Source organism: Kluyvera genomosp. 2 (assembly GCF_036759865.1).
Classification (GTDB): Bacteria; Pseudomonadota; Gammaproteobacteria; order Enterobacterales; family Enterobacteriaceae; genus Kluyvera; species Kluyvera ascorbata_B.
The window spans coordinates 1-57346 of record NZ_JAPKIA010000023.1; the positions used below are offsets into that span (position 1 = coordinate 1).

53 protein-coding genes and 4 tRNA genes (1 of these 57 cut by a window edge) are annotated in these 57346 nt (G+C 56.6%); 14 read left to right on the forward strand and 43 right to left on the reverse strand.

Annotated features, from left to right (window positions below; translation table 11 throughout):
• Positions 1 to 173: 173 nt before the first annotated feature.
• From hemG to pepQ, 4 genes are read right to left on the reverse strand one after another with little or no spacing between them, the layout of a single operon-like run.
• Complete coding sequence (gene hemG / locus V6942_RS21115) at positions 174 to 707, reverse strand: menaquinone-dependent protoporphyrinogen IX dehydrogenase (protein ID WP_106929926.1); 534 nt, start codon at positions 705 to 707, stop codon at positions 174 to 176.
• Positions 708 to 719: 12 nt separating this feature from the next.
• Positions 720 to 2171 (reverse strand): Trk system potassium transporter TrkH, encoded by a 1452-nt coding sequence (gene trkH, locus V6942_RS21120; RefSeq protein WP_106929924.1) that lies wholly within the window; start codon positions 2169 to 2171, stop codon positions 720 to 722.
• A gap of 42 nt (positions 2172 to 2213) precedes the next feature.
• A complete protein-coding gene (locus V6942_RS21125) occupies positions 2214 to 2828 on the reverse strand; it encodes an IMPACT family protein (RefSeq protein WP_182929675.1) in 615 nt (204 codons plus the stop codon).
• Positions 2828 to 4159, reverse strand: a complete 1332-nt coding sequence (pepQ, locus tag V6942_RS21130) for a Xaa-Pro dipeptidase (RefSeq protein ID WP_333501771.1) — start codon at positions 4157 to 4159, stop codon at positions 2828 to 2830. Before pepQ ends, V6942_RS21125 begins: the two co-directional genes overlap by 1 nt.
• A 191-nt stretch (positions 4160 to 4350) precedes the next feature.
• Between pepQ and fadB the strand changes: the two genes are divergently transcribed.
• Together fadB and fadA are read left to right on the forward strand one after the other, a co-directional pair.
• The gene (gene fadB, locus V6942_RS21135; protein ID WP_333501772.1) at positions 4351 to 6540 is read left to right on the forward strand and encodes a fatty acid oxidation complex subunit alpha FadB; all 2190 of its coding nucleotides are present in this window, start codon (positions 4351 to 4353) and stop codon (positions 6538 to 6540) included.
• 9 nt (positions 6541 to 6549) lie between these two features.
• Positions 6550 to 7713 carry an acetyl-CoA C-acyltransferase FadA gene (gene fadA / locus V6942_RS21140; protein ID WP_182929678.1) on the forward strand — a complete coding sequence of 388 codons (1164 nt, stop codon included), beginning with the start codon at positions 6550 to 6552 and terminating at the stop codon, positions 7711 to 7713.
• 177 nt (positions 7714 to 7890) lie between these two features.
• On the opposite strand, the gene fre is transcribed toward fadA, so the two are convergent.
• Together fre and ubiD are read right to left on the reverse strand one after the other, a co-directional pair.
• Entirely contained in the window at positions 7891 to 8592 is a 702-nt protein-coding gene (fre, locus tag V6942_RS21145; protein ID WP_182929679.1) for an NAD(P)H-flavin reductase, read from the reverse strand.
• Between the two features lie 85 nt (positions 8593 to 8677).
• Positions 8678 to 10156: a 4-hydroxy-3-polyprenylbenzoate decarboxylase gene (ubiD, locus tag V6942_RS21150; protein WP_106929910.1), complete on the reverse strand. Its 1479-nt coding sequence runs from the start codon at positions 10154 to 10156 to the stop codon at positions 8678 to 8680.
• 162 nt (positions 10157 to 10318) lie between these two features.
• Here ubiD and rfaH point away from each other — a divergent pair, with 162 nt between their 5' ends.
• Positions 10319 to 10807, forward strand: a complete 489-nt coding sequence (gene rfaH, locus V6942_RS21155) for a transcription/translation regulatory transformer protein RfaH (protein WP_106929908.1) — start codon at positions 10319 to 10321, stop codon at positions 10805 to 10807.
• A 1-nt stretch (position 10808) separates the two neighbouring features.
• Here the strand turns inward: rfaH and tatD are convergent, their stop codons facing one another.
• The 9 genes from tatD to udp all read right to left on the reverse strand — a co-directional run bounded on the left by tatD (position 10809) and on the right by udp (position 18692).
• Positions 10809 to 11603 carry a 3'-5' ssDNA/RNA exonuclease TatD gene (gene tatD / locus V6942_RS21160; RefSeq protein WP_333501773.1) on the reverse strand — a complete coding sequence of 265 codons (795 nt, stop codon included), beginning with the start codon at positions 11601 to 11603 and terminating at the stop codon, positions 10809 to 10811.
• A 30-nt stretch (positions 11604 to 11633) separates the two neighbouring features.
• Positions 11634 to 12398: a Sec-independent protein translocase subunit TatC gene (tatC, locus tag V6942_RS21165; protein WP_106929904.1), complete on the reverse strand. Its 765-nt coding sequence runs from the start codon at positions 12396 to 12398 to the stop codon at positions 11634 to 11636.
• Between the two features lie 2 nt (positions 12399 to 12400).
• The gene (gene tatB / locus V6942_RS21170) at positions 12401 to 12931 is read right to left on the reverse strand and encodes a Sec-independent protein translocase protein TatB (RefSeq protein WP_182929681.1); all 531 of its coding nucleotides are present in this window, start codon (positions 12929 to 12931) and stop codon (positions 12401 to 12403) included.
• A gap of 3 nt (positions 12932 to 12934) precedes the next feature.
• A complete protein-coding gene (gene tatA / locus V6942_RS21175) occupies positions 12935 to 13189 on the reverse strand; it encodes a Sec-independent protein translocase subunit TatA (protein ID WP_106929900.1) in 255 nt (84 codons plus the stop codon).
• 76 nt (positions 13190 to 13265) lie between these two features.
• Positions 13266 to 14906: a ubiquinone biosynthesis regulatory protein kinase UbiB gene (ubiB, locus tag V6942_RS21180; protein ID WP_106929898.1), complete on the reverse strand. Its 1641-nt coding sequence runs from the start codon at positions 14904 to 14906 to the stop codon at positions 13266 to 13268.
• Positions 14903 to 15508: a ubiquinone biosynthesis protein UbiJ gene (gene ubiJ / locus V6942_RS21185; RefSeq protein ID WP_106929896.1), complete on the reverse strand. Its 606-nt coding sequence runs from the start codon at positions 15506 to 15508 to the stop codon at positions 14903 to 14905. Before ubiJ ends, ubiB begins: the two co-directional genes overlap by 4 nt.
• Before the next feature lie 14 nt (positions 15509 to 15522).
• On the reverse strand, positions 15523 to 16278 hold the full coding sequence (gene ubiE / locus V6942_RS21190; RefSeq protein ID WP_106929894.1) for a bifunctional demethylmenaquinone methyltransferase/2-methoxy-6-polyprenyl-1,4-benzoquinol methylase UbiE: 756 nt from the start codon (positions 16276 to 16278) through the stop codon (positions 15523 to 15525).
• Positions 16279 to 16378: 100 nt separating this feature from the next.
• Entirely contained in the window at positions 16379 to 17788 is a 1410-nt protein-coding gene (gene rmuC / locus V6942_RS21195; protein WP_106929892.1) for a DNA recombination protein RmuC, read from the reverse strand.
• A gap of 142 nt (positions 17789 to 17930) precedes the next feature.
• On the reverse strand, positions 17931 to 18692 hold the full coding sequence (udp, locus tag V6942_RS21200) for a uridine phosphorylase (protein WP_182929684.1): 762 nt from the start codon (positions 18690 to 18692) through the stop codon (positions 17931 to 17933).
• 238 nt (positions 18693 to 18930) lie between these two features.
• On the opposite strand from udp, the gene V6942_RS21205 reads away from it, so the two are divergent.
• Positions 18931 to 19743, forward strand: a complete 813-nt coding sequence (locus V6942_RS21205; RefSeq protein ID WP_106929888.1) for a dienelactone hydrolase family protein — start codon at positions 18931 to 18933, stop codon at positions 19741 to 19743.
• 42 nt (positions 19744 to 19785) lie between these two features.
• Here V6942_RS21205 and metE read toward each other — a convergent pair whose 3' ends face one another.
• Positions 19786 to 22047, reverse strand: coding sequence for a 5-methyltetrahydropteroyltriglutamate--homocysteine S-methyltransferase (gene metE / locus V6942_RS21210; RefSeq protein WP_333501788.1), 2262 nt, complete (start codon positions 22045 to 22047; stop codon positions 19786 to 19788).
• A 117-nt stretch (positions 22048 to 22164) separates the two neighbouring features.
• On the opposite strand from metE, the gene metR reads away from it, so the two are divergent.
• On the forward strand, positions 22165 to 23118 hold the full coding sequence (metR, locus tag V6942_RS21215; RefSeq protein WP_106929886.1) for an HTH-type transcriptional regulator MetR: 954 nt from the start codon (positions 22165 to 22167) through the stop codon (positions 23116 to 23118).
• Here the strand turns inward: metR and V6942_RS21220 are convergent.
• The 3 genes from V6942_RS21220 to pldB form a co-directional block, all read right to left on the reverse strand.
• Positions 23006 to 23905 (reverse strand): carboxylate/amino acid/amine transporter, encoded by a 900-nt coding sequence (locus V6942_RS21220; RefSeq protein WP_106929884.1) that lies wholly within the window; start codon positions 23903 to 23905, stop codon positions 23006 to 23008. The two genes, metR and V6942_RS21220, sit on opposite strands and share 113 nt — an antisense overlap.
• Positions 23906 to 23990: 85 nt before the next feature.
• Positions 23991 to 24791, reverse strand: a complete 801-nt coding sequence (gene yigL, locus V6942_RS21225; RefSeq protein ID WP_106929882.1) for a sugar/pyridoxal phosphate phosphatase YigL — start codon at positions 24789 to 24791, stop codon at positions 23991 to 23993.
• A 41-nt stretch (positions 24792 to 24832) separates the two neighbouring features.
• The gene (gene pldB / locus V6942_RS21230; RefSeq protein ID WP_333501774.1) at positions 24833 to 25825 is read right to left on the reverse strand and encodes a lysophospholipase L2; all 993 of its coding nucleotides are present in this window, start codon (positions 25823 to 25825) and stop codon (positions 24833 to 24835) included.
• A 109-nt stretch (positions 25826 to 25934) separates the two neighbouring features.
• Here pldB and rhtB point away from each other — a divergent pair, with 109 nt between their 5' ends.
• Positions 25935 to 26555, forward strand: a complete 621-nt coding sequence (gene rhtB, locus V6942_RS21235; protein ID WP_106929878.1) for a homoserine/homoserine lactone efflux protein — start codon at positions 25935 to 25937, stop codon at positions 26553 to 26555.
• A gap of 155 nt (positions 26556 to 26710) precedes the next feature.
• Positions 26711 to 27607 carry an Rpn family recombination-promoting nuclease/putative transposase gene (locus V6942_RS21240; RefSeq protein WP_182929686.1) on the forward strand — a complete coding sequence of 299 codons (897 nt, stop codon included), beginning with the start codon at positions 26711 to 26713 and terminating at the stop codon, positions 27605 to 27607.
• A gap of 47 nt (positions 27608 to 27654) precedes the next feature.
• Here V6942_RS21240 and rhtC read toward each other — a convergent pair whose 3' ends face one another.
• From rhtC to pldA, 3 genes are all read right to left on the reverse strand, one after another.
• Positions 27655 to 28278, reverse strand: a complete 624-nt coding sequence (rhtC, locus tag V6942_RS21245) for a threonine export protein RhtC (RefSeq protein ID WP_182929687.1) — start codon at positions 28276 to 28278, stop codon at positions 27655 to 27657.
• Between the two features lie 81 nt (positions 28279 to 28359).
• Positions 28360 to 30189 carry an ATP-dependent DNA helicase RecQ gene (recQ, locus tag V6942_RS21250; RefSeq protein ID WP_333501775.1) on the reverse strand — a complete coding sequence of 610 codons (1830 nt, stop codon included), beginning with the start codon at positions 30187 to 30189 and terminating at the stop codon, positions 28360 to 28362.
• A gap of 118 nt (positions 30190 to 30307) precedes the next feature.
• Positions 30308 to 31174 (reverse strand): phospholipase A, encoded by an 867-nt coding sequence (pldA, locus tag V6942_RS21255; RefSeq protein ID WP_106929872.1) that lies wholly within the window; start codon positions 31172 to 31174, stop codon positions 30308 to 30310.
• Between the two features lie 160 nt (positions 31175 to 31334).
• Here pldA and yigI point away from each other — a divergent pair, with 160 nt between their 5' ends.
• Both yigI and rarD read left to right on the forward strand, forming a co-directional pair.
• The gene (yigI, locus tag V6942_RS21260; protein WP_106929870.1) at positions 31335 to 31802 is read left to right on the forward strand and encodes an acyl-CoA thioesterase YigI; all 468 of its coding nucleotides are present in this window, start codon (positions 31335 to 31337) and stop codon (positions 31800 to 31802) included.
• 50 nt (positions 31803 to 31852) lie between these two features.
• The gene (gene rarD, locus V6942_RS21265; RefSeq protein WP_333501776.1) at positions 31853 to 32746 is read left to right on the forward strand and encodes an EamA family transporter RarD; all 894 of its coding nucleotides are present in this window, start codon (positions 31853 to 31855) and stop codon (positions 32744 to 32746) included.
• 85 nt (positions 32747 to 32831) lie between these two features.
• Here the strand turns inward: rarD and corA are convergent, their stop codons facing one another.
• The 8 genes from corA to lptM form a co-directional block, all read right to left on the reverse strand.
• The gene (gene corA, locus V6942_RS21270; protein ID WP_106929866.1) at positions 32832 to 33782 is read right to left on the reverse strand and encodes a magnesium/cobalt transporter CorA; all 951 of its coding nucleotides are present in this window, start codon (positions 33780 to 33782) and stop codon (positions 32832 to 32834) included.
• 152 nt (positions 33783 to 33934) lie between these two features.
• On the reverse strand, positions 33935 to 33991 hold the full coding sequence (gene ysgD, locus V6942_RS21275; RefSeq protein ID WP_218007475.1) for a YsgD/CorL family protein: 57 nt from the start codon (positions 33989 to 33991) through the stop codon (positions 33935 to 33937).
• A gap of 147 nt (positions 33992 to 34138) precedes the next feature.
• A complete protein-coding gene (gene uvrD, locus V6942_RS21280) occupies positions 34139 to 36301 on the reverse strand; it encodes a DNA helicase II (RefSeq protein WP_182929690.1) in 2163 nt (720 codons plus the stop codon).
• Between the two features lie 65 nt (positions 36302 to 36366).
• The gene (yigB, locus tag V6942_RS21285; protein WP_106929862.1) at positions 36367 to 37083 is read right to left on the reverse strand and encodes a 5-amino-6-(5-phospho-D-ribitylamino)uracil phosphatase YigB; all 717 of its coding nucleotides are present in this window, start codon (positions 37081 to 37083) and stop codon (positions 36367 to 36369) included.
• Complete coding sequence (xerC, locus tag V6942_RS21290; protein WP_106929860.1) at positions 37083 to 37985, reverse strand: tyrosine recombinase XerC; 903 nt, start codon at positions 37983 to 37985, stop codon at positions 37083 to 37085. Before xerC ends, yigB begins: the two co-directional genes overlap by 1 nt.
• Positions 37982 to 38689, reverse strand: coding sequence for a DUF484 domain-containing protein (locus V6942_RS21295; protein ID WP_106929858.1), 708 nt, complete (start codon positions 38687 to 38689; stop codon positions 37982 to 37984). Before V6942_RS21295 ends, xerC begins: the two co-directional genes overlap by 4 nt.
• Positions 38686 to 39510 (reverse strand): diaminopimelate epimerase, encoded by an 825-nt coding sequence (gene dapF / locus V6942_RS21300; RefSeq protein ID WP_106929856.1) that lies wholly within the window; start codon positions 39508 to 39510, stop codon positions 38686 to 38688. Before dapF ends, V6942_RS21295 begins: the two co-directional genes overlap by 4 nt.
• A 35-nt stretch (positions 39511 to 39545) precedes the next feature.
• Positions 39546 to 39749: an LPS translocon maturation chaperone LptM gene (gene lptM, locus V6942_RS21305; protein WP_106929854.1), complete on the reverse strand. Its 204-nt coding sequence runs from the start codon at positions 39747 to 39749 to the stop codon at positions 39546 to 39548.
• A 139-nt stretch (positions 39750 to 39888) separates the two neighbouring features.
• On the opposite strand from lptM, the gene cyaY reads away from it, so the two are divergent.
• Positions 39889 to 40209 (forward strand): iron donor protein CyaY, encoded by a 321-nt coding sequence (gene cyaY, locus V6942_RS21310; RefSeq protein WP_106929852.1) that lies wholly within the window; start codon positions 39889 to 39891, stop codon positions 40207 to 40209.
• A gap of 98 nt (positions 40210 to 40307) precedes the next feature.
• On the opposite strand, the gene cyaA is transcribed toward cyaY, so the two are convergent.
• Positions 40308 to 42854: a class I adenylate cyclase gene (gene cyaA / locus V6942_RS21315; protein WP_106929850.1), complete on the reverse strand. Its 2547-nt coding sequence runs from the start codon at positions 42852 to 42854 to the stop codon at positions 40308 to 40310.
• A 409-nt stretch (positions 42855 to 43263) separates the two neighbouring features.
• On the opposite strand from cyaA, the gene hemC reads away from it, so the two are divergent.
• From hemC to hemY, 4 genes are read left to right on the forward strand one after another with little or no spacing between them, the layout of a single operon-like run.
• On the forward strand, positions 43264 to 44205 hold the full coding sequence (gene hemC, locus V6942_RS21320) for a hydroxymethylbilane synthase (RefSeq protein WP_182966552.1): 942 nt from the start codon (positions 43264 to 43266) through the stop codon (positions 44203 to 44205).
• Entirely contained in the window at positions 44202 to 44942 is a 741-nt protein-coding gene (gene hemD / locus V6942_RS21325) for a uroporphyrinogen-III synthase (RefSeq protein ID WP_182929693.1), read from the forward strand. The genes hemC and hemD overlap by 4 nt, the downstream gene beginning before the upstream one ends.
• Positions 44943 to 44963: 21 nt before the next feature.
• The gene (hemX, locus tag V6942_RS21330; protein WP_106929844.1) at positions 44964 to 46172 is read left to right on the forward strand and encodes a uroporphyrinogen-III C-methyltransferase; all 1209 of its coding nucleotides are present in this window, start codon (positions 44964 to 44966) and stop codon (positions 46170 to 46172) included.
• Positions 46173 to 46175: 3 nt separating this feature from the next.
• Positions 46176 to 47372, forward strand: a complete 1197-nt coding sequence (gene hemY, locus V6942_RS21335) for a protoheme IX biogenesis protein HemY (protein ID WP_333501777.1) — start codon at positions 46176 to 46178, stop codon at positions 47370 to 47372.
• A 757-nt stretch (positions 47373 to 48129) separates the two neighbouring features.
• Here hemY and V6942_RS21340 read toward each other — a convergent pair.
• The 12 genes from V6942_RS21340 to rfbA form a co-directional block, all read right to left on the reverse strand.
• A tRNA-Pro gene (locus V6942_RS21340) sits at positions 48130 to 48206 on the reverse strand.
• Positions 48207 to 48248: 42 nt separating this feature from the next.
• Positions 48249 to 48334 (reverse strand) — tRNA-Leu (locus V6942_RS21345).
• A gap of 23 nt (positions 48335 to 48357) precedes the next feature.
• Positions 48358 to 48433 (reverse strand) — tRNA-His (locus V6942_RS21350).
• A gap of 56 nt (positions 48434 to 48489) precedes the next feature.
• Positions 48490 to 48566: transfer RNA gene (locus tag V6942_RS21355), tRNA-Arg, on the reverse strand.
• Positions 48567 to 48668: 102 nt separating this feature from the next.
• On the reverse strand, positions 48669 to 50054 hold the full coding sequence (thrP, locus tag V6942_RS21360; RefSeq protein WP_106929840.1) for a bifunctional threonine/serine APC transporter ThrP: 1386 nt from the start codon (positions 50052 to 50054) through the stop codon (positions 48669 to 48671).
• Between the two features lie 228 nt (positions 50055 to 50282).
• Positions 50283 to 51023 (reverse strand): lipopolysaccharide N-acetylmannosaminouronosyltransferase, encoded by a 741-nt coding sequence (gene wecG, locus V6942_RS21365; RefSeq protein WP_106929838.1) that lies wholly within the window; start codon positions 51021 to 51023, stop codon positions 50283 to 50285.
• 1 nt (position 51024) lies between these two features.
• Positions 51025 to 52374, reverse strand: coding sequence for an ECA oligosaccharide polymerase (wzyE, locus tag V6942_RS21370; RefSeq protein WP_106929836.1), 1350 nt, complete (start codon positions 52372 to 52374; stop codon positions 51025 to 51027).
• A complete protein-coding gene (locus V6942_RS21375) occupies positions 52371 to 53450 on the reverse strand; it encodes a TDP-N-acetylfucosamine:lipid II N-acetylfucosaminyltransferase (RefSeq protein WP_333501778.1) in 1080 nt (359 codons plus the stop codon). The genes wzyE and V6942_RS21375 overlap by 4 nt, the downstream gene beginning before the upstream one ends.
• Entirely contained in the window at positions 53447 to 54697 is a 1251-nt protein-coding gene (wzxE, locus tag V6942_RS21380) for a lipid III flippase WzxE (RefSeq protein ID WP_106929831.1), read from the reverse strand. Before wzxE ends, V6942_RS21375 begins: the two co-directional genes overlap by 4 nt.
• A gap of 1 nt (position 54698) precedes the next feature.
• Entirely contained in the window at positions 54699 to 55829 is a 1131-nt protein-coding gene (gene rffA, locus V6942_RS21385; protein ID WP_106929829.1) for a dTDP-4-amino-4,6-dideoxygalactose transaminase, read from the reverse strand.
• A gap of 4 nt (positions 55830 to 55833) precedes the next feature.
• Entirely contained in the window at positions 55834 to 56508 is a 675-nt protein-coding gene (gene rffC / locus V6942_RS21390) for a dTDP-4-amino-4,6-dideoxy-D-galactose acyltransferase (protein ID WP_106929827.1), read from the reverse strand.
• Positions 56486 to 57346, reverse strand: the 3' portion of a protein-coding gene (rfbA, locus tag V6942_RS21395) for a glucose-1-phosphate thymidylyltransferase RfbA (protein WP_333501779.1). Its footprint extends 21 nt past the window's final position; the window shows 861 of its 882 coding nt (coding positions 22-882); its start codon lies off the right edge, out of view; its stop codon occupies positions 56486 to 56488. Before rfbA ends, rffC begins: the two co-directional genes overlap by 23 nt.

The window sequence follows — 57346 nt, forward strand, 5'->3', positions numbered from 1 at the left end:
TTTCGCTTTTCTCTGCCGAGATTCTCAGGAGAACCTCGCTGACCCGGCGGCTTGTTTGCCGTTGTTCCGTCTCAGTGGGGCCGCATTATAGGGAGAAAATGAGAACCCGCAAGCATAAATATTAAAAAACTTTTTGTTCGCTCACTTTCCAGGCAATCAGCCGAATTAGCGCCCTATTTGCGCGAAAGTTGCGCGATTTCCTTAGCAAACGCGGACACCTGCTCCCAGTCGGTATATACCACTTCTTTGCGTGTATCCGTTTCCCCGCCGGTCATCTTCATTATCAGACGGATCATAAAGCGGTCGAACCAGCCGTAGCGCGGATAACGTAAGGCGCCCGCAAATACCGCACAGGCATCCGGCTGCCATGGAGAACGCAGCAGGAACTTACGCGTGTAGCTATTGGTCTGCGGCGAACGCTTCTCTGGCTTACGCGCAACCAGGTTTACCGCAAAGAAAGCGCCAGGGATCGCCTGCAGCGCGGCCGCATGCTTTTTCACAAAACGGTCAAGCGCGGGATGAAAATGCCCATAGCGAATGGAAGCGCCGATAATCACCCGGTCATACTGCGCCCAGTCCACGCTATCCGTACGGTGTAAGTCCACCATCGCCGTCTCGACATCAAGCTCGCTCAGCTGCGAGCAAAGATGGGCGGCAATTTCGCGCGTCTGCCCATCACGGGTAGAAAAGAGCATTAATGTTTTCAACGCTAACTCCTGTTATTCGCGCCAGAATGTCGGGGTAAAGAGCACCAGTAAGGTGAAGACCTCCAGACGACCAAACAGCATGTTCGCGATCAGGATCCACTTCGCCACCGGGTTCATGCTGGCAAAGTTATCCGCTACCACGCCCAGCCCTGGCCCGAGGTTGTTCAGCGTCGCCACAACCGAGGCAAACGCCGAGAAGTCATCCACGCCGGTGGCGATAATCGCCAGCATGCTGACAATAAACACCAGCGCATAGGCAGAGAAGAATCCCCATACCGCTTCAAGAATACGTTCCGGCAGCGCACGGTTGCCGAGCTTGATGCTATACACCGCGTTCGGGTGGACCAGACGCTTCAGCTCACGGTTCCCCTGTTTGAACAGCAGCAGAATACGAATGACCTTCAGGCCACCACCGGTGGAACCGGCGCAGCCGCCAATAAAGGCGGAACACAGCAGCAGTACCGGCAGGAATAACGGCCAGCGCGCAATACTGTCGGTGGTGAACCCAGCGGTCGTCGCCATTGATACCACCTGAAAGAACGCCTGGTTAAGCGTGGTCACCGCCGATGCATAAATATTGTGGAACCACAGCACCAGCGTACAGATCACCACCAGCGTCAGTTGCACACCGATAAACATGCGGAACTCCGGATCGCGCCAGTACACCTTCAGGCTACGTCCGCTTAATAAAGAGAAGTGCAGGCCGTAGTTACAGCCGGAGATCAGCAGGAAGACCGCAATAATGGTATTGATGGTTGGACTATTAAAGAAGCCCACGCTCGCATCATGGGTAGAGAAGCCGCCGATGGCGATGGTAGCAAAGCTATGGCCGATGGCGTCAAACGCCGGCATTCCGGCGAACCAGAGGGCCAGCGCGCAGGCAACGGTGAGCAGCACATAAATAAGCCATAGGGTTTTCGCCGTTTCGGCAATACGCGGGCGCATTTTATTATCTTTCAGCGGCCCGGGCATTTCCGCCCGATACAGCTGCATCCCACCGACGCCGAGGATAGGGAGAATCGCCACCGCCAGCACAATGATCCCCATCCCACCAAACCACTGCAGCATCTGCCGGTAGAAGAGTATCGCGTGAGGCAATGAGTCCAGCCCCACCAGCGTGGTCGCACCGGTCGTGGTTAACCCCGAGAACGATTCAAAGAACGCATCGGTTACCGTGAGGTTAGGCTGTTCAGAGAAGATAAACGGCAGCGCACCCACGCTGCCCAGCACGGTCCAGAACAGGACAACAATCAGAAATCCTTCACGCGATTTCAGTTCGCCCTTCTCCCGGCGGTTCGGCCACCACAGCAGCGAACCAATCGCTAGCGCCACGAAGAATGTCTGGGTAAATGCGCGCCCGGCGCCATCGCGGTAAATCAGAGCCACTAAACCCGGCAGGATCATCGTCCCCGAGAATAAGATGACCAGAAGTCCAACAATTCGAGTAATGGCACGAAAATGCATTTCCGGCGCGTCCTTTGATAATCTAAAAAGTCAGGAGGGGGATTATTCGTCAATCGCTAACAAATGCAATGAACCACGACTAAAATCCGCCAGCTTTGCGGAAAAATCAGGCACTTTTGCCTGCGGAAGCGCCACACGGAGCATAACGGACGCCTGATAGTCGCTGTCCACGATCTGGCCGGCATACTGCCCAACCAGCGCCTCAACGCCCGCCAACTGCCCGTATTCGCATAACAGAGTATATTCGGTTAGCGGCGTTTTGATCTGCGTAGTCAGTAGATTAAGCGCCTGCTGAACTCCGCCACCGTAGGCCTTCACCAACCCTCCGGTGCCTAAAAGGATACCGCCGTAGTAGCGCACCACCACGGCGGTAATTTCGCCAACGCCGCTGCCCATCAGCTGCGCCAGCATCGGCTTACCGGCCGTGCCAGCGGGTTCACCATCATCAGAGAAACCTAGCTGCTGCGAATCGTCCGGCCTGCCCGCGACCCACGCCACGCAGTGGTGGCGGGCATCAGGGTGCTCGGCGCGAATCGACTCAACAAATGCTTTGGCCGCTTCCACGCCGTCGGTATGTGCCAACAGCGTGATAAAACGACTCTTTTTGATCTCTTCAACGAAGGTGACCGGCTCGGCCGGTATTCGCCAGCTTTCCATTACGCCAGTTTCAGATCGCGCGTCATGTTTTCGATATTGTTCTCGTGGATCACCACGTTATCTTCAATACGAATACCGCCGAACGGCTTCAACGCTTCAATTTTCTTCCAGTTGAAATGTTTGCTGTACTGGCCTTCGCGCCACGGCGCCAGCAGGGACTCAATAAAGTAGAAGCCCGGCTCGATGGTCAAGACCATGCCCGGCTGCAGTACGCGAGTACAGCGCAGGTACGGGTATTTAGACGGTGCAGCCAGATGCGTCCCGCTATCATCCTGCATAAAGCCGGCGACGTCGTGCACCTGCAGGCCCAGAGGGTGACCAATACCGTGCGGCATAAACGGCCCGGTCAGATCGTTCTCAACCATCGCTTCTTCGCTCATATCAGTGACGATCTGGTGCTTACGCAGCAGTTTGGCAATCCGCTGATGGAACTGAATGTGATAATCAACATAGCTGGTGCCGACCTTCATGGTCGCAATCAGCGCCAGCTGCTCGGCATTCACATCTTTTACCAGATGCGCATAGTCGTTATCGCTGTGTGCCGACCAGGTGCGGGTCAGGTCGGCCGCATAACCGTTGTACTCCGCCCCCGCATCCAGCAGGAAGCTGCGTATTTCTGACGGCACGCGGTGATCCAGCTTGGTGTAGTGCAGTACGGAAGCATGTTCATTCAGCGCCACAATGTTGCTGTATGGAACATCGGTATCGCGATGGCCCGTCGCCGTCAGATACGCCAGATTGATATCAAACTCGCTCATGCCTGAACGGAATGCCTCTTCCGCCGCACGGTGGCCGTTAACCGCCATCTTCTGCGCTTCACGCATGCACGCCAGCTCGTAATCGGTTTTATAGGCGCGATAGTAGTGCAGGTAATCAATCACCCCTTTCGGGTTGATGTTGTTTGCCGCAATGCCGAGCCCCAGCGCACGCTCCGGAACCGGACCGATATAGCCAATATTGCCGCGGGCCGCCGGCAGCTGGCTACCAATGCCATCCGCTTTCGGCAGCGCGATCACCTCAACGTCTTCCGTCCAGAACGACGTTGGCAGCGGCTCTACGTTGTGCCAGTAGTCTACCGGCAGGTAAAACCACAGCTTGGGTTTATTCACCCCATCCACCAGCAGCCAGCAGTTTGGCACCTGGGTCACCGGTACCCATGCTTTGAACTGCGGGTTGACTTTGAACGGGTACGGGTGGTCATCCAGAAAAACATTCATCAGCTCGCCAGAGTGGATAAGCAGCGCATCAAGCTTAAAACGCTCAAGTGCGTTACGCGCCCACTCTTGTAAGGTAACAATATGATTTTTATAGAGTGCGGCCAGTGATTCCATTATTTACCCTTCTGAATTTATTGCCCTTTAGTCTCCGCATAGTAGCACACCTCACCCACCCTGCGTGATTTCCCCCGGACGTGATCCGACCAGCAAATATTTAAAGTCTTATTTGCATTTATTTAACACAAAATACACACTCGAGTTTATCTGGTATGACCAGATCATATTGCTGGATTCAGGAGACTGACATGCTCTACAAAGGCGACACCCTGTACCTCAACTGGCTAGAAGATGGCATTGCCGAACTGGTGTTCGATGCCCCTGGCTCAGTGAACAAACTCGATACCGCAACCGTAGCCAGCCTCGGCAAGGCGCTCGACGTCCTCGAAAAACAAAAAGAGCTGAAGGGGCTGCTGCTGCGCTCCGAGAAGGCGGCCTTTATTGTCGGCGCGGATATCACCGAATTCCTTTCGCTGTTCCTGGTGCCTGAAGAACAGTTCAGCCAGTGGCTGCATTTCGCGAACAGCGTATTTAACCGTCTGGAAGACCTGCCGGTACCGACGATTTCCGCCGTCAACGGCTATGCGCTGGGCGGCGGCTGCGAATGCGTGCTGGCCACCGACTATCGCCTGGCGACCCCGGATCTGCGCATCGGTCTGCCGGAAACCAAGCTCGGTATTATGCCTGGCTTCGGCGGCTCCGTTCGTCTGCCGCGTCTGCTGGGCGCCGATAGCGCGCTGGAAATCATTGCCGCCGGTAAAGACGTCAGCGCAGAACAGGCGCTGAAAATTGGCCTGGTTGACGGCGTCGTTAAACCCGAAAAACTGTTCGATGGCGCGCTGGCAGTACTGCATCAGGCTATCAACGGCGACCTGGACTGGAAAGCGAAGCGTCAGCCGAAGCTTGAGCCGCTAAAGCTCAGCAAGATTGAAGCCACCATGAGCTTTACCATCGCCAAGGGCATGGTGATGCAAACGGCGGGTAAACACTATCCGGCGCCAATCACCGCGGTGAAAACCATTGAAGCGGCAGCACGCTTTGGCCGCGAAGAAGCGCTGAATCTTGAAAACAAAAGTTTTGTTCCACTGGCCCATTCTAATGAAGCCCGTGCGCTGGTCGGTATTTTCCTCAACGACCAATTCGTCAAAGGTCAGGCGAAGAAACTGACCAAAAACACCGAACCGCCGAAACATGCCGCCGTGATTGGCGCAGGCATCATGGGTGGCGGGATCGCTTACCAGTCCGCCTGGAAGGGTGTGCCGGTGATCATGAAGGATATCAGCGAAAAATCGCTGACTCTCGGCATGACAGAAGCCAGCAAGCTGCTCAACAAACAGCTCGAACGCGGCAAAATTGACGGCCTGAAGCTGGCTGGCGTCATCGCCACTATTCAGCCCACGCTGGACTACGCCGGTTTCGATCGCGTTGATGTCGTTGTCGAAGCCGTGGTGGAAAACCCGAAGGTAAAAAAAGCGGTGCTCGCGGAAACCGAGCAGAAGGTGCGCCCGGACACCGTGCTGGCATCGAACACCTCGACCATTCCTATCAGCGAGCTGGCCGACGCGCTGGAGCGCCCGGAAAACTTCTGCGGTATGCACTTCTTTAACCCGGTGCACCGTATGCCGCTGGTCGAGATCATTCGCGGCAAGAAAACCGCCGACAGCACCATTGCGAAAGTAGTCGCCTGGGCCAGCAAAATGGGCAAAACGCCGATCGTGGTTAACGACTGCCCGGGGTTCTTCGTCAACCGCGTACTGTTCCCGTACTTTGCCGGCTTCAGCCAGCTGCTGCGCGATGGCGCCGACTTCCGCAAAGTGGATAAGGTCATGGAGAAACAGTTCGGCTGGCCAATGGGGCCGGCCTATCTGCTCGATGTGGTCGGGATTGATACCGCGCACCATGCACAAGCGGTAATGGCCGCCGGTTTCCCGCAGCGGATGCAGAAAGATTACCGTGACGCTATCGATGCGCTGTTTGAAGCCAGCCGTTTTGGTCAGAAAAACGGTCTTGGTTTCTGGCGCTATAAAGCCGACAGCAAGGGTAAACCGAAGAAAGAGGAAGATGCCGCATTAGACAGCCTGCTGGCCGATGTCAGCCAGCCGAAGCGCGACTTCAGCGATGAAGAGATTATCGCCCGTATGATGATCCCGATGGTCAACGAAGTGGTGCGTTGTCTGGAAGAAGGCATTATCGCCAGTCCGGCAGAAGCGGATATGGCGCTGGTCTATGGCCTGGGCTTCCCTCCGTTCCACGGCGGTGCGTTCCGCTGGCTGGATACGCTCGGCAGCGCGAAGTATCTCGATATGGCGCAGCAGTATCAGCATCTTGGGCCGCTGTATGAAGTTCCGGCAGGCTTGCGCGATAAAGCGCGCCATAACGAAGCGTATTATCCCCCGGTTGAGCCAGCCCGCCCGGCTGGTGAGCTGAAAACGGCTTAAGGAGTCACGATGGAACAGGTTGTTATTGTTGATGCAATTCGTACCCCGATGGGCCGTTCCAAAGGGGGCGCATTCCGCAACGTGCGCGCCGAGGATCTCTCCGCGCATCTGATGCGCAGCCTGCTGGCGCGCAACCCGGCGCTGGAAGCGGCGGCTCTCGACGACATTTACTGGGGCTGCGTACAGCAGACGCTGGAGCAGGGCTTCAACATTGCCCGCAACGCGTCGCTGCTGGCAGAAATCCCGCATTCGGTTCCGGCTGTCACCGTGAACCGTCTGTGTGGTTCTTCGATGCAGGCGCTGCACGACGCTGCGCGCATGATTATGACCGGCGATGCGCAGGTCTGCCTGGTGGGCGGCGTAGAACATATGGGCCACGTGCCGATGAGCCACGGCGTTGATTTCCATCCGGGCATGAGCCGCAACGTGGCGAAAGCGGCGGGGATGATGGGCCTGACCGCTGAGATGCTCTCACGCATGCACGGCATCAGCCGCGAAATGCAGGATGCCTTCGCCGCACGCTCCCACGCGCGCGCCTGGGCCGCCACACAGTCCGGCGCCTTTAAGAATGAAATCATTCCCACCGGCGGTCACGACGCAGACGGCGTGCTGAAGCAGTTTAACTACGATGAAGTGATCCGTCCGGAAACGACCGTTGAAGCGCTCGCGACGCTGAAACCGGCATTTGACCCGGTCACCGGCACGGTCACCGCGGGTTCGTCATCCGCACTCTCCGACGGCGCATCCGCCATGCTGGTGATGAGCGAAAGCCGCGCCCGCGAACTGGGGTTAACGCCGCGTGCGCGTATTCGCTCAATGGCGGTCGTTGGCTGCGACCCGTCGATCATGGGCTATGGTCCGGTTCCGGCGTCGAAGCTGGCGCTGAAAAAAGCGGGCCTGAGCACCAGCGATATCGGTTTGTTTGAGATGAACGAAGCGTTTGCCGCGCAGATCCTACCGTGTATTAAGGATCTGGGGCTGATGGAGCAGATCGACGAGAAGATCAACCTCAACGGCGGCGCGATCGCACTGGGTCACCCGTTAGGCTGTTCCGGTACGCGTATCAGCACCACGCTGCTTAATCTGATGGAGCGCAAAGACGTGCAGTTTGGTCTGGCGACGATGTGCATTGGCTTAGGTCAGGGGATCGCGACGGTTATCGAGCGCGTATAAAAGAACGCCCCGGCGAACAAGGCCGGGGCGAACCATACTGTAGGCCGGATAGAACGCGCCCGCGTCACCATCCGGCGTCTTTGCCGGGGGCGCTTCGCTTGCCCGGCCGACAATAACCAACAACACAGTTTAGTTGCCGTTCTTCCCGCCTGTCAGGGGCGGGTTTTTTATTGCCTATCAGATAAAGGCAAACGCATCGCCAAACAGACGATCTTCACGCGCCTGACGCTCGTTGCAGAACAGGTCACGGGCGATTTTCGCCATTTCAAAACGCCCGGCAATATAGATATCGTGTTCGGCCAGCGTGCCATAATCCTGAAGCACCGCCGTGAGCACGGTGCCTGAACGCCCGCGCCACTCCTCTTCCGGCTGCTCCACCACCGGCACCACGCGCAGGTTCGGATGATTAACCGACAGCGCCTCCAGCTCGGACAGGTCGTAGAGATGCTTCTCTTCACGGCCACCCCAATAGATAGCGACGTCGCGATTCGGATTACGCGCCAGCGCGGTCAGCAGAATAGAACGCACGTAGGAGAAGCCGGTACCGCCGGCAATCAGCACCAGCGGGCGATCGTCTTCCTCACGCAGCCAGGCTTCGCCGTGCGGAATATCCACCACCACTTCGCGGTCTTTCAGAATGCGGTCCATAACGGCCATGGCGTACAGGTTCAGCTCAGAAGCGCCGATGTGCAGCTCGATAAACGCCTGTTCATCCGGCGTAGAGGCCATAGAGAACGGACGCTTGTCGCGCTCATCCATCACCACCATCAGATACTGCCCGGCACGAAATGAGAAGGCAGCTTCGGGTACTAAACGAACGCGGTATACCGTATCAGTAATGGCATCCACCGAGGTCACTTTACAGCTTAAGGTTGTCATGCGCTCCCTCTGTCGGGTCTTCTTCCCCATCCTCACTCATGCTGTCGCCACGAGGGCCACGGCATAAGCCTTCCGGGGTGGGTTATCATTTATTGTCGGGAAAAATGGCCAGCTCGTCCCAGATCTCATCAATACGCGCCGTAACGGCGGGATCTTTCTTGATTGGACGGCCCCATTCGCGCTGGGTTTCCCCAGGCCATTTGTTGGTGGCGTCCAGCCCCATTTTCGACCCCAGGCCGGAAACCGGCGAGGCGAAGTCCAGATAATCGATCGGCGTGTTCTCTACCAGCACCGTATCCCGCGCGGGATCCATGCGGGTAGTGATCGCCCATATCACATCGTTCCAGTCGCGTGCGTTAACGTCATCATCGCAGACAATCACGAATTTTGTGTACATAAACTGGCGTAAAAACGACCATACGCCCATCATTACGCGTTTTGCGTGCCCCGCATACTGTTTTTTCATGGTGACAACGGCAAGGCGATAAGAACACCCTTCCGGCGGCAGGTAGAAATCGACAATCTCCGGGAACTGTTTTTGCAGAATCGGAACGAAAACTTCGTTCAGCGCTACGCCCAGCACCGCTGGCTCATCCGGTGGGCGTCCAGTATACGTGGAGTGGTAGATAGCGTCTTCGCGCTGAGTAATATGGGTGACGGTAAAGACCGGGAAGTTATCCACCTCGTTATAGTAGCCAGTATGATCACCATACGGGCCTTCTGGTGCCATCTCGCCCGGTTCAATGTAGCCTTCCAGCACAATTTCGGCGCTGGCCGGCACTTCCAGATCGTTAGACACACACTTCACAACTTCGGTTTTTGTGCCGCGCAGCAGCCCGGCAAACGCATATTCAGAAAGCGTATCCGGCACCGGGGTCACAGCCCCCAGAATCGTGGCCGGATCGGCTCCCAACGCTACTGACACCGGATAACGTTCACCGGGGTGCGCAGCACACCACTCCTGGAAATCTAACGCGCCGCCGCGATGCGACAGCCAGCGCATAATCAGTTTGTTTTTGCCAATCACCTGCTGGCGATAAATGCCCAGATTCTGCCGTTCTTTGTGCGGGCCGCGGGTAACCGTCAGCCCCCAGGTAATCAGCGGTGCCGCATCTTCCGGCCAGCAGGTCATCACCGGTATGCGCGAGAGATCGACATCGTCGCCGGTCATAATTTTTTGCTGACAAGGTGCGCCCCGCAGGCGTTTGGTTGGCATATTCAGCACCTGCTTGAACTGCGGCAGCTTGTCAAACAGATCGCGGAAGCCCTTAGGCGGCTCCGGCTCTTTCAGAAAGGCTAATAGCTTACCCACTTCACGCAGCGCGCTGACATCTTCCTGCCCCATCCCCATCGCCACGCGACGCGGCGTGCCGAACAGGTTGCAAAGCACCGGCATGTCATAACCTTTGGGATTCTCAAACAGGAGCGCAGGCCCACCGGCACGCAGCGTGCGGTCAGCAATTTCGGTCATTTCCAGATGGGGATCAACCGGGAGGCTAATACGTTTTAGTTCGCCCTGCTGTTCGAGTAACGTCAGAAAGTCGCGTAGGTCATGGTATTTCATGGGGTAATTATTGGCCTCCTGGTAAGCGCCCTAGTATACGGCGAATGGTCCTTTGATGCTGTATTTTTGTTAAATTAGCGTGAATTAAAGCTGTAACAATCAACATCGCGATCTGGCTGCACTTTTGTTATGCTTCCGCGCTAACAAGTGGAAAGAGTGATTATGCAAGCCTGGTATTTACTGTACTGCAAACGCGGGCAACTTCAGCGTGCCCAGGAACATCTTGAGAGACAGGCGGTCAACTGCCTGACGCCGATGATCACCCTGGAAAAAATGGTGCGCGGTAAGCGCACGTCAGTCAGTGAGCCGCTGTTCCCGAACTATCTGTTCGTGGAGTTTGACCCGGAAGTCATCCACACCACCACGATTAACGCCACCCGCGGCGTTAGCCATTTTGTCCGTTTTGGCGCGCGCCCGGCCACGGTACCATCATCGGTGATCCATCAGCTTTCTATCTACCAGCCTGAAGATATCACTGACCCGGAAACGCCTTATCCCGGCGATTGCGTGGTGATTACCGAAGGCGCGTTCGAAGGGCTGAAGGCTATTTTTGCCGAGCCCGACGGCGAAGCACGCTCAATGCTGTTGCTGAACCTGCTGAATAAACAGGTTAAGCAAAGCGTCAAAAATACCGACTTCCGTAAAGCCTGAACTAAAAATCGATATTAAACAGCCTTCTGGCGTTGTTGTCCGTGACGGCTTCCAGCCATTGTGCCTCTTCTGCACGCCACTCGGCCACGCGCGCCAGAATATGGGTGACAAACGCAGGCTCGTTACGGCGTGAAGCCGGTTTCGGTGCCATGTCACGCGGCAGCAGGTACGGCGCATCGGTCTCCAGCAGCAGGCGATCGGCCGGAATCATCGGCAACAGCTCGCGCAGCGCCAGCCCGCGGCGCTCGTCGCAAACCCAACCGGTAATACCGATCAGCAGCCCGCGATCCAGGCAGGCCTGTGCTTCCTCGCGCGTGCCGGTGAAGCAGTGCAGCACCGCACCCGGCAGATGGTCGAGCCACGGTTCCAGCAGCGTCAGAAAACGTTCATGGGCGTCACGACAGTGCAGAAAAACTGGCATTCCCAGTTCGGCGGCTATCGCTAGCTGGGCGCTAAAGGCGACTTCCTGCTCCGCGGGCGTTGAGAAGTTGCGGTTAAAGTCCAGACCACACTCCCCCACCGCCACGACTTGAGGCTTGTTCAGCAGCGCATAAATAACCTCTGCCACCGCCGGCGACCAGCTGCTGCTATCATGCGGATGCACGCCTGCGGTTGACCAACAGCCCGTAAAGCGTTCTGCCAGCCGCTGCGCCTCTTCGCTCTCGTGACGGTTGGTGCCGGTCAGCAGCATGCCATGCACGCCGGCGGCGAGCGCTCGGGCGACGACCTCATCGCGATCGCGGGCGAACTGTGAACTGGTCAGATTGACCCCGATATCAAACATCATGGCTCCCATACGACAACCGCCCTGGCGGGCGGTTGGTGATTATTCTTCAGTGTGTTCCGCTTCCGCGTCTTCATCACGCGTGAGCCGCTTCCCGGCGTAGAAGCGGGAGAAGAACACGCCCACTTCAAACAGGCAGTACATCGGGATAGCCAGCAGCGTCTGCGAGAATACGTCCGGCGGCGTCAACAGCATACCGACCACGAACGCGCCGACCAGCACGTACGGGCGCTTCTTACGCAGGTCATCCGGCGTGGTCACGCCAACCCAGCAGAGCAGTACGATAGCGACCGGCACCTCAAACGACACGCCGAAGGCAATGAACAGCGACATGACGAAGTCGAGGTAGCTCTTAATGTCGGTGGAGACGAGCACGCCCTCCGGCGCCGTGTGCGTCAGGAAGCCAAAGGCCAGCGGAAACACCACAAAGTACGCAAACGCCATGCCGATGTAAAACAGCAGGGTGCTGGAAATCAGCAGCGGCACCACCAGACGGCGCTCATGTTTGTACAACGCTGGCGCCACGAACGCCCAGACCTGGTACAAAATCACCGGCGCAGAAAGGATCAGCGAAACCATAAAGGTCAGCTTGATCGGGGTGAAGAACGGCGATGCGACGTCGGTGGCGATCATCGTCGCGCCGACCGGCATTTGTTTGATCAGCGGTGCGGAAACCAGCTGATAGATATCATTGGCGAAGTAAACCAACGCCAGAAAAATGACGATGACCGCAATAATGCAGTTGAGCAGGCGCTTGCGCAGCTCAATCAAATGAGCGATCAGCGGTTGGGTATCTTCTACGCTCATGTTTACGATTTATCACTCGATGCGGGGGTGGATTCAGGCGCAGCGGCCGCAGAAATGTGCTCTTTCTCTGCCGGTTTAACCCGCTCGGCTTCCTCGGCCGGTGCGTCGACAGGCTTCGCCGTCGCGCCCTCAGTGGACGCCGGCTGAGACTCAGCGGCCTGCGGAGGCTCGGCAGTCTTATCCTTTGCCACTGGGTTATGAATGGTATTGGCCTCGTCACTCGCCTTTTCAGGGTCGTTAATCGAGTAAGACCGCTTCATCGACTCTGCCGCTTCACGCAGTTCGTCCATGGAAGCCTTCAGCTCAGGCGTCAGGCTATCCAGACTCGCTTTCTCCACTTTTTTCAGGCTGTCCTGAAACTCCTGGAGTTTAAGCTCCTGCGTCAGTTCGTTTTGCACGGTGGTCGCCAGCGAGCGCAGCGCCCGAATCCAGCCCACCACCGTTTTCACCGCCACCGGTAAACGTTTTGGCCCTAAAACAATCAGGCCAATCACGAACACCAGCAGCAGTTCACTGAAACCAATATCAAACACGCATTACACCTGCTCGTTGTCGTGGCGTTTCGCTTCGTCTTTCTTCGCACTTTCCTGCTTATCAGTAATTGATTTTGCAGTGAAATCTGCATCCTGGTCTGCTTTAGGCTTGCTATCGTCTTCATCACTCATCGCTTTCTTAAAGCCTTTGATGGACGCACCTAAGTCAGATCCCAGCGAGCTCAGCTTTTTAGTCCCGAAAAGCAGAACCACGATAACGACGATAATCAGCAACTGCCAAATACTAATACCACCCATACAAGTTCCTCTGATAGATGATGAAATAATCAGCGCGCATTATACGTTATGCAGCGCCCTGTTAGCGACGCATAATTCAGCGCGTCTTCCGCCACCCTGCGAGCCATACCACCAGCCCTCCAGCCATAAGCCACGCGGGTGTCAGCCCCCATTCCGGGCGTTGAATCAGTAATACTGTACCGCTCAGGAGTAAAACTGCGCCTATACCAAAGAGATAGCGCGACTGCCCCTGACGGGTACGGTGCGTCGCCATTTCCTGAGAAAGCTTCTCCAGGCTCACCTGTACCTGCTTGCTCTGACGCAGGCTGTCGTACACCAGTTCAGGCAGCTCCGGCATTTTTTCGATCCAGAACGGCGCTTTATCCTTTAGCGCGCGGAACAGTGCCGGAATACCGACCTGATCTTTGATCCACGACTCAAGGAATGGTTTTGCCGTCTTCCATAAATCTAACTGAGGATAGAGCTGACGTCCTACCCCTTCTACGTAAAGTAATGTCTTTTGCAGTAACACAAGCTGTGGCTGTACTTCCATGTTGAAGCGCCGCGCGGTGTTAAACAGGTTCAGCAACACGTGACCAAAAGAGATTTCTGCCAGCGGCTTTTCAAAGATGGGTTCGCAGACGGTACGAATGGCAAACTCGAACTCCTCAACGTTCGTGTCCGGCGGTACCCAGCCGGAATCAACGTGCAGCTCGGCCACTTTACGGTAGTCGCGATTAAAGAAAGCGATAAAGTTTTCAGCCAGATAGCGTTTATCGTCTTTATTCAATGAACCAACGATGCCGCAATCGATGCCAATATACTGCGGGTCTTCCGGATGTTCATAGCTGACAAAAATATTGCCTGGATGCATGTCGGCATGGAAGAAGCTGTCGCGGAATACCTGGGTGAAAAACACCTGCACGCCGCGCTCGGCAAGCAGCTTCATGTTGGTATTCTGCTTCTCAAGCGTTTCGATATCCGACACCGGGATGCCGTAGATACGCTCCATCACCAGCATGTCGACACGACAATAATCTGAATACACTTCCGGCACGTACAGCATCGGGCTATTTTCAAAGTTACGCCTTAGCTGGATGGCGTTTGCCGCTTCACGCAGCAGGTTCAGCTCGTCGATCAGCGTTTTTTCATAGTCGCGCACCACTTCTAACGGGCGCAGGCGACGGCCGTCCGGCAGCAGGCGGGGAACCCAGCGCGCCAGGCGGTAAATCAGCTTCATGTCCGCTTTAATCACCGGCAGGATATCCGGGCGGATAACCTTAATCACCACCTCTTTGCCGTTTTCTTTTAAACGCGCGGTATGCACCTGGGCAATGGAGGCAGAGGCCAGCGGCTCAATATCAAAATCGTCAAACCAGCTTTCCACGGGAATATCGCCCATGGATCTTTCAATCTGCTGTTTTGCCAGCTTTCCGTCAAACGGCGCCACGCGGTCCTGCAGCATGATGAGCTGATCGGCAATCTGAGGAGGGAAAAGGTCGCGGCGGGTAGAGAGCATTTGCCCGAATTTAATCCATACCGGGCCAAGCTCCTGTAGCGCCAGGCGCAGACGCTCGCCCAGCGGCTTATCCTTGTGGCGGTTCGGCATCCAGAACAGCAGCCGACGCCCCATACGCAGCGGCAGCGTGATGCGCATTTTAGGTATGAGCTCATCAAGCCCGTAGCTCAAAAAGGTGCGGATGATAAAGTACAGGCGCCGTAATTCTCCTGGCGTCATTTCCCCTCCAGTTTTTCCAACCGTTTGGTCAGCGCCGCAAGCTCACGCTCGACCGCCGCCGTCTCTTCCGCAAACCAGGCAACTTCCAGGGCACCCGGCGCCAGACGCCACTCTTCGGTCAGCGTTTCAGCCACATAGCGCTGCTGACGCGCCAGACCGTGCTGTAAGCACTTCGCCCCGCCGCGCAGCAGTTTGCTGACGCCCTCGGCGGCGATATCGCCGGTATAGGGCGCAAGCAGCTCGGCCGGGTCAAACTCGGCAAGATCGGCCAGCGATACCAGGTTTTGTACCACCTGGAGATCGCCCTGCACTTCCAAATCGTTATTGCGGATAAGCGCGGTCAACTGCTGGCGATTGCGCAGCTGTGGTAACACGCTGAGGCGGGTGATGACGGTGCAATCAGCCTCGCCTTCCCACGCGCCCAGCACGTCGACCTGACGCTCGCTGAAGACCAGCACCAGCGGCGAGGAAAATTCTTTGAGCTCAATGCGCAGTACTTTCCCGATAAGGCGCTGACGGGCAGGCTTTAACGCTTTTTCGCGCCACAGCAGCGCGTTAATAGCGGTCTCGATGCTGCCGGTCATTAAGGGTTTTAAAGGCATACGGCCCCCACTTATCAGAATTTATAGCCGCGGTGCAGCGCGACAATCCCTGCCGTCAGGTTGTAGTAGTCAACGTTTTCCAGCCCGGCGTTCTGCATCATCGCTTTCAGAGTGTCCTGATCCGGATGCATACGAATAGACTCCGCCAGATAGCGATAGCTGTCTGCGTCATTGGCCACCGCTTCACCGATACGCGGCAGAATGTGGAACGAATAGGCATCGTAGGCCTTACTCAGCGGGTCGAAAACCGGTTTGGAGAACTCGAGCACCAGCAGGCGTCCACCCGGTTTCAGCACGCGGTACATAGAGCGCAGCGCTTTGTCTTTGTCGGTGACGTTGCGCAGGCCGAAGGAGATAGTGATCAGATCGAAGGTGTTATCCGGGAACGGCAGCGCTTCTGCGTTCGCCTGAACATATTCCACGTTGCCCACCACGCCGATGTTACGCAGCTTTTCGCGCCCCATTTTCAGCATGGAGTCGTTAATATCCGCCAGCACAACGCGGCCGGTTTCACCGACCATACGCGAGAATTTTGCCGTCAGGTCGCCGGTACCGCCCGCCAGATCGAGGACCGTCTGTCCACGGCGCACGCCGCTGCAATCAATGGTAAAACGCTTCCATAGACGATGAATACCGAATGACATCAGGTCATTCATGACATCGTATTTTGCGGCGACAGAATGGAATACATGCGCCACCATGTCTTCTTTCTGAGATTTGGCGATTGTCTGAAAGCCAAAGTGCGTCGTTTCTTGTGAATCCTCAACCATCTCTATGCCTGCTTATCAAGAAAATGTTCATGAAGTGTAACAGATTGGGCGCAATTGCCCTACGATTCCACCCCGTTACGAAATCCGCTGCGCGGCCGGGTTAGCGGCGTTCTGCGGCTAACGAATTGTCATCATTGGAGTCCGTGTCGTCGCGCAGACGAAAATCATCGTCCTGCGCCGTAGCCTGCTCAACCAAATCCGGATTAATCTCGCGCTTCACCTCAACGCCAAGATGGCGGAAGGCTTCCGCCTGCGTGAGCAGATTGCCGCGCCCGGTAGTGAGTTTTTTCATCGCCTGGCGGTAGTTATCCTGCGCTTTATCGAGACTCTGGCCAATAGCCGACATGTCATCCACGAAGAGCCGCATTTTGTCATATAAGCGGCTGGCGCGTTCAGCAATATGTTGCGCATTGCGGCTCTGATGTTCATAGCGCCACAGGTTGGCAATCGTACGCAGCGCCACCAGCAGCGTGGTGGGGCTAACCAGCATAATGTTATTTTTCAGCGCCTCGCTGATAAGTTCGGGCTGGCGATCCAGGGCCAACAGAAACGCCGGCTCAACGGGGATAAACATCAGCACATAGTCCAGCGAACGCAGACCCGGCAGCTGCTGATAGTCTTTACGCCCCAGCAGGCGGATATGATTACGTACCGCCGCGATATGCTCCTGCAGCGCCGCTTCGCGGGTGTAGTCATCGTCGGCGTTAAAGTAGCGCTCGTAGGCCACCAGGGTCATTTTGGCATCCACCACCACGTCTTTACGGTGCGGCAGGCGGACGATCACGTCCGGCTGCATGCGTGAATGACTATCGGTCGCGATACTCACCTGGGTTTCGTATTCGTGCCCTTCGCGCAGGCCAGAGGCCTCCAGCACGCGGGTCAGCACCACCTCACCCCAGTTGCCCTGGGTTTTATTGTCGCCTTTCAGCGCCCGCGTCAGATTGACCGCTTCCTGCGCCATCTGCGCGTTCAACTGCTGAAGATTGCGAATTTCATGCGCCAGGGTATGACGCTCGCGCGCCTCCTGGCCGAAGCTTTCCTGCACCTGACGGCGAAAACCATCGAGCTGCTCGCGCAGCGGCGTGAGCAGGCCGTGCAGACTCTGCCGGTTCTGTTCATCCACGCGGCGGTTGCTTTGCTCGAAGATACGGTTGGCAAGGTTTTCAAACTGCTCGCTCAGTCGCTGCTCGCTGTTAAGCATCAGGCGATATTTTTCATCGCCGTGCTGGCGGGTGGTTTCCAGCAGCGTGGTCACCTCGCGCAGGTCGACCTCTAGCGACGAGTTGATTTCCCGCAGGTTGCGTAGCTCGTTATTCAGCAGCTCGCACTCTTCGCGCCAGTGGGCATTCTGGGCTATCTGCTGTTTCGCCGCGCTCAGTTCGCCGTAAATATCACGCTCTTCCGCCAGCCGTTCTGCCCGCTGCTGCGCCACGCGATAGCTCGCCGCCAGCCAGCCAATCACCATGCCCGCAAGCGCTACCAGCGCATAAATCACCACGGCAATATCCACAATGCCCCCTGCCTAAACCGGTTATCTGCAAAAAATAGAATTGTGCTGTATAAACGTCCAGTTTTAAAGCAGTTTCCTGCGAGCGTCCACGCAAAAAGAAAAAGGCCGAACGAGTCGGCCTTTTGTCGGGGGAAAACCAGAATTACAGCAGACGGCGCGCCGCTTCCACCACGATTTTCACCGCGTGGCTTTCGGTCTGCTTCATGGTCTCTGCATTCGGAATTTCCTGCTGGGTGCGGTTGACGATAACGCCCGCCACCATCCCGGCACGCAGACCCTGGCTTGAACACATGGTCAGCAGCGTAGCGGATTCCATTTCGTAGTTCATCACGCCCATTGACTGCCACTCTTCCATGGAGCCTTTGAAGTTTCTTACTACGCGGCCAGAGAAGGTGTCATAGCGCTCCTGGCCAGGATAGAAGGTATCAGAAGACGCCGTTACGCCCACGTGGGTGGTCGCGCCAACGGCTTTTGCGGCTTCAACCAGCGCGGTAGTACAGGCGAAATCGGCAACCGCCGGGTATTCCATCGGCGCAAAGTGCAGGCTTGCACCGTCCAGACGGACCGATGCGGTGGTGACCAGAACGTCACCGACGTTGATATTTGGCTGGATAGCGCCCGTTGTACCGACACGCAGGAAGGTACGAATACCGAGCTGTGCCAGCTCTTCTACGGCGATAGAGGTTGATGGGCCACCGATACCGGTTGAGCACACGATAACCGGCTTGCCGTCGAGTTCAGCACGCCAGGAGGTAAATTCACGATGCGATGCCAGTTTGACCGGCTTTTCCATCAGCGCGGCGATCTTTTCCACACGCTCCGGGTCACCGGGGACGATAGCTAACGTCGCCCCTTGTAGGTCGTTTTTAGTGAGGCCGAGATGAAAAACATCAGACTTGGACATAAAGAACTCCTCTGTGGTTCAGTTTTGTCAGAAGAAGCAAAAATGTACTTTATAGAAGACCATGACTCTTTTTCGTGACTACCATCACTAAGAACTAAAATTATTACATTCAATTCCACTTAATTAGTGATTTACATCACATTAACAAGTTATTGTTAATTCCTGCTGCACAAAAATACGTCGCATTGAGGCACTGTTATTTGGCTATGCGTTTATTTAAAAGGGTACGGAGAATGCCATGACAACCAACAAACAACCTGGATTTGCCCCTGCTGCTTCACCTCATGCCTCAACAACCGTTCATACGCCCGGAGAGGCCATTACGGCGGGTGAAACCTCTATTCCGTCACAGGGCGATATGCTGCCAGCCTATCACGCGCGGCCAAAGCACAGCGATGCGCCGCTACCGGTAATCATCGTAGTGCAGGAGATTTTTGGCGTCCATGAACACATCCGCGATATCTGCCGCCGGCTGGCGCTGGAAGGGTATCTGGCCATCGCCCCGGAGCTCTATTTCCGCGAGGGCGATCCGAATGATTATGATGACATCCCCTCGCTGTTCAGCGGCCTGGTGACCAAAGTTCCCGATGCGCAGGTGCTGGCCGATCTCGACCACGTCGCCAGCTGGGCGGCCCGCAACGGCGGCGATGCCAACCGCCTGGCGATCACCGGCTTCTGCTGGGGCGGGCGCATTACGTGGCTGTACGCCGCGCACAACCCGCAGCTGAAAGCGGCCGTCGCCTGGTACGGTCGTCTGACGGGAGACAAAACGCTGAATAGCCCTAAACATCCGGTCGATATCGCCGTCGATCTCAATGCGCCGGTGCTAGGTCTGTACGGCGGTGAAGATACCGGTATTTCACTCGATTCGGTGGAAACCATGCGTCAGGCGCTGCGGGCAGCAAACGCCAAAGCGGAAATCGTGGTTTATCCAGATGCGGGCCATGCCTTCAACGCTGACTACCGCCCGAGCTATCACGAGGAGTCGGCGAAAGACGGCTGGCAGCGCATGCTGGCGTGGTTCGCACAGTACAACGGCAAGAAAGGCTAACATTTCAGTAAAAAGAAAACGGAGGCAACCGCCTCCGTTTTTTTATCCCTGACGCAAATTCTGCGCCGCCTTCACCATATTCGCCAACGCCGCTCGCGTTTCCGGCCAGCCGCGCGTCTTCAGGCCGCAGTCCGGGTTTACCCACAAGCGCTCCGCCGGAATACGCTGCGCCGCTTTCTTCAACAGCGCTTCAATCCACTCCACGCTCGGGACATTTGGTGAGTGAATGTCGTACACGCCCGGTCCGATTTCGTTCGGGTAATCGAACGCCTCAAACGACTCCAACAGCTCCATGTCGGAACGCGAGGTTTCAATGGTGATCACATCAGCATCAAGCGCGGCAATGGAATCCATAATGTCGTTGAACTCGCAGTAACACATATGGGTGTGGATCTGGGTTTCATCCTTCGCCACTGCGGCGTTGATACGGAAGGCCTCCACGCCCCACGCCAGATAGGCAGCCCAATCACTGCGACGCAGCGGCAGCCCTTCACGCAGCGCCGGTTCATCAATCTGAATAATACCAATCCCCGCCGCCTCGAGATCTGCCACTTCGTCGCGCAGCGCCAGCGCAATTTGTTTGGCGATGGTTTCGCGGGTCACATCTTCGCGTGGGAACGACCAGCAAAGAATGGTCACTGGGCCAGTCAACATCCCTTTTACCGGTTTGTCGGTCAGCGTCTGCGCGTACTTCGCCCACTCCACGGTTATCGGTTCCGGGCGGCTTACGTCGCCAATCACCACTGGCGGCTTCACGCAGCGGGAGCCATAGCTCTGCACCCAGCCATTCTGGGTGAAGACGAAGCCGTCCAGGTGCTCCCCAAAGTACTCCACCATGTCATTACGCTCGGCTTCGCCGTGCACCAGTACGTCGAGGCCCAGACGCTCTTGTTCAATAATCGCCTGCTTAATGTGTTCAGCAATTCCGGTGCGATAGCGGTTTGCATCGAGATTGCCCTTTTTAAAGTCCAGACGCAGGCCGCGTATCTCGGTCGTTTGCGGGAACGAACCAATTGTGGTGGTCGGCCACGCGGGTAAATTAAAGCGCTCACGCTGCGCGGCCGCACGGGTCGGGTACGCACTGGTTCGCTGGCTATCCTGTGCGGTAATTGCCGCCAGCCGTTTTTCAACCGCCGGGTTATGCACGCGGGTCGAGTGACGACGAGCCTGAATCGGCGCGCTCCACTCAACAATACCCGTCGTGTCACCGCTGTTCAGCGCATCACGCAGCAGTGCCAGTTCGCCACATTTTTGCAGGGCGAAGGCAAACCAGCTCTTCACTTCCGCATCCAGTCGGGTTTCCACACTCAGATCGATGGGGCTATGCAACAGCGAGCAAGAAGAGGCAACCCACAGCGCTCGCTTGCCGACGATATCTTTAATTTGCGCGTATTTTTCGCTGAGATCGGCGCGCCAGACGTTACGACCATTGATCAGGCCAGCGGAGAGCAGCCAGTCTGCAGGCAGGCGTTGATGCAGTTCGCCCACATCATCGTTGCCGTGGACAAAGTCGACGTGCAGCCCCTGAACCGGCAGCGCGGCGATGGTGTCCAGGTTCGGCGTGACGCCTTCAAAGTAGGTCGTCAACAGTAGCTTCAGCTGCCCGGCAAGCGCATCGTATGCCGGTTTGAAGGCATTCAGCCACGCCTGCGGCAGCTCCAGCACCAGCGCTGGTTCATCGATTTGCACCCACTCAATACCGCGTTTTGCCAGCTCGGCCAGCACCTGCTGGTAAACCGGCAGAATGTCATTCAGCAGGCTCAGGCGGTTGAATGGCTCGCCCTTTACTTTGCCCAGCCACAGGTAGGTTATCGGCCCCAGCAGCACAGGCTTCACCTTGTGGCCGAGCGCCAGCGCTTCGTCCACTTCATCCAGCAGTTGAGTCCAGGTCAGCTTGAACTGCTGGCCTTTGGTGAATTCCGGCACCATGTAGTGGTAGTTGGTGTTAAACCATTTGGTCATTTCGGCCGCCGCAGCAGGCTCGCCGGTTGGCGCGCGGCCGCGCCCAATGCGGAAGAGCGTATCAATATCAACGGAGCCGTCTTTGTTCTGGTGGCGAGCTGGGACATTGCCCAGCAGCAGGCTGGTCGTTAGTACGTGATCGTACCAAGCAAAATCGCCGACCGGCAGCAGGTCAACGCCCGCCTGTTTTTGCTGCTCCCAGTGACGGGCCCGCAGTTCGCGGCCCACGGCCAGCAGATCTTCACGGGAGGCGTTCCCCGCCCAGTAGCTCTCTTGCGCTTTTTTCAGCTCGCGATGCAGGCCAACGCGAGGAAAACCGAGGGTGTGGTTTTGAATAGTCATCATATGCCTCTCATGGAATTTTCAGTATTTAGCCATCCAGATGTTTACACATCCATAATCGACAGGTACTGTATAATCCTCAAGCGCAAATTGTTCATGCCGAAGTGAAGGACTTTCATGATTGAAATTAAACATCTGAAAACGCTCCAGGCGTTGCGAAACAGCGGATCGCTCGCGGCTGCCGCGGCAACGCTGCATCAGACGCAATCCGCCCTTTCTCACCAGTTCAGCGATCTGGAGCAGCGCCTCGGCTTTCGACTGTTTGTCCGCAAGAGTCAGCCGCTGCGCTTCACGCCGCAGGGCGAGATTCTGTTACAGCTGGCTAATCAGGTGCTGCCGCAAATCGCGCAGGCGCTGCAGGCCTGCCACGAGCCGCAGCAGGCAACGCTGCGTATTGCTATCGAATGCCACAGCTGTATTCAGTGGCTGACGCCTGCGCTTGAGAATTTCCGCAAACAGTGGCCGCAGGTGGAGATGGACTTTAAGTCCGGCGTCACCTTCGACCCGCAGCCAGCGTTACAGCAAAGCGAGCTCGATATTGTCCTGACATCCGATATTCTGCCACGCAGCGGCCTGCACTATTCACCGATGTTTGATTATGAAGTGCGCCTGATTCTCTCACCGGATCACCCTCTGGCGACCAAAGCACGCGTGACGCCGGAAGACCTGGCGGCGGAAACGCTGCTGATTTACCCGGTGCAGCGTCAGCGCCTGGATATCTGGCGTCACTTCCTGCAGCCAGCGGGGATCAGCCCGCAGTTGAAAAGCGTCGATAACACGCTGCTGTTGATTCAGATGGTGGCCGCGCGGATGGGCATTGCCGCCCTGCCGCACTGGGTGGTGGAAAGCTTCGAGCGCCAGGGTCTGGTGGTCACCAAAACCCTGGGCGAAGGGCTGTGGAGCCGGCTATACGCCGCCGTGCGCGACGGCGAGCAGCGTCAGCCGGTCGTGGACGCGTTTATTCGCTCAGCGCGGAACCACGCTTGCGATCATCTGCCGTTTGTGAAGAATGCCGAACGATCCAGTGCCGATGCACCCACAGCGAGGCCAGGATCACAGCCGCGCCTGTAAGGAAGGTCGGCCAGTGGGGCTGCTGGTGCCAGATAGCCAGATTCACCAGCAGGCCCGCAGGTACGTGCATATTGTTCATGATGCCGAGGGTGCCTGCATCTACCTGCGTAGCACCGTAGTTCCACATGAAGTAGCCAATTCCCGACGCCACCACGCCAAGAAACACCAGGATGCCCCACTGCGGTAGCGTCTGCGGCATTTTCTGCGCATTGCCAAGCAGCGTCCAGGCCACCACCGCCACCAGAAACGCGCCAAGATAGAACCAGGCAAATGCGTTATGCTGCGGCATCGGGCGGGTTTCCATCAGCCGTTTGTAGCCCACCATACCGATAGCGAAAACGATATTAGAGAGCTGCACCAGCACCAGGCCGGTCCAGAAATGGTGGGTGACATGGTCGTAGCGGATAATCCCCGCGCCAATCACCGCCAGCAGCGCGCTAAAAGCGTAGCTCCAGCGCAGGCGACGACCGCTCATCAGGTCATAAATCAGCGTGATATAGAGCGGCGTTAGCACGGTAAACAGCAGCAGCTCCGATACGGTCAGATACAGGTATGCGCGGAAACTCAGCATATACATAATGCCAAGCTGCATCGCGCCCACCAGCATATACAGCCCCACGGTTTTCAGACTGTGCCCGCGCGTACGCAGGAACGGCAGAAACACCAGCGCCGCCAGCCCCACGCGCACCAGCACCGCAAAGTAGCTATCAACATGCCCGGCAAGATATTCGCCGTAAAAGCTAAACGAGAAAGCCCACAGAATCGTGGTAATAATCAGGAGCGCCACAATGAATGTCCGATTGGAAAATGAACATTCATTGTAGCGGAGATGGAAGTTGACAACTGGCTACAAAACAGACACTCGTCAATAATTAATCGAGATACAGCTTACGCAGATAGTGCGGCACCGCGTCATCGGCATTCGAACCAATGACCTCAAGGTCTGGATGCAGATCTTTCAGACGCTGGTGCGCCCCTTCCATAATGCAGCCTTTACCGGCCATCGACAGCATTTCCGCATCGTTCATACCATCGCCAAACGCGATGCAGTCTTTCAGCGTATAGCCCATCGCTTTTGCAACGGCTTCCAGCGCATGGCCTTTTGAGACACCGCCGGCCATTACTTCCAGACAGGTCAGGGTGGAGAAGCTGACGTTGACGCGGTCGCCCCAGCGGGCGTTGATCGCCTGTTCCAGCGGCAGCAGCGTTTCGTGATCGTTGCAGGTAAAGAAGACCTTGCTCACGCCTTCCGGTTCCAGCATACCCGGCTCATAGAGGGTGTAGTTGAACACCGCTTCTTTGAAAAAACGCATCTCTTCCGGACGATGGCGATTCATAAACCACTCGTCTTCACGATAGACGTTGGTCACGATATCCGGGTTGCCGTGGACGATACCAAACAGATCGGCGGCAATATCACGATCGAGGTTGTGGGCGAAAACCTGTTTGCCGTCGGCGTCGTGCACGCGCGCGCCGTTGGAGGTGATCATGTAAGATTTGATCCCCAGGTTATCGCGGATTTGCCCGACGTCGATATAGTGACGCCCGGTGGCGAACACAAAGTTCAGACCGCGCTCGGTCAGCAGCTGCAACGTCTCTTTGGCGTACGGCGTTAAGTGGTGGTCAGGGGAGAGTAAGGTGCCATCTAGATCGGACGCGACTACCTGGTACATAAACGAATTTAACCTCTAAAAAGTGCGGCGCTGACGCCGAATTAAGGGTGCCGATGGAAAAAATCGACGATGGCATTGAGCGCGACTGAGCGCATAGTGTCCTTTTCAAAAAGGATCTCATGGTAGGCACCTGCGATCACCAGCGGTTTACCCCCCTCGCAGGGATGGCCCGCTTCGGCGCGAAGTGCGCAATAACGGTCGTGCATACGGTTATCCACAACGCGTTCTTCTTCTGCCTGAATCAGCAGCACCGGGAACGTGTCGTTCACCGCGTTGGCAAGGATTTGCTCCCCGGCCAGAATGCCTTCTCTGACCCAGTGGTACGTCGGCCCGCCTACGCGTAGCCGGGGTTCATCGGCGTAAAAACGCACGTTGCGCCGATAGCGTTCGCGGCTATGGGTCAGCACGTTGAGACCGAACGGCAGCGCATGCCAGCGACCCGTACCCATGGCATACCCTTCCCGAAGACGCTGATGGCCCTCAGCCCAATCGAGAAGCGGCCGTACCACCCATTCCGGCAGACGCATGATAATACCGAACATCGGCGCGCAAAGCGCGACGGCATCACAGCCCTGCGGATAGCGTTGCAAAAACTGCGTTGCAATCGCGCCCCCCATGGAGTGAGCCAGAATAAACCGCTGGCGCCAGCGCCCGGGCAGCACCTCTTGCTGCCAGAAGGCGGCCAGATCGTCGACGTAGTCGCTAAAGTTCGCCACGTGCCCACGATGAGGATCCGAAAGCATACGCCCGGAACGCCCCTGACCGCGATGGTCAATAATCAGTACATCAAAACCGCTGTGGAAGAGATCGTACGCCAGTTCCGCATACTTCACATAGCTTTCAATTCGCCCAGGGCAAACCACGATAACCCGGTCATGCTGGTCCGAACTGAAGCGAACAAATCGTACCGGAACGCAATCGACGCCGCTAAACTCTGCCTCTTCCCGCCCGCGCCAGAAATCCATTAACGGCCCGGTGGTAAACGCAGCGAACGCGTTTTCTCTGGTATTCCAATCCTTTTGCTGTTGAAACATCGGGCTTCCACCCCTGTTAACCGCTGAAAATTGTTTTTTTGTGACGTATAACACAACGTCTGCACATTAGCGTATTGTGGCATAAAAACAGACAATCAGGGAGTTTCTCATGACCTTCGAATGGTGGTTCGCCTACCTGCTAACATCCATAATTCTCAGCCTGTCACCGGGCTCAGGTGCGATCAATACCATGACAACCTCCATCAACCACGGCTACCGCGGCGCAGCGGCGTCAATTGCCGGGCTGCAGACCGGTCTGGCGATTCATATCGTGCTGGTTGGCGTAGGGCTGGGGACGCTGTTTTCCCGCTCGGTGCTGGCGTTTGAAGTGCTGAAGTGGGCGGGCGCGGCATACCTGATTTGGCTCGGTATCCAACAGTGGCGGGCAGCGGGTGCTATCGACTTGAAAACGCTGGCGAAAACACAGTCGCGAGGCAAGCTGTTCCAGCGGGCGATATTCGTAAACCTGACTAACCCGAAAAGCATCGTATTTCTTGCCGCGCTGTTCCCGCAGTTTATCGTGCCGCATCAGCCGCAGGTCATGCAGTATCTGGTACTCGGCGTGACCACCATCGTGGTCGATATCATCGTGATGATTGGCTACGCTACGCTGGCGCAGCGTATTTCGGCGTGGATTAAAGGGCCGAAGCAGATGAAAGCGTTGAATAAGGTGTTTGGTTCACTGTTTATGCTGGTAGGGGCGCTGCTGGCGTCGGCACGGCACGCGTGAACGCGGCTCGCAGTTTTTTTGTCACCAACGTTGCTGGCCGCCAAATTGGTACGAGGCCGCACGCATAGCCGGAAACGGTTTTAAATTTCCGTTATTGACGCGGACACGTCGGTGCCAGAATACCGCCAGACCTTCTCATTCAAGGATGACGGACGATGGCGGAAGCTGCTTCACCGCATGACGCGGTCTTCAAAACCTTCCTGTCCCGCGTGGAAACCGCGCGGGATTTTATCGAGATTCACCTACCGCCGGCGCTAATAAAACGGTGCAAACTGGAGACGCTGCGCTTAGAGTCAGGGAGTTTTATTGAGGACGACCTGCGCCCTTACTACAACGATATTATCTATTCCCTACAAACAATGACCGGGTGCGGCTATATCCATGTTCTTATTGAGCACCAGAGCTCGCCGGACAAACATATGGCTTTCCGCTTGCTACGCTACGCCGTAGCGGCGATGCAGCAGCATCTCAATGCGGGTCATAAGAAACTGCCGCTAGTAATCCCTATTCTGTTCTATCACGGCAAGCGCAGCCCCTACCCCTGGACGCTGAACTGGCTGGATGAATTTCACGATCCGAATGCGGCGCTCCAGCTTTACAGCCATGCTTTTCCGCTCGTCGATATCACCACCATTCCTGACGAAGAAATTATGCAACATCGCAGTATGGCCGCGCTTACGCTGGTACAAAAGCATATCCGTCTCCGTGATATGGCACAGCTGGAGGATAAGCTCGCCAAACTGTTCATATCAGGACTGTTGAGCGGACAACAAATAACCATCCTGATAAACTACATGGTACAGGCGGGACAAGCTCGAAACGTTCAGAAATTATTGTATGGGCTGGCACAGCGCGTGCCGGAGCATGGAGATAAATTTATGACCATGGCAGAAGAGTTGAAGCTGATTGGGCGAAAGGAAGGTATTCAGGAAGGTAAATTTGCCGCCATGCAGGATGTTGCGAAAGCAATGCTGGCTAAAGGTCTCGACAATAGCATGATTATGGAAATCACCGGCCTTTCAGCCGATGAACTACAGCAGCTCACTCGCTGAAATAACGCAGCCCACCCGGAAACACGTCGTCGGGTGGGACAGCGCGGTTAGCGCGAAATAATCAGGTGAATGCCAAAGCCCGCAAACAGGGTGCCCGCCACGCCGTCAATCCACTTCGCCGCACGCTGATAGCCGCGACGCATTGCGGGCAGTGCGAACAGGCTGGCGACAATCGTGAACCAGGCCAGCGTTTCAATGATAATCAACGCGAAAATCCCCCAACGCGCGCCTGCGCCAACGCTGTCGCCAACGAATAGCGAGAACACCGAGCCAAAGTAGATAATCGCTTTTGGGTTAGCCAGATTGGTCAGCAGCCCCTTCATAAAGCTTCGCCCACCCTGCGCCAGTTCAACCAGCGGTTCAGCTTCCGCCGATACTTTTTCTTTCTTTAACGCCCCGCGCAGCATCTGATAGCCCATCCAGCATAGATACAGGCCGCCACCGACCATAATAATGGTATGCAGCCACGCCATTTTTTCGATAATCAGATGCAGACCGAGCAGCGCCACGCCAGCCCAAACCATCACGCCGCAGGTAATTCCCAGTACGCCCATCATCGCTTCTTTTCGCGAGCGGCTGACGGCTGTTTGGGAAACAAAAAAGAAATCTGGCCCCGGGCTCATCAAGGCAATGATGTGCACCAGCGCGACGGTGAGAAACAGCGTTATCATGATAGACCTACCAAACGGGGCGATACATTCGCGGAAAATAGTACAGTGGGTAACTATCCTGACACTTTTTCCGCCGCCTGACTACTCTTCATCATCGCCGTCGACGTGAACGCGAATCAGCGCCAGGAACTCCCGACCAAAGCGCTCCAGTTTGCGTGTCCCCACGCCGTTAACGCTCAGCATATCACTCGGTGATATCGGCATCTGTTCGGCCATTTCAATCAGCGTCGCGTCGTTAAAGACCACGTACGGCGGGATGTTTTCTTCATCAGCGATGGCTTTACGTAGCTTACGCAGCTTGGCAAACAGCTGCTTGTCGTAGTTACCGACCGCCGCTTTCTGCATGACGCGCGGCTTCAGCGCCACAATACGCGGCACCGCAAGCTGGAGCGGCGCTTCACCGCGCAGCACCGGGCGTGCCGCATCGGTAAGCTGAAGGGCTGAATGCTGGGCGATATTTTGGGTGACGAAGCCGAGGTGAATCAGCTGACGAATGACGCTGACCCAGTGTTCATGGCTTTTATCACGCCCCATACCGTAGACTTTAAGCTTATCGTGGCCGAACTCGCGGATACGCTGGCTGTTGGCGCCGCGAATCACTTCAACCACATAGCCCATACCAAAGCGCTGGTTAACCCGGCCAATCGTTGACAGAGCAATCTGTGCGTCCTGTACGCCGTCGTACTGTTTCGGCGGGTCGAGACAGATATCGCAGTTGCCGCACGGCTCCTGGCGCCCTTCACCGAAGTAGTTGAGCAACACCAGGCGTCGGCAGGTCTGCGCCTCAGCAAAGGCTCCCATGGCATTAAGCTTATGGCGCTCAATGTCTTGCAGCATGCCCTCGGGTTTTTCTTCCAGGCAACGGCGCAGCCACGCCATATCCGCCGGATCGTAAAACAGCATCGCTTCCGCAGGCAGACCGTCTCGTCCGGCACGGCCGGTCTCCTGGTAGTAGGATTCGATATTGCGTGGAATATCAAAATGCACCACAAACCGCACGTTGGGCTTGTTGATACCCATGCCGAACGCAACGGTCGCCACGACAATTTGCAGATCGTCGCGCTGGAATTTTTCCTGCACGTCGGCACGTACGTCGTTTTCCAGCCCGGCATGATAGGCACCCGCGCTGATACCGCGGCTTTGCAGACGCGCGGCGGTGTCTTCTACCTTCGAGCGGCTGTTGCAGTAGATAATGCCGGACTTACCGCGCTGCTCCTGCACGTAGCGCATCAGTTGATCGAGCGGTTTAAACTTCTCCATCAACATATAGCGAATATTCGGCCGATCAAAGCTGCTGATTTGAATCAGCGGGTCGTTAAGCCCGAGCAGCCGAACGATGTCGCTGCGGGTCGTGTCATCAGCGGTGGCGGTCAACGCCATAAACGGCAGCGCGGGGAAGCGCTGTCGCAGCTGGCCCAGCGCAGCGTATTCCGGGCGGAAATCATGCCCCCATTGGGAGATACAGTGGGCTTCATCCACCGCCAGCATCGACGGATTCCAGTGCGCCAGGTGATCGAGGAAGTTATCCAGCATCAGGCGTTCCGGGGCAATGTAGAGCAGACGAATCTGCCCGTTACGGCAGCCGGCCATCACCTCTTGCTGCTGCTCGCGGGTTTGCGTGGAGTTAATGCACGCCGCCGCTACCCCGTTGGCCAGCAGCTGATCGACCTGATCTTTCATCAGCGAAATCAACGGCGAAACCACCACCGTGAGGCCATCCATTACCAGCGCAGGAATCTGATAACACAGGGATTTACCGCCACCGGTAGGCATCACGACCAGACAGTCGCGCCCGCTCAGTACGGTATCGATGATGGTTTCCTGGCCCGGGCGGAATTGCTGATAGCCAAAGGTCTCCTGCAAAACCTGTTTAGCCAGCGATTCCTGATTTAAAACTTCCGCCTGTGCCACGTTGACCCCATTCACCTGAAAATAAAAACAGGCGCTATTTTCAGCGCCTGCGTGCCAAACTGCAATGTTTTAGACGAATTCCTTCGGCCGTGCTCGCAACAAACCAGCGGATATGCAGTTAAAACAGATCGTTAAGCATCACACCCACGCCCACGCGGGTCTGATTAAAGTTATAGTCGATCAGTGATTCACCGTAGCCGCTATAGACCTGTGTGTACAGGCGCACGTGTTTGCTGATGGGGTAGCTCACGCCCAGCTCCGCGCCGCCGTAGCCGGTGTTCCAGTTATATTGTCCCTGTGCGCTCAGCACCGCATCGCCCAGCTGATAGCCAATTTTCAGCCGGTAGTAGCCCATGTATTTGGTGATATCTGGGTTATCGTCGGTATCGCCAACCACGTACCAGGGCTTCACTTCCACCAGCCAGTTGCCGTTTTGCGCCATCAGACGCGTGTATAGTCGGTTCCAGCTACGCGAGGTAGGATCAGAGCGGCCGTTAGAGTCATGGTTGAAGCCAAACTCAACGTCACGCAGGGTCCAGCCGGCAAAGCGGTAGTCGGTGGCAAAGCCGAGGAAAAGCTGCGGCTCATAGTTGGTTTCGCGAAACGGTGCAGACTCGCCGCTGTTGGAAAGCTGCCACCAAGAGCGCTGGGTATAGGACCCCGCCAGCACCGAGTTATCGCCCAGAATGCCGCGCCACAGCGGGAAGGCCATACTCAGTTGAAACTTCACCTCATCCTTACGTGCGTTTTCAGCCCAGTCGTACGAGCGAATGGCTTCTTTGTTGAGATCGCTGGTCCAGGTGTACAGCAGATAGTTACTTTCATAGGGGTAGAGCGTGAATGGATTTTCATGCTCCTGCAGAAGATTAGCAATAATGCTGCCGCGCACCGCCGGAACATCATGAACTTCTTTAATTGTCGCTTCCTGCGCCAACGCCGAAACAGGCAGCAGCAGCGCCAATAACCCACTCCTTGAGAGTCGCATCAGTCACTTTCCCCTGAGATATATAAAAATAATGAATAATAAAATGACACGCATTCTACCTTTTTACACGGTTCTTGCTCATCAAACCTTTCTGAAAGTAGAAATCAACACCCGAAGGGCATAAAATCAACATTTTATTAACAAACAAAATAAGGTCATTATGTCTGCCGAACTCACCGCCGCCGACGCGCTCAAGCTGGTTGGGGAAATCTTTGTCTACCATATGCCGTTCAATCGCGCTTTGAATCTGGAGCTGGAGGTCTATGAAAAAGCCTTCGCACAGCTGAGCTTTAATAATCAGCCGATGATGGTAGGGAACTGGGCGCAAAGCATTTTGCACGGCGGGGTCATCGCCTCGGCGCTGGACGTCGCCGCCGGTCTGGTGTGCGTAGGCAGTACGTTAACGCGCCACGATACCATCAACGAAGACGAGCTGCGCCAGCGGCTGTCGAAGATGGGCACCATTGACCTGCGGGTCGACTACCTGCGCCCGGGCCGCGGCACGCGCTTTACCGCCAGCAGCACGCTGCTGCGCGCCGGAAACAAAGTGGCGGTTGCCCGCGTCGAGTTGCACAACGAAGAGAAAACGCATATCGCCAGCGCTACGGCGACTTATATGGTGGGATAACCGCCAGAATCGCGTAAAATTGCGCGACTTTTTCGTAATGGATGTTTCACATGGATCCCAAACAGACGCGGCAGGGCGTACTGCTCGCCCTTGCCGCCTATTTTATCTGGGGCATTGCGCCCGCCTATTTTAAGCTGATTTACTATGTCCCTGCCGATGAAATCCTGACGCACCGCGTCATCTGGTCATTTTTCTTTATGGTGGCCTTGATTAGCATCAGCCGTCAGTGGTCACAGGTGAGAACGCTGCTGAAAACGCCCAAAAAGGTCTTTCTGCTGGCGCTCTCTGCGGTGCTGATCGGCGGTAACTGGCTGCTGTTTATCTGGTCAGTTAACAATCATCACATGCTGGAAGCCAGCCTCGGCTACTTCATTAACCCGCTGGTGAATATCCTGCTGGGGATGATTTTCCTCGGCGAGCGCTTCCGCCGTATGCAGTGGCTGGCGGTCATTTTGGCCATCTGCGGCGTACTGGTGCAGCTGTGGACCTTCGGCTCGCTGCCTATTATCGCCCTGGGCCTGGCGTTCAGCTTCGCCTTTTACGGCCTGGTGCGTAAGAAAATCGCCGTCGATGCGCAGACGGGTATGCTGTTTGAAACGCTCTGGCTACTGCCGGTGGCGGCGATTTATCTGTTTGGTATCGCCGACAGCGCAACCAGCCATATGGGCAATAACTCGTGGTCTCTGAACCTGCTGCTGATTGCCGCAGGCGTGGTGACAACCATTCCACTGCTGTGCTTTACCGGCGCCGCAACCCGCCTGCGCCTGTCGACGCTGGGGTTCTTCCAGTACATTGGCCCTACGCTGATGTTCCTACTGGCGGTCACGTTCTACGGTGAAGTACCGGGGGCGGACAAGATGGTCACCTTCGCGTTTATCTGGGTCGCGCTGGCGATTTTCGTGATGGATGCAATTTATACGCAAAGACGAGGGCGTCGGGGCTAAGACGTTGCCGGATGGCGATGCGCTTATCCGGCCTACGTATCATCTTGTGTAGGCCGGATAAGCGCATCGCCATCCGGCACGACATTTACAGCCAGTTCTTACGTTTGAAGTACAGGTACGGCGCAAGCCCCGCCAGAATCATAAAGATAATCGCCCCCGGATAGCCAAAGCTCCAGCGCAGCTCTGGCATAAACTCAAAGTTCATCCCATAGCTTGAAGCCACCAGCGTCGGCGGCAGGAACACCACGGACACCACCGAGAAGATCTTGATAATGCGGTTCTGTTCGATGTTGATGAAGCCCATCGCCGCCTGCATCAGGAAGTTAACCTTCTGGAACAGCGATTCGTTGTGTGGCAACAGCGACTCGATATCGCGCAAAATTTCGCGCGCCTGTTCGAGCTGACTGGCCGGTAAACGCGCCTTACGCACGAGAAAGTTCAGCGCGCGCTGGGTATCCATCAGACACAGGCGAACCTTCCAGCCGATATCTTCCAGCTCCGCCAGCGTCGAGAGCGCTTCGTCATACTCATCGCCCTGATGCCCTTCCATAATGACGCGGCTCAGCTTTTCCAGATCGCTGTAGATGTTTTCAATTTCATCCGCCAACTGTTCGATTTTGGTTTCGAACAGGTCAAGCAGCAGCTCGTAGGCGTTGCCATCAACCATCGACTGGTTACGCGCACGCATACGATACAGGCGGAATGCCGGCAGCTCGCGCTCGCGCAGCGTAAACAGACGCCCTTCGCGGATGGTGAATGCGACGGTGGAGTTACCTGCGTGATCGTCCGCATCTTCATAGAAGAAGAAGGAGTGAATATGCAGGCCGTCTTCGTCTTCAAAAAAACGTGCGGATGCTTCGATGTCTTCCAGTTCGGGGCGCGTAGCCAGGTTCTGGCCCAAATCCTTTTGCACACGGTTTCGTTCATCGTCGTCCGGCTCGACCAAATCTACCCAAACCGAGCTGGCGAGGTGATCGATCTCATCCGCCTCAAGACGCGTTAAACGATTGTTTTCCAGTTGAAATGCGCTCAGCATGACCGGGACTCCCAATGCAAAAAATTATCGGACAGCCGGTGGGCACACAGAAACTACAGGGGTTTCAGACCATTAAACAGCCTGACTCAATGCGACGGGATAAAATACGGGTCGCTGACAACCGCTAAGGCTATCAGCATAAGAGGATAGCCTTAGGAGTTGTTCCTGGATGACAGGAAGGTGAGCCAGCATCTACTGGGTGTGTCCAAGGCTTTGTCCTCTTAGCGTAATCGTGCGCGCATGTTACGCCAGCAAAAAAACGACGTCAACACGCAACGAAACGCTAACCGGGATTAATTACCTTCTCTTCCGTAAGGCTAGCAGATCGTTACAAAATGATTATATTTTTCTGAAAGTTATACCGTTTCCAGCCGGGCGTAGGCCGCGACCAGCCATTTAATTCCCTGCCCCTGGAACGCAACTTGCAGGCGGCTGTGTTCGCCGCTGCCTTCCAGGTTAACGATGGTACCCTCGCCAAATTTCGCATGGCGTACGCGCTGGCCGAGCTTGTAGCCGGTGTCGTTTTCCGCCATCGGCGTACCCATCCGCTGATGGCTCACCGGGCGGCTCACGGTGGCGCGCAGGCGTACCTCTTCAACGCACGCTTCCGGCAGTTCACCAATAAAGCGCGACGGACGATGATACACCTCTTTGCCATACAGACGGCGGGTTTCAGCGTAGGTCAGCGTCAGCTTCTGCATCGCACGCGTCACGCCGACGTAGGCCAGACGACGTTCCTCTTCCAGGCGGCCGCCTTCATCCAGCGACATCTGGCTGGGGAACATCCCCTCTTCCATACCGACGATAAACACCTGCGGGAATTCCAGACCTTTCGCCGAGTGCAGGGTCATCAGCTGCACGGCGTCCTGCCAGGTATCGGCCTGCCCTTCCCCGGCTTCCAGCGCCGCGTGGGAAAGGAATGCCTGCAGCGGCATTAAATCTTCGTCTTCTTCGTTGTAGCTGAACTGGCGCGTAGCCGTCACCAGTTCGTCTAAGTTTTCGATGCGGGTCTGGCCCTTCTCGCCTTTTTCCTGCTCGTACATTGTGCGCAGGCCGGAGTCTTTCACCACGCGATCGGTCTGCACATGCAGCGGCATATCGGCAGTTTCCTGCGCCAGCGCGTCAATCAGCTCCATAAAACGCTGTAATGCGCTCGCCGCACGGCCCGCTAGCGCTTTCTCCTGCAGCAGCTCGCGGCACGCCTGCCACAACGTCAGCTGGCGGTCGCGGGAAGTCTGACGCACCACGTCCAGCGTACGATCGCCGATACCGCGCGTCGGCGTATTGACCACGCGCTCAAACGCTGCGTCGTCGTTACGGTTGGCAATCAGGCGCAAATAAGAAAGCGCATCTTTGATTTCCTGGCGTTCGAAGAAGCGCATGCCGCCGTAAATACGGTACGGCATACTGGCCTGTAACAACGCCTCTTCCAGCACGCGCGATTGGGCGTTGCTGCGGTAAAGAATGGCGCATTCGGTCAGCGCGCCGCCGTTGTCCTGCCAGGTTTTAATCCGGTTGACCACAAAGCGGGCTTCATCGAGTTCGTTGAACGCGCAGTAGAGGGAGATCGGTTCACCGTCTGCGCCGTCGGTCCACAGCTTTTTGCCCAGACGCCCGTTGTTGTTCTCAATCAGGGCGTTCGCCGCGCTGAGGATATTGCTGGTCGAACGGTAGTTCTGCTCCAGGCGGATGGTTTCCGCGCCGGGGAAATCGTTGAGGAAGCGCTGGATGTTCTCCACCTGCGCGCCGCGCCAGCCGTAGATCGACTGGTCATCGTCGCCAACGATCATCACTTTGCCGGTATCGCCCGCCAGCAGGCGGATCCACGCGTACTGAATGTTGTTGGTATCCTGGAATTCGTCCACCAGGATATTGGTAAAACGTTCTCGATAGTGCTGAAGAATATGTGGCTTGTTAAGCCACAGCTCATGGGCGCGCAGCAGCAGCTCGGCAAAATCCACCAGCCCGGCGCGATCGCAGGCTTCCTGATAGGCCTGGTACACCTTCTGCCAGGTTTGCTCGACCGGGTTACCGTAGCTTTGCAGATGGTGCGGACGTAGCCCTTCGTCTTTCTGGCTGTTGATAAACCACATCGCCTGACGCGGCGGCCACTGCTTCTCATCCAGATTCATGGCTTTAATCAGGCGCTTAAGCAGGCGCAGCTGATCTTCACTGTCGAGGATCTGAAAGTCCTGCGGCAGGTTGGCGTCCAGATGATGGGCGCGCAGCAGACGGTGCGCCAGCCCGTGGAAAGTGCCCACCCACATGCCGCCCTGCGAGGTACCCATCAGCTCGCCAATACGGTGGCGCATTTCCGCCGCCGCTTTGTTGGTAAAGGTGACGGCCATGATCGAGTACGGTGAGCAGTTTTCAACGCTCTGCAGCCAGGCGATACGATGCACCAGCACGCGCGTCTTGCCGCTGCCAGCGCCGGCGAGCACCAGCATGTTGGTCCGCTCCGCCGCGACGGCTTCGCGCTGTTTATCGTTGAGGCTGTCGAGCAGGTAAGAAACGTCCATTGGCACCGCCGGAAAGAATCGGGGTCCCGTCAGACCCCTGGAATTTTATACAGAGTTGCTGATGATTATATCAGCGAGGTCAGAGATGCCAACCGGGAAATCTCGACATGCGGCAATAAACGGCTATCGGCGGTCTGCATCAGGTCGGCGTTTTCTGGCTTAATCCAGCAGGCCTGCATCCCGCAGCGCACGGCGCCCGCCACGTCGGTGGTGAGATCATCGCCCACGTGCAAAATAGCGCCAAGCGGCACGTTCAGGCGCTCGGCGGCCAGATGGTACATATCGGCAAACGGCTTCGACCGCCCGTCCGGGCCAGCGCGCAGTACAAATTCAAAATAGTCGCTCAGGCCAAACAGCTCGGGCTGAGCGTTACCGTTGGTGATCGCCACCAGCGGCCATTTTTCGCCCAGCTTTTTCAGCGTGTCGTGAGTCTCCTGAGGTACGTCAACCCGGCTACGCCACTGCGCAAAGTTAGCCATCGCCGCATCGGCACCGGCTTTGGCTTCCGCCGCCGTTAGCCCCAGTTGGCGCATGCCGGACTCCAGCGCACGCCAGCGCCATTCGGTGACGTCGTGATAAATTTCCGGTTCGGTTTGCAACAGCGCATCGCGCCACCGCTGGAGCATTATGGCATCAAAGTGCGCCAGCGCCGGATGGTAGCCGCGCACAAAATTCAGCGACTCCTGCATCGTACGGTCAATCACCGGACGGTTATCATACAGGGTATCGTCAAGGTCAAACGTCAACGCGGCAATCGTGCCCAGCGGTCGATAAAAACGCATTATTTCTCCCGTTTGGCGCGCGGATGCGCCGCATCGTACACCGATGCAAGGTGTTGAAAATCAAGATGGGTATAGATTTGGGTGGTCGACAGGTTGGCGTGGCCCAGCAGTTCCTGTACGCCGCGCAGATCGCCGCTCGATTCAAGCATATGGGTAGCGAACGAGTGGCGCAGCTTGTGCGGGTGCACGTGGCTATTCAGCCCCTGCTTCACGCCCCATTCGGCAAAGCGTTTTTGCACGTTACGCGCCGAAATTCGCTTGCCGAGCTTAGAGAGGAATAGCGCGTCCTCGTCACTGCCAAACAGGCCCCGTAGATCGAGCCAGTGTTCTATCCACGCGACGGCGTTGCGGCCAATCGGCAGACGGCGCTCTTTGCTGCCTTTGCCCATGACCCACACTTCGCCGGTGTCGAGGTCCAGATGTTTGATATCCAGATTCACCAGCTCGGACAGACGCAGGCCTGCGCCGTACATGACCTCCAGCATTGCGCGGTCGCGCACCGCCAGCGGATCATTAAGATCGATGTCCAATAGACGATTAACGTCGTCGACGTCGATATTCTTCGGCAGGTGGCGCGGCGCTTTTGGCGCGGCGATGCCTTTTGCCGGGTTGGCGGGCAGTACGCCCTGGCTGACCATCCAGTCAAAGAAGCTGCGTAAGGCAGACAGGCGTAGCGCCAGGCTTGCCGCGCCCAGCCCTTTACGGCGACTGCGGGTCGCAAAACTACGCACCATCGCAGCATCACATTGTTGCCAATTCTGCAGGCCCATCTCTGCGGCCAGTTCAATAATGGCATCAAGCTGACGCTGGTAGTTAAGTAGGGTAATCGGGCTGAGCTGCCGTTCTACGCCCAGATAGCGGAGGAAACGGGCGACAGAGAGCCCCAGTTCGGAGTCCGTCATACGCGTTCTATCCAGCGTTCCAGCAGCCCGGGCAGCATCAGGGCGATCTCCTGTAATAGCTGTGTGCCTTGCCCCGGCTGATAGTGGTGCGGGTCGCGGCTGCTGAAGAGGATAACGCCCAGATCGCCGTCGCTGCCCATCATCGACATGGCCACCGATCCCACCGCCTTGGCATCCGGTAATACCAGCAACAGCTCCGGACCATTGAGGGTTCCCAGATAATGGTTGCCCTGGCCTAAACGCTGGATACGCAGTGGCTCAAATGCCTGACGGGAAAGGACGAGATCGGTATATTTCGACGGTGCGCCAAGCCGCCAGCGATCGGAAAACAGCCGGATAGATGCGCCTGCCAGCCCGAGCTCACGCGCCCATCGGTGAAAGCGCAGCAGCAAATCATCCAGGCTTTCCGCGCAGGCCAGCCGGTTTTGCAAATGCAGCAGACGATAAAACAGGCCTTCGTTAGCCGTTGCCTGCTCCATCAGCTGGCCCATGTTCTCTTCAAGCATCGCGATATAGTTACGCGAACGCGCCATATGCCACTCGACCAGCGAGACCATGCCCCGCACCGGGTGCGGGACACGCATTTGCTCAACGGCTGCAGCATTACGAATAAAGAATTCAGGATGTTGCAGCAGATAGTCCACCACCGCGCTGTCATTTAGCGCGGCGATAGCGTCCTGCTGTTCTTCCCCAACCTGTTTCATAGGTGAATAAATCCGTCATAGACATGTGCCGCCGGGCCAGTCATAAACAACGGTTGGCCCGGTCCTTTCCAGGCGATATCAAGACGCCCGCCCGGCAATTCCACGCGCACTTCTTCCGCCAGCAGACCTTGCTGAATGCCGACGGCCACAGCCGCACACGCGCCGCTTCCGCAGGCCTGGGTTTCACCCGCCCCGCGTTCGTAAACGCGCAGACGAATATGATCCCGCTGCACAACCTGCATGAAACCAATGTTAGCGCGTTCTGGAAAACGTTCATGGCTTTCCATCACCGGCCCCAGCGTTTCAACCGCCGCCGTCTCAACATCGTCGACCTGAATCACGCAGTGTGGATTCCCCATGGAGACCACGCCGCACAATACTGTCTGTTCGGCCGCCCGCATAATATAGGTCTTTTCCGCTTTGTTCGCGCGGAACGGCACCTGTGCAGGCTCGAAGTTGGGCTCACCCATATTCACGCGCACCAGATCGTCTTCCGTTACGCTTAATACCATGCGCCCGTTAGCGGTACTGACGCGGATATCACGTTTATTGGTCAGGCCTTTCAGGCGCACAAAGCGCGCAAAGCAGCGCGCGCCGTTGCCGCACTGGGAAACTTCGCTACCGTCAGCGTTGAAGATGCGGTAGTGGAAATCCAGGTCCGGATCGTAAGGCGGCTCGACGATCAACAGCTGATCGAAACCCACGCCAAGATGCCGGTCCGCCAGACGGCGGATCAGCTCAGGCGAGAAAAAAACGTTCTGCGTTACCGCGTCGACGACCATGAAATCGTTGCCGAGGCCATGCATTTTAGAGAACTGCATCATCTACTCCAGTTGCGCGGTACAGCACGATGATATTAGTTATTAACCTGCGTTGGGCCGCCGCTATTGGCGCGATCGTTACGGTCCGGCGTCGCGCTTTGCACTGGAGGCGTGGCGGATTTGGCCGGCGGTGCCGCCGTCTTATCGGCCGGAGGAAAATAGAGTGGGCCTTTCAGGCCGCAGCCAGCAAGGCTAAACAGTGCGAGTAACAATGCCAGCGGTCGAAAAATCTTATTCATTCTGAGGATGCCCGTAGTTCAATGCTTTCTATTTTCTATCATCGCAGGAGAAGGCGCAAAAGCAAGCGTTAAGCACCTGACTGCAACGTGATTTGTTTCACGCTATACTGCCGCCATCACTAAATAACGGGAAACAACAATGAACGACAGTGAATTCCATCGCCTTGCAGACACCCTGTGGCTGACCATCGAAGAGCGTCTGGACGACTGGGACGGCGACAGCGATATCGACTGCGAAATCAACGGCGGCGTGCTAACCATCAGCTTTGAAAACGGCAGCAAGATCATTATTAACCGTCAGGAGCCGCTGCACCAGGTGTGGTTAGCAACCAAGCAGGGCGGCTACCATTTTGACCTGAAGGGTGACGAATGGGTGTGCGATCGCAGCGGCGAAACGTTCTGGGACCTGCTGGAACAGGCGGCGACACAGCAGGCGGGCGAAGAGGTGAGCTTCCGCTAAGGTGGATTGCCGGATGGCGGTGTAAACACCTTATCCGGCCAACAAAAAGCACAAACCGAGTAGGCCGGATAAGGCGAAGACGCCATCCGGCATGACTCTCACGAGAAATACTGCTGTAACAGCGGGGCGTTATCGCTATCGTGGTTCGACGGCGGTGGCACAACCGCCTGACTGCGGAACGGAATCACCTGCGCGCGGCCGTCGACCTTCACAATCTGATAGAACTGCGGCAGGTTAAAGTTGATAAAGCTTGAGCCGTAGGTAAAGCGATCGTGCGACGACGAGTAGAAGCGGCTGACATCGCGCACCAACTCCTCTTTGCTGCCCTCGCAGTGGTGATACACCTCGGCACGGTTGCTTTCGTCGAGAATATAGATATTAAAGCCCTGGTCCTCACCCGACTCTTCAAAGAAGAACTGGATAATCCCTTCGCTGGCAAAACCGTCGACCACCGGCGGTAATTCCACATGGTTAGTCTCAACCTGTACCGACAGGCCGTGAAGCTTGTTGTGCGAAATAGCGCCGTAGAACTCGATGGCGTTTTCCAGCTTCTGCACCGACACGTTCAGACGTTCAAAGAACAGGCCCCAGGTCTGGCCGGAGACGCGCAGCGCTTTAAAACGCCCGGTTTCCTGACGGGTGCTGGAGAGGCGCAGTTCAATACATTCAGACACCAGCTGCTGTACGCGAGTACGAATAAGACCGCGCAGATGCTGGCTGTAGCAGAACACTTCCACGCTATCCGGCGGCGCGGCGTCCTGGTGCATTTTGCCCAGAATGGTTTTCAGCGCTTCAATCATCGCCTGCTCGCCGTTGAAGTGCAGGGTACGCACTTCGTTCCACGAGTTGCGGTACAGCAGATCGACGCTGCCAACCAGGCATTTCTGGTCTTCGCCAAAGCTAAAGGTGTCGAGCTTACGGAAGTCGAAATGCACCACCTGATTGCGGAAGGCCGCCGTCGGGTCGTACTCGAGGTTGACGATAATCGCCAGATGGCGAATTTCGCACGGGCTGTACAACGCTTTCGGCGTTGGCGCCGGCAGACGCAGCGGGAAGTGGTGCGACACGTCAGCAACCATTTCCTGCAGTTTCGCCAGATCAACAATACCGTTGCCCTTAATAAACAGGCGCGTACGCGAGGTCAACAGTCCGTTAAACCAGGCCCAGGCCACCAGCTTGTTGAGATAGCGGTTATATTCGAGCGGCTGATGGCTGACGATCGATTCCATGTTCGGCGCGCGGTTATAAAGATACCAGCCCGTACGGTTGGCGCGCCCCGGCGGCACATAGATAAAGGTCAGATTCGGCTCGGAAAGATCCGGGGAGATCTGTGGGTTCACCAGCGTCACTTTACCCGGCAGCGCTTCAAACGCGGCGTACAGTTTACGCGTCAGCACGCCGATATCCTGCGGGCTGGCGGAAACGCTGAGGTTGTTACGGCGCGCAAAGCGGATCAGATTACGGTAGCTCTGCATCATGGCATCGAGCAGCTCGTTGTGCGCTTCACGCACCTGATCGATTTTCCAGTTGGCGCGGTTGTCGAGCATCGCCAGGCGTTCTTCGCTCCAGCCCCACTCTTTCACCAATTGCCCAACCACCTCACGACGCCAGCCGACGCAGGCGCGCTCGCGGCTAAGCTTTTCGCACACTTTGAGGTAGAAGCAACGGCGGACGAGATCGAGACGGGTTTCGTCGTCGATCGCCTTCAGGTATTCGGTCACGCGCTCCAGCATCATGCAGTAGGCATCAAGACCGAAGGAGACGATCTCGCCGTCGTGCAGGCGCTGCTTGATGTCTTTCGCCAGCAGGCGCGTATTGGGGTATTCCCAGGAGTAGGCTTCCAGCAGCAGGGTTTTCAGCACCGCTTTATACGGCGAGTCGATACTCTTATACAGCTGCCACAGGCTGGCACCAAAGTACTCTTCGGCAGAGAGCGAGCTCAATCCACCGAGGTCAAGCCATTCGTTCGGCGTCAACACGCCCTGGGCGTAGAGGGTCATCACGTAGTCGTCGTAATGATCTTCTTCTTCGCACGGCACCATATTCCACAGAATACGCTTGCCCGCCAGGCGTACCGCCGTACGGTAGAATTCGTCGAGCAGTAAAATATGCTGCGTTGAACCGCAGTCTTCCCCACCCAGGCTGCCGCTCTCGTTATGGCGGAAGCGGTTTTCGTCGATCAGGAAGAAGCTGACTTCAACGCCCAGCGATGCCGCCCAGCTTTCCAGCAGGCTGCATTTGCGCTGTAACAATTGGCGTTCGTCATTATCGAGCCACGATTGGTGGCAGACCCAGATGTCGAGGTCGGAGGAACAGCTCTGGCCGACGGACGAGGTGCTGCCCATCGAGTACACGCCGGTAATCGGCAGTTCGCCTTTCGCGGTGGTCTGCGGCGGCATACCGCGATGCAGTTCGAGCTCGTCAAGATAATGGCGTTGGGTTTCATCAGGCGTGTAGAGGCAGATGCCCTTGGGAACGTTACCGTCAAGGTAACCCGGCATCAGCGGATGATGATAATGTAGTAATGTCGGCAGCAGACTGTATACCTGCTGGAAAGCAGGGCCCATGGCAGCAAGCGCGCGATCCACACGCAGTTGATTGATGGCATCCAGTCTCTGTTTCAGTGTCTCAATATAGAGGTACAAGACATATCGCCTGATGTTCAAAGCCCCGGTGCATCTTAGATGGGTACCGATACGGAGGCTTTAATATTTCAACAAGAAGAACCGTTACCGTTTTTGTCCGCCGTTGTGATTATCGAATTCTGGACAAAAAATGGTTTAAAACGTGATCAATTTAACACCTTGCCGGTTGACCGTAAAGAATGTTGCACTACAACCAGTGTAGCATTGAATGCTGCTGTAAACCCCGGCATACGATCAAGACAGTGCCAGTAATAAACGGTAAACACAACCCCGTTTATGCACCTCTTCATTTATGCGGAAGGCACGTTTCCTGCATCGCGAATTGTTCAGGGTATGAATCCCTGAAAACTAACATCATTAAGGCAACAATGTTAGGATGAACAACGGACGATAGATGACGGTAACAAGCATGTTAGACAAAGTTTTGAGAATTGCCACACGCCAAAGCCCGCTCGCGCTCTGGCAAGCGCACTATGTAAAAGAACGCCTGGAGGCCAGCCATCCTGGGCTAACGGTGACGCTCGTGCCAATGGTGACCCGCGGCGATATTATCCTTGATACCCCGCTGGCGAAGGTGGGCGGTAAAGGACTTTTTGTCAAAGAGCTTGAGCTCGCCCTGCTTGAAAACCGCGCCGATATTGCCGTGCATTCGATGAAAGACGTTCCGGTCGAGTTCCCTGAAGGGCTTGGCCTGGTCACCATCTGTGAGCGTGACGACCCCCGCGATGCCTTTGTCTCTAACCATTACGCCTGCATGGACGATCTCCCGGCAGGCAGCATTGTCGGCACCTCCAGCCTGCGCCGCCAGTGCCAGCTCGCACGGCGTCGCCCGGACCTGGTTATTCGCTCGCTGCGCGGTAACGTGGGCACGCGCCTGAGTAAACTCGATAACGGCGACTACGATGCCATTATCCTCGCTGTCGCCGGCCTGAAACGCCTTGCTCTCGAGTCACGTATTCGCCAGCCAATGTCGCCGGAAGAATCATTACCGGCGGTTGGTCAGGGCGCCGTCGGTATCGAATGCCGCCTCGACGACGCCGAAACCCGCGCGCTGCTCGCGCCTCTGAACCACACAGAAACGGCCGTGCGCGTCTGCGCCGAGCGCGCCATGAACACCCGACTGGAAGGCGGCTGTCAGGTACCTATCGGCAGCTATGCCGAACTGCTTGACGGCGAGCTGTGGCTACGTGCGCTGGTCGGTGCGCCCGACGGCAGCCAGATGGTATGCGGTGAACGTCGCGGTAAACCCGAAGACGCCGAGCGGATGGGCATTGAGCTGGCCGACGAACTGCTCAATAACGGCGCGCGCGCCATCCTTGCCGCCGTCTACGACGGAGACACCGCCGAATGACCATTCTGGTGACCCGTCCCTCCCCGCAAAGTGAAGAGCTCGTGAGCCGTTTGCGCGCGCTGGGGCGAGTTGCCTGGAGCTTCCCGCTGATTGAGTTTACTCCCGGTCGCGAGCTGAACCAGCTCGGCCAGGCGCTCGGCGCGCTCGGCAACGGAGATCTCGCGTTCGTGCTCTCACAGCATGCGGTGAGTTTCGCCCATGCGCATCTGCAGCAGCAGCGTCTTAGCTGGCCCACCGCGCCACGCTATTTTGCGATTGGTCGCACCACCGCGCTGGCCCTGCATCAGGCTAGCGGCATTGACGTACGCTACCCTTTAGATCGGGAAATCAGCGAAGTGTTGCTACAATTACCTGAATTACAAAATATTGCCGGGAAGAAAGCGCTGATTCTTCGCGGCAATGGCGGCCGGGAGCTGTTAGCCGAAACGCTGACCGCCCGCGGCGCCGACGTCACCTTATGTGAATGTTATCAGCGCAGCGCCATTCACTATGACGGCGCGGAAGAAGCCATGCGCTGGCAGTCGCGGGAAGTCTCGACCCTCGTGGTGACCAGCGGCGAAATGCTGCAACAACTTTGGTCGCTGATTCCCCTCTGGTACCGGGAGAGCTGGTTGCTCAAGTGCCGGTTACTGGTGGTGAGTGAGCGCATTGCAAAACTGGCCCGGGAAATGGGCTGGCAGGATATTCAGGTTGCCGATAGCGCAGACAACGATGCGCTGCTGCGCGCATTACAATAACTCTCAAAATTGGAAGCCATAATGACGGAACAAAAAGAAAACTCCGCCGTGGTTGAAGAGTCCGAAGACGTCGTGACCACCACGCCGCAGCCCGAGACTCGTAAGCCAGAAAATGCTGAGAAGAAAAATACCGGCGGGAAAACCAGTCTGGTGCTGAGCGCCGTTGCCATTGCCATCGCGCTGGCTGCCGGCGTCGGCCTGTACGGCTGGGGCAAACAGCAGGCCGTCAATCAATCCACCGCCAGCGATACGCTCGCCAATCAGCTTATCGCCCTGCAAAAAACGCAGGACGCGCAAAAAGAGGCGCTGGAAACCACCCTTAAACAGCAGGCCACGCAGCTGGAAGAGGCAAAAGCCCAGCAGAGCGCGATGGCCAAACAGCTGGATGAAGTGCAGCAAAAAGTGGCCGCCATCTCCGGCACCGATTCAAAAACCTGGCTACTGGCCCAGGCCGATTTCCTCGTGAAGCTGGCCGGGCGTAAGCTGTGGAGCGACCAGGACGTGACCACCGCCGCTGCGCTGCTGAAAAGCGCTGATGCCAGCCTGGCGGACATGAACGATCCCAGCCTGATTACCGCGCGCCGCGCCATCACTGAAGACATCGCCAGCCTTTCGGCCGTTTCACAGGTCGACTTCGATGGCATTATTCTGAAAGTGAACCAGCTGGCAAACCAGGTCGATAATCTGCGCCTTGCGGACAACAATACCGACGACTCCCCGATGGACAGCGATGACAGCGAGCTGTCGGCGTCGCTGAGCGAATGGCGCGTCAATCTGCAAAAAAGCTGGCAGAACTTTATGGACAGCTTTATTACCATTCGCCGCCGCGATGAAACCGCCGTCCCGCTGCTGGCGCCAAACCAGGATATCTATCTGCGCGAAAATATCCGCGCGCAGCTGCTGGCCGCCGCGCAGGCGGTACCGCGCCATCAGCAAGAAACCTACAAGCAGGCGCTGGATAACGTCTCCACCTGGGTACGCGCGTACTACGATACCGAAGACGCGGCGACGAAAACCTTCCTGAGCGAGATAGACCAGCTCAGCCAGCAGAGCATCGCGATGGACGTACCGGAAACGCTGCAAAGCCAGCCGATTCTGGAAAAACTGATGCAGACCCGCGTGCGTAATCTGATGGCGCAGCCCGCCGTCGAGCAGCCGTCGGCAGAGCCACCTGCCGCCGCCCAGGCCGCGCCCGTGCCGCCCACCCCTGCCGCACCGCAAGGAGAGTAATCGATGCTTAAAGTTCTTTTGCTCTTTGCGCTGCTGATCGCCGGCGTGGTGATAGGCCCGATGATCGCAGGCCACCAGGGCTACGTGCTGATTCAGACCGATAACTACAATATTGAAACCAGCGTTACCGGTCTGGTTATTATCATGATTCTGATGATGGTCGTGCTGTTCGCCATAGAGTGGATTTTACGCCGCATCTTCCGCACCAGCGCCCACACCCGCGGCTGGTTCGTTGGCCGTAAACGCCGTCGGGCGCGTAAACAAACGGAACAAGCCCTGCTGAAGCTGGCGGAAGGCGACTATCAGCAGGTTGAAAAGCTGATGTCGAAAAATGCCGATCACGCTGAGCAACCGGTGGTGAACTACCTGCTGGCGGCCGAAGCTGCGCAGCAGCGCGGTGATGAAGCCCGTGCGAACCAACATCTGCAGCGCGCCGCTGAAAACGCCGGTAATGACCTGATTCCCGTGGAAATTACCCGCGTACGCTTGCAGCTGGCGCGCCATGAAACCCACGCCGCACGCCACGGCATTGATAAGCTGCTGGAGGTCGCGCCGCGCCATCCGGAAGTACTGCGTCTGGCCGAGCAGGCCTATATTGAAACCGGCGCGTGGAGTTCGCTATTGGATATCATCCCATCGATGGCGAAAGCCAACGTCGGAGATGACGCCCACCGTGCGGCGCTGGAGCAGCAGGCGTGGATTGGCCTGATGGATCAAGCCCGCGCCGATGGCGGCAGCGAAGGGTTACGCGAGTGGTGGAAAAATCAGAGCCGTAAAACCCGTCATCAGGTTGCCCTGCAGGTGGCCATGGCGGATCATCTGATTGAGTGTGACGATCATGACACCGCCCAGCAGATCATCATCGATGGGCTGAAACGTCAATATGACGATCGTCTGGTGATGCTGATCCCGCGTCTGCGCACCAATAATCCGGAGCAGATGGAAAAACTGCTGCGCCAGCAGATCAAAACCGTGGGCGACCGCCCACTGCTGTGGAGTACGCTGGGGCAATCGCTGATGAAGCACGGCGAATGGCAAGAAGCGAGCCTGGCCTTCCGCGCCGCGCTCAAACAGCGCCCTGACGCCTTCGACTATGCATGGCTTGCCGATACGCTCGACCGCTTGAAGCAGCCGGAAGAAGCCGCCGCCATGCGCCGCGACGGTCTGATGCTGACGCTGCAAAACAATCCGACGGCGTAACGCTTACCTATCTCAAAAGGGGCCATCTGGCCCCTTTTTTTTCGACCGATTTGCCTTTTGCCATAAAAAAACGCCTGCTCTTTTGGGAGCAGGCGTTAAACAGGTTTAATTCGACAACTAATGGGTGCTTCACTCAACGTTATGTCCATGGTGTCTGATGAGGCATACGCGACATCTGTCAGTGGACGATAAGCACCGTCAATGGCTCTGCGTCATTCCTGAGTTTATGAGGCACAAGGCGAACATAAGAGATGGAATGAGCATCTACGCGGCGCATTATGTCACAGGATCTTCGGCGATGACACCTTCCGTTACAGAAAAATGAACGTTTTTTTTCGCCGTCGCGGCATATAAATAGCGCACATAAATACGTCGCCTTCATTATTTTTATCTAATGAATACATATCTCGCCAATAATAAAAAGCATAGATAAAGAACGCGGGGAAACACGAAGCATGTCTTAGCATGATATTTGAATAGGGGGGCCATCGTTTTCCCGGCAACGACTCTCCAGGGGCGCCATCACGGCACTATTGGCTTTCACACGGCCAGGGAAAACTCGTCTGAAAGATAATATGAAACCTATGCCGCTGGCACAAAATAAAGGCACACAGCAAAGAATGGGTGATAAGACAAAAAAGTGAGACGCCTGACGTTATTGTATTTACCAGGAATGATGTCGACAGAACGTTTATTGCGGCAGGAAGTGCATGAGATAGCAGAAAACAAAAAACCCCGCCGAAGCGGGGTTCAAAATTGGTCGGCGAGAGAGGATTCGAACCTCCGACCCACTGGTCCCAAACCAGTTGCGCTACCAAGCTGCGCTACTCGCCGAAATACTGCTTTTTGAATTTTTAGTTCAATTCGTTAAAGTCGTGGTGCGAGGGGGGGGACTCGAACCCCCACATCCAAAGGACACTAACACCTGAAGCTAGCGCGTCTACCAATTCCGCCACCTTCGCAAATTCACAACTCTATCAAATAATGGGGTGGCTAATGGGATTCGAACCCACGACAACTGGAATCACAATCCAGGGCTCTACCAACTGAGCTATAGCCACCACTGCAAATCTTTTACGCGGTTATAAAAACCACCGCAGCTCCAGCACCGGGTAAATGGTGCGCCCGACAGGATTCGAACCTGAGACCTCTGCCTCCGGAGGGCAGCGCTCTATCCAGCTGAGCTACGGGCGCTTAGCGCCGTTGCGGGGTCGGATAATACGGACTTCCTACCCCGCTGTCTAGTGCCTTTTTAAAGAAAATTATCGTTTGCTCATGGTTTGTGCGTTTTGTTGCTTATTTCTGCAATTTTTGCACGTCAACGCCCTTGCCCATACCAAAAACCTTATAAACCACGGTAACGATGGCCAAAAACAGCGCGCCCACAAACAGCGACATACGGGTATCGTCATTGAAGCCCATGCCGATCAGCACGCAAATCAGGAACGCCATGGTCAAATAGTTGGCCCACGGGAACATAATCGAGCGGAACGGGTGGCTGGCAATCGCCGCCTTGTGCGCACGACGGAAGCGCAGCTGGCTAATCAGAATCACAAACCACGGCACCATCCCCGGCAGCACGCTGGCGCTATACACGTACACGAAGACGCGCTGCGGATTCGGAATGACGTAGTTCAGACAGGAGCCAATCAGCAGAACCACAATGGATACGCTCACCCCGGCCGCCGGTACGCCGCTTTTGCTGACTTTCGCCATCGCCGCCGGCAGCTGACGGTTTTTCGCCAGCGCATAGAGCATACGCCCGCAGCTGTACATCCCGCTGTTACAGCCGGACAGCGCGGCCGTCAACACCACAAAGTTGATGATACCGGCCGCAGCGGTGATACCAATTTTGGCAAAGGTCAGCACGAATGGGCTGCCGTTGGTGCCAATTTCATTCCATGGGAAGATGGTAACGATAACGAAAATCGCACCCACGTAAAAAATCAGGATACGCCACAGCACTTTGCCTACCGCACTGCGCAGCGTCACCTGCGGGTTCTTCGCTTCACCGGCGGTCATGCCGATAAGCTCCACGCCCTGGTACGACGCCACCACGATGCACAGCGCCGTCAGGAAGCCCTTCCAGCCGCCCGCAAAGAAACCTCCGTGTTCGGTCAGGTTGCTGAAACCAATTGAGTGGCCGCCGTTGCCGAAGCCAAAGAAAATGACGCCGAGGCCAATCACGATCATGACGATGATGGTGGTCACCTTGATCATCGCGAACCAGAACTCGATTTCACCGTACAGGCGCACCGCGGCCAGGTTCGCCAGCGCCACCAGCCCCACGGCAATGAGCGCCGGGATCCACTGCGCCATTTCCGGGAACCAGAACTGGACGTACACCCCAATGGCGGTAATTTCCGAGATCCCCACCGCCATCCACATAAACCAGTATGACCAGGCGGTAAGATAACCAAAGAACGGGCTCATATAACGGTGCGCATAAACGGCGAACGAGCCGGTTACCGGCTCAATGAACAGCATTTCGCCCATCGACCGCATAATGAAGAAGACAAAAACCCCCGCCAGAATATAGGCCAGCAGCACCGACGGTCCGGCCCACTTCAGGGTGCTTGCCGAGCCCATAAACAGGCCCACGCCGATGGTGCCGCCAAGGGCAATCAATTCGATATGACGGGCTTCCAGACCGCGCTGGAGCTCCGGTTTCTTCTCTGCCATAAATCCTCTTGTGTTTGCATGTGTCCGGTCGATGCCGGTTTTATTTTTATAAAAAAAGATGTCTTTCGGATGCGGACGTATCAGTAAAAATACGGATACATCGTCAGGGCATGGGAATGGTTTAACAAATTCGATTAAATGGCAAATATAAATGAGGGATAAAGTATCGGGCTTGTGAATGTATTACGCAGAAAATACGCAATACATTCACGGTAACGCGCAGAAAATTCAGAGATTATTGGTGTAATGCCAGCGTAAGTAGCGCAGCAGCCGCAGCTGACGCTTGATGCGGCTTGGCTGAGACAGCAGGCGGTACAGCCACTCCAGCCCCAGGTTCTGCCACACCTTCGGCGCACGCTTCACGTGGCCGGTAAAAACGTCATAGGTGCCGCCAACGCCCATATAAAGCGCGTCCGGATGCACCTGACGGCAGTCGCGCATCAGAAGCTCCTGCTTAGGAGACCCCATTGCCACGGTCACGATCTTCGCCCCGCTGTCGCGAATACGCGCAAACAGCGCCTGGCGCTGGTCGGCGGTAAAGTAGCCGTCCTGCGTCCCGACCAAATTCACGTTCCACTGCTGTCGTAGTTTTTGCGCCGTTTCGGCCAGCACGTCCGGCTTGCCGCCGACTAAAAATACCGGCGTGCCTTCCGCTCCCGCGCGTGCCATCAGTGCTTCCCACAGGTCGGCGCCCGCCACGCGCGACACGTTGGCCTGCGCATATTTCTTGCGGATTGAACGCACCACGGAAATACCGTCGGCATACTTAAACTCGGCGGCGTTAATCAGCGCCCGTACTTCAGGGTTATCTTCCAGCGTCAGGATCTTCTCGGCATTAATCGCCACCAGCGTTCCTTGCTTCAGGGTACCGCCCGCATACAGATAGTCCAGCGCGTGCTGCATATTGCGCCAGCCGATCAGGTTTATCCCACGCACGGCGTAGGTCGGTGCGGTCTGTGATTCAGCCATCTTATGCTTCTCCAACGTGCGAAGGGCGTCTTAACCGCTGATGAATCAGCCCCGCGCGCTCAAACAACCAGTACAACAGTTTTGCCACCAGCAAACAGAATCCAAAAATCACCATAAAGAAAACGACGCGAGAACCGAAGGCATCCAGGCCTTCACGCGCCAGCACAATCATGTTGAAGATCGCGCCGAAGCAAAAGCTGTGCAAAATAGCCGACTTATAGCGGTTGTTTTCCCGATTGCCGAGCATATAAAGCCAGTCGAACCACTTGATTATCAGCCCTACCGCCACGGCGCCCAGTGGGACAAACCACATGCCGCCCATCACCACCAGCGAACCAATCAGCGTGGGGGAAATCGCCAGCCCGGAGTGGTTGTTAAGAACCTCCCAGGTAAAGTAGTTCGCCGTGTTCAGCACAATGCTCGGACGCGACGGCCACAGCCAGCTGGGAATGAACACATAGAAGTCGCGCACCATCGGTGCCAGCCCCTGAAAATCGATTTTGTCGTAGTTTTGCAGCAGCAGTGCCAGGTTTTCCCACGGCGAGAAGGTATCGCGCGTCAGGTAGAGGAAGGTATAAAACGCTTCATCGCCGCTCACGTTCATACCGTAGCGCTTCAGCGCGAGCCAGAACATGCCGACAATACCCATTACCCCGGCCGCCGCCAGCATCCACAGTGAAATCCAGCCGCGAATGATGCCGATAAACAGGAAGATGGCAAAAGCGATAATAATATTTGCCCGCGTACCGCCGACAATGGCGTAGGTCAGCAGCCCGAAGGCGACGGTAGCAATCAGGAAGCCAATCCACCGCTTCCAGCTGGGCTTGAGGAAATAGACCACCAGCATCGCCGGAATAAAGAAGTAAAAGAAACGTTTAAGCGCGACGCCGGACACCTCGCTGGAAAAAATCTGGCTGTACGAATGCAGCTTAAACAGCAGGAAGCCGTTATGCAGGAAGAAAGTGCCGACGGTGAACAGCGCGATCCCCATCAGCAGCACCCAGGTAATATGCGTCTCAACGCGGTTCATCGTGAACAGCGGGCGACGCGGCACCTGTGAATGGGCAGAGCGCAGCCGGGTTTTGTAGGTGACGTAATACACCGCGTAGAAACACACGGAGATCAGCAGCGTTTGCAACAGCACATCGGGTGGTGAAACGCCCACGCCGAAACGGAACACCAGCGTACAGGTCAGCGGGAAGCCGAAGAAAAAGGTCAGCAGGAACAACAACGAAAAAAAGACGTTGAAGTTAAAGCGCACGCGGCGGAACTCAAACCAGGTCAACGTGCCGATAAACAGCGTCGACAGCAGCCAGACGACAAACAGCCCGGTAAACTGCATTTCGCTCATACCGCTTCCCCCGCCGCCAGTTGCAGCGCCCGATGCCACGGCGCCAGATAATTCGGTTTGAAAAAGGCAATCGCATTTTTATCCACCAGCGACAGCTGACGCTGGGCTTCGCGCACCACCGGTACGGTCAGCGCGTCGTCGGTAAACAGCACCGGGATATTTTGCTCGGCCATATCCAGCCAGAACGGATTCTGCCGGTTCAGCACGCAGGGGATCCCCGCCTGAATCAGCAGACACAGCGTGCCGATGCCCTGCTGGCGCGCAAAAATAAAATAGCCCAGATCGCAGCGGCGTAACAGCGCAAGGTAGGCATCAAACTCCAGTTTTTCGCGCAGAATCTGTACATTTTCCTGACTAAACAATGCCTGAGCGGCGCTGTCTACTTCAGCAATATAGACGTCGTTATTCGCCGGGTAGCCCATCGGCACAATGACGTTAACCGTATCGCCAAACTGCTTATGCACGGCCTTCAGGGCGGCAATGTGTTCATTGCTGCGATCGCCAGAGTTGCCCACCAGAATGGTCAGCTTACCTTCTCGCGGCGTAGGATCGGCCAGCGCATTGAGCGTCGGGTCCATACGCGTCGGGAAATAGAGCCGTTCACCGGGCACCTGCGGATGCATATTGCCGAAATAGCTCAGATCGCCGCAGGTAGCAAACACGCGCCCTACGCGCCCTTGCGCCATGCGCCTCAGCGGATAAAACAGGCGGAACTTCAGGCCGCGGGAGACTTCATAAAGATCGGCCCCCCAGATATGCCAGCTCACCTGCGACGGCTTCAGGCCCCCGCTCAACAGCGCCAGCCAGATGCCGGTATTAAACTGCCCGTGGAAGAAAAACCGCTGCTGGCGATTGGCTTTCGCCTTCGTCACCACGGCTTTCGCCAGCGCCGATTTATCGGCGTAGCGTTCAATCATCAGCGAAGGAAATGCGGCCGCCAGGCCGTCGTCCTTGCTCACCACCATAAACTGACGGGCGTGCGCGGGCTCTGCGGCCAGCTCATCGGCAAAAAACCGCAGCACCGTCTGGTTGTGATGAGGGATATCCGATCCCAGGACATGTATCAGTTCGGTCATTGCCGTTTACGCCAAATTAAAAATACGCTGCAACACAGCGTGAAATAAACAATATAGGTCGCCATATAAGCCTGTGCCGCCCCCAGCGCGCCGTGTACCGGAATCAACCACTGGGAAAACGCCGTCAGCAGCGCAAATTGGCTCAGCTCGGCCAGAATGTAGAAACGCAGCGATGCCTTCGCGATGACTAAATAACCAAAAACGTAAGCGCCTACTTTCAATACATCGCCCACCAGCTGCCACGCGAACAGGTCACGCATGGCAACAAACTTCGACGAGAACAGCAGCCAGATGGCAAAATCACGCAGCAGCCAGACGGTCAGGCTCGCGGCAGCCACGGCGGGCAGGACAAATTTCAGCGATCGGCCGATTTCCCGCGAGATTTCTGCTTTGGCCGTCAGGCGCGACAGCGTCGGCAGCAGATAAACGCTGAATGAGGCGGTAATAAACTGCAAATAGGCATCTGAGATACTGCTGACGCCCTGCCAGATACCGACTTCATCCCAGCTGTAGTGCGCTGCCATCAGGTTTCGCATCATCACGTAGGCCACCGGCATGGTGACCGACGTCATCAGCGCCATCAGGGTAAACTTACCCAACTGACTGGCCAGCGCGGTGTCCCACTGTGGCTTAAGATAGCCCCACGGGATGGCACGGCGTCGGGTCAGCATGATCGCCGCCGGAATGACAATCAGCGCCGGCACCAGCGCCAGCCCCAACAGCGCGCCCTGATAGCCGCCAAGCCGATAGCAGGCATAGTACGCCACCACGCCAATCAGGCTGCCGGCAATCAGCGACAGCGCATTACCGGCCGCATCGCGAAAGCCTTTCATCAGCGCCAGCAGCAGGTTCGCCCAGGCGATCCCCATCTGCACCAGCGCCACCAGACGCACCAGCCCCTGATAGTCCGCATGGCCGAAAAGGCCGCGGCTTATCGGCGCGGCCGCCAGCAGAAAAATCACGGCCAGCAGCGTGGAGAAAGCCAGCACCATCGCCGAGGAGGTACCCACGACCTGACGCAAACGCGTCGGCTCGTCGTGATGCTGGGCGACCAGTTTCGTCACCCCGTTGAAAATACCCGCTCCGGCGAGCACGCCAAGCACGGTCACCAATTGGCGGAAGTTACCCGCCTGACCCACGCCCGAAGGGCCAAACGATACCGCCAGCAGCTTGACTACCAGCAGGCCAACGCCAATTTTGACCAGCGTGGACGCGGCGGTCCACATCGAAGCTTTTGCCAACGACATATCAGGCGAAATAGCTCAGTAGCGTATTGATAACCGTGCGCTGATCGACCGGCGACAGGTTGTAGAACAGCGGTAAGCGTAGTAACCGCTCACTTTCTTTCGTGGTGTAGCGATCTTCGCCGTGGAACTCACCGAATTTCTCGCCCGCCGGGCAGGAGTGCAGCGGAATGTAGTGGAACACTGCCAGAATCTCCGCCTCCTTCAGCCAGTTAATCAGCGCACCGCGATCTTCAACATCGCGCAGCTTGATGTAAAACATGTGCGCGTTATGGCCACACTCCTGCGGCACAACCGGCAGGTCAATACGCCCGGCGTGTGCCAGCGGCAGCAGCGCGTCGTAGTAGCGCTGCCAAAGGGAGAGACGCTGTTTGTTGATACGGTCTGCGGCTTCCAGCTGCGCCCACAGATAGGCGGCCTGCAAGTCAGACATCAGATAGCTGGAACCGATATCGCGCCAGGTGTATTTGTCCACCAGCCCACGGAAAAACTGGCTACGGTTAGTGCCCTTCTCACGAATGATTTCCGCCCGTTCAACCAGTGCGCGATCGTTAATCAGCGTCGCGCCGCCTTCACCGCCCGCGGTGTAGTTTTTGGTTTCGTGGAAGCTAAAGCAGCCAATATGGCCAATGGAACCCAGCGCGCGACCTTTGTAGGTCGACATCACGCCCTGCGCGGCATCTTCAACGACGAACAGGTTGTACTTCTTCGCCAGCGCCATGATGGTGTCCATTTCACAGGCCACGCCCGCGTAGTGCACCGGCACAATGGCGCGCGTTTTGTCGGTGATCGCCGCTTCAATCAGCGTCTCATCGATGTTCATCGTCTCTTTATGCACATCCACGAACACAATCTTCGCCCCGCGCAGCACGAAGGCGTTGGCGGTAGAGACGAAGGTGTAGCTCGGCATAATCACTTCATCGCCCGGTTGGATATCCAGCAGGATTGCTGCCATCTCCAGCGACGCAGTGCAGGACGGCGTCAGCAGGACTTTGGCGCTACCGAAGCGCTGCTCCATCCACTGCTGGCAGCGGCGGGTAAAGCCGCCATCGCCGCACAGTTTGCCGCTGCCCATCGCGGATTGCATGTAATCGAGTTCAGTACCCACAACCGGTGGGGCGTTAAATGGAATCATGGTGTCACCTGTATAGCCAGTACGCGGTGCTAACCACGTTAGCGCCGCTGTGAATATAGCGTTGAAGTGCTGCGGTATTGCCGGCCTGCGTGGCCACCCGAAGCGTCGTCAGGCCGCGAGTATACGCCCAGCGTATTGCGGCCTGCATCAATTCTGCGCCCGCGCCGCGCCCGGCCAGCAGGCCGATTCTCGCGTCGCAGGCGTTTAATTCTCGTAGGGAAACGAAGGCGCAGATAGCACCCTGTTCATCGCGAAACACCAGACACTGATTATCAAAGGTGCCTTTGACCGCATTTTCTATCCACTGCGCGTAGAAACGGCCGCTGGCGTCGGCGGCGTACCACGGCGCACGAAAGCGGCTTAACGCAAACGCCTGTGCCGCCAGCGCCCGTAATTCCGGGATATCCGACTCGCTGGCCACCTGCGCCTGCGGGCAGGTCACCGGCGTGACGGGCAGCGCCAAATCGACTTCACCTTCCACCAGTTGAAAGCCCAGCGCCTGCAGCGCATCCAGCTGCGCCACCTGGTGCGCGGCAATTTTGGCCTGCACGCGCGACCAGCCCGCCAGCCGTTCGGCAGTCAGCGACGGCGCGTCATCGGCAAAGCGGACAATGGCGCTGTTGACGCCGAAAAACTGATTTTCCCACACAAGGGGGTCAATATTGGCGCGGACGGGCACGGAGCAGCTCCAGCAGGTATTGGCCATAACCGGTTTTCGCCAGCCCGGCGGCGGCGCGTTTTACGCCTTCATCGTCGAGCCAGCCGTTGCGCCAGGCGATCTCTTCCAGACAGGCAATTTTAAAACCCTGCCGCTTTTCGACCGTCTGTACGAACATACTCGCTTCAATCAGGCTGTCGTGCGTGCCGGTATCCAGCCAGGCAAAACCACGGCCCAGCAGTTCCACGGTCAGCTTGCCGTCATCCAGATACATCTGGTTAATCGAGGTGATCTCGAGTTCACCGCGCTCAGAAGGCTTCACGCGTTTGGCGTACTCCACCACGTTGCTATCGTAGAAATAGAGCCCGGTCACCGCCCAGTTTGATTTCGGCTGCTTCGGTTTCTCTTCCAGCGACAGTGCCTGAAAGTTATCGTCAAACTCCACCACGCCAAAACGTTCCGGGTCCATGACCTGGTAGCCAAACACCGTCGCGCCTTCGCTGCGCGCTGCCACGTTACGCAGCTTCGGGCTGAAGCCCTGGCCGAAAAAGATATTATCGCCAAGCACCAGGCAAGACGGCTCGCCGTTCAGGAAGGTTTCGCCAATGATAAACGCCTGCGCCAGACCGTCGGGGCTTGGTTGTTCAGCATACTGTAACGCAATGCCAAACTCGCTCCCGTCGCCCAGCAGGCGCTGGAAGTAGCTCTTATCTTCCGGCGTGGTGATGATCAGAATCTCACGAATACCCGCCAGCATCAGCACCGACAGCGGGTAGTAAATCATGGGCTTATCGTAAATCGGCAGCAGCTGTTTCGACACGCCGCGGGTGATCGGATGCAGGCGCGTGCCTGAGCCGCC

What these genes read in the sequence shown, in the direction of transcription:
- hemX (WP_106929844.1), top strand. Translation starts at nt 44,964, where the DNA reads ATGACGGAACAAAAAGAAAACTCCGCCGTGGTTGAAGAGTCCGAAGAC.
- V6942_RS21125 (WP_182929675.1), bottom strand. Translation starts at nt 2,828, where the DNA reads ATGGAAAGCTGGCGAATACCGGCCGAGCCGGTCACCTTCGTTGAAGAG.
- cyaY (WP_106929852.1), top strand. Translation starts at nt 39,889, where the DNA reads ATGAACGACAGTGAATTCCATCGCCTTGCAGACACCCTGTGGCTGACC.
- pepQ (WP_333501771.1), bottom strand. Translation starts at nt 4,159, where the DNA reads ATGGAATCACTGGCCGCACTCTATAAAAATCATATTGTTACCTTACAA.
- wzyE (WP_106929836.1), bottom strand. Translation starts at nt 52,374, where the DNA reads ATGAGCGAAATGCAGTTTACCGGGCTGTTTGTCGTCTGGCTGCTGTCG.
- ubiE (WP_106929894.1), bottom strand. Translation starts at nt 16,278, where the DNA reads ATGGTTGAGGATTCACAAGAAACGACGCACTTTGGCTTTCAGACAATC.
- fadA (WP_182929678.1), top strand. Translation starts at nt 6,550, where the DNA reads ATGGAACAGGTTGTTATTGTTGATGCAATTCGTACCCCGATGGGCCGT.
- V6942_RS21205 (WP_106929888.1), top strand. Translation starts at nt 18,931, where the DNA reads ATGACAACCAACAAACAACCTGGATTTGCCCCTGCTGCTTCACCTCAT.
- rfaH (WP_106929908.1), top strand. Translation starts at nt 10,319, where the DNA reads ATGCAAGCCTGGTATTTACTGTACTGCAAACGCGGGCAACTTCAGCGT.
- udp (WP_182929684.1), bottom strand. Translation starts at nt 18,692, where the DNA reads ATGTCCAAGTCTGATGTTTTTCATCTCGGCCTCACTAAAAACGACCTA.
- fadB (WP_333501772.1), top strand. Translation starts at nt 4,351, where the DNA reads ATGCTCTACAAAGGCGACACCCTGTACCTCAACTGGCTAGAAGATGGC.
- thrP (WP_106929840.1), bottom strand. Translation starts at nt 50,054, where the DNA reads ATGGCAGAGAAGAAACCGGAGCTCCAGCGCGGTCTGGAAGCCCGTCAT.
- metR (WP_106929886.1), top strand. Translation starts at nt 22,165, where the DNA reads ATGATTGAAATTAAACATCTGAAAACGCTCCAGGCGTTGCGAAACAGC.
- V6942_RS21295 (WP_106929858.1), bottom strand. Translation starts at nt 38,689, where the DNA reads ATGAAACAGGTTGGGGAAGAACAGCAGGACGCTATCGCCGCGCTAAAT.
- hemY (WP_333501777.1), top strand. Translation starts at nt 46,176, where the DNA reads ATGCTTAAAGTTCTTTTGCTCTTTGCGCTGCTGATCGCCGGCGTGGTG.
- pldA (WP_106929872.1), bottom strand. Translation starts at nt 31,174, where the DNA reads ATGCGACTCTCAAGGAGTGGGTTATTGGCGCTGCTGCTGCCTGTTTCG.
- dapF (WP_106929856.1), bottom strand. Translation starts at nt 39,510, where the DNA reads ATGCAGTTCTCTAAAATGCATGGCCTCGGCAACGATTTCATGGTCGTC.
- hemC (WP_182966552.1), top strand. Translation starts at nt 43,264, where the DNA reads ATGTTAGACAAAGTTTTGAGAATTGCCACACGCCAAAGCCCGCTCGCG.
- yigI (WP_106929870.1), top strand. Translation starts at nt 31,335, where the DNA reads ATGTCTGCCGAACTCACCGCCGCCGACGCGCTCAAGCTGGTTGGGGAA.
- V6942_RS21240 (WP_182929686.1), top strand. Translation starts at nt 26,711, where the DNA reads ATGGCGGAAGCTGCTTCACCGCATGACGCGGTCTTCAAAACCTTCCTG.
- ubiD (WP_106929910.1), bottom strand. Translation starts at nt 10,156, where the DNA reads ATGAAATACCATGACCTACGCGACTTTCTGACGTTACTCGAACAGCAG.
- rffA (WP_106929829.1), bottom strand. Translation starts at nt 55,829, where the DNA reads ATGATTCCATTTAACGCCCCACCGGTTGTGGGTACTGAACTCGATTAC.
- fre (WP_182929679.1), bottom strand. Translation starts at nt 8,592, where the DNA reads ATGACAACCTTAAGCTGTAAAGTGACCTCGGTGGATGCCATTACTGAT.
- wecG (WP_106929838.1), bottom strand. Translation starts at nt 51,023, where the DNA reads ATGGCTGAATCACAGACCGCACCGACCTACGCCGTGCGTGGGATAAAC.
- pldB (WP_333501774.1), bottom strand. Translation starts at nt 25,825, where the DNA reads ATGTTTCAACAGCAAAAGGATTGGAATACCAGAGAAAACGCGTTCGCT.
- ubiJ (WP_106929896.1), bottom strand. Translation starts at nt 15,508, where the DNA reads ATGCCTTTAAAACCCTTAATGACCGGCAGCATCGAGACCGCTATTAAC.
- ubiB (WP_106929898.1), bottom strand. Translation starts at nt 14,906, where the DNA reads ATGACGCCAGGAGAATTACGGCGCCTGTACTTTATCATCCGCACCTTT.
- hemD (WP_182929693.1), top strand. Translation starts at nt 44,202, where the DNA reads ATGACCATTCTGGTGACCCGTCCCTCCCCGCAAAGTGAAGAGCTCGTG.
- tatA (WP_106929900.1), bottom strand. Translation starts at nt 13,189, where the DNA reads ATGGGTGGTATTAGTATTTGGCAGTTGCTGATTATCGTCGTTATCGTG.
- yigL (WP_106929882.1), bottom strand. Translation starts at nt 24,791, where the DNA reads ATGTACCAGGTAGTCGCGTCCGATCTAGATGGCACCTTACTCTCCCCT.
- tatC (WP_106929904.1), bottom strand. Translation starts at nt 12,398, where the DNA reads ATGAGCGTAGAAGATACCCAACCGCTGATCGCTCATTTGATTGAGCTG.
- V6942_RS21375 (WP_333501778.1), bottom strand. Translation starts at nt 53,450, where the DNA reads ATGACCGAACTGATACATGTCCTGGGATCGGATATCCCTCATCACAAC.
- rarD (WP_333501776.1), top strand. Translation starts at nt 31,853, where the DNA reads ATGGATCCCAAACAGACGCGGCAGGGCGTACTGCTCGCCCTTGCCGCC.
- yigB (WP_106929862.1), bottom strand. Translation starts at nt 37,083, where the DNA reads ATGCGTTTTTATCGACCGCTGGGCACGATTGCCGCGTTGACGTTTGAC.
- trkH (WP_106929924.1), bottom strand. Translation starts at nt 2,171, where the DNA reads ATGCATTTTCGTGCCATTACTCGAATTGTTGGACTTCTGGTCATCTTA.
- rhtB (WP_106929878.1), top strand. Translation starts at nt 25,935, where the DNA reads ATGACCTTCGAATGGTGGTTCGCCTACCTGCTAACATCCATAATTCTC.
- metE (WP_333501788.1), bottom strand. Translation starts at nt 22,047, where the DNA reads ATGACTATTCAAAACCACACCCTCGGTTTTCCTCGCGTTGGCCTGCAT.
- tatD (WP_333501773.1), bottom strand. Translation starts at nt 11,603, where the DNA reads ATGGGAGCCATGATGTTTGATATCGGGGTCAATCTGACCAGTTCACAG.
- xerC (WP_106929860.1), bottom strand. Translation starts at nt 37,985, where the DNA reads ATGACGGACTCCGAACTGGGGCTCTCTGTCGCCCGTTTCCTCCGCTAT.
- rhtC (WP_182929687.1), bottom strand. Translation starts at nt 28,278, where the DNA reads ATGATAACGCTGTTTCTCACCGTCGCGCTGGTGCACATCATTGCCTTG.
- lptM (WP_106929854.1), bottom strand. Translation starts at nt 39,749, where the DNA reads ATGAATAAGATTTTTCGACCGCTGGCATTGTTACTCGCACTGTTTAGC.
- uvrD (WP_182929690.1), bottom strand. Translation starts at nt 36,301, where the DNA reads ATGGACGTTTCTTACCTGCTCGACAGCCTCAACGATAAACAGCGCGAA.
- corA (WP_106929866.1), bottom strand. Translation starts at nt 33,782, where the DNA reads ATGCTGAGCGCATTTCAACTGGAAAACAATCGTTTAACGCGTCTTGAG.
- wzxE (WP_106929831.1), bottom strand. Translation starts at nt 54,697, where the DNA reads ATGTCGTTGGCAAAAGCTTCGATGTGGACCGCCGCGTCCACGCTGGTC.